General features: G+C 66.7%; 50 protein-coding genes, 1 pseudogene and 1 riboswitch (2 of these 52 running past the window's edge). Of the genes and pseudogenes, 27 read left to right on the top strand and 24 right to left on the bottom strand.

All coding sequences use genetic code 11. The features are described from left to right. Both A5784_RS27395 and A5784_RS27390 read right to left on the bottom strand, forming a co-directional pair. Positions 1–424, bottom strand: partial view of a GNAT family N-acetyltransferase gene (locus A5784_RS27395; protein ID WP_064948005.1) — the 5' portion only. It extends 119 nt beyond the left edge of the window; only the first 424 of its 543 coding nucleotides appear in the window; the start codon lies at positions 422–424; its stop codon lies off the left edge, out of view. A gap of 315 nt (positions 425–739) precedes the next feature. Continuing rightward, entirely contained in the window at positions 740–1,588 is an 849-nt protein-coding gene (locus A5784_RS27390; RefSeq protein ID WP_064948062.1) for a bifunctional 5,10-methylenetetrahydrofolate dehydrogenase/5,10-methenyltetrahydrofolate cyclohydrolase, read from the bottom strand. Positions 1,589–1,605: 17 nt separating this feature from the next. Further along, positions 1,606–1,683: riboswitch (ZMP/ZTP riboswitch) on the bottom strand. A gap of 395 nt (positions 1,684–2,078) precedes the next feature. On the opposite strand from A5784_RS27390, the gene A5784_RS27385 reads away from it, so the two are divergent. Beyond that, the gene (locus A5784_RS27385; RefSeq protein ID WP_353651924.1) at positions 2,079–2,570 is read left to right on the top strand and encodes a DinB family protein; all 492 of its coding nucleotides are present in this window, start codon (positions 2,079–2,081) and stop codon (positions 2,568–2,570) included. A 154-nt stretch (positions 2,571–2,724) separates the two neighbouring features. Here A5784_RS27385 and A5784_RS27380 read toward each other — a convergent pair whose 3' ends face one another. Beyond that, complete coding sequence (locus A5784_RS27380) at positions 2,725–3,153, bottom strand: HIT family protein (RefSeq protein WP_064948003.1); 429 nt, start codon at positions 3,151–3,153, stop codon at positions 2,725–2,727. Positions 3,154–3,554: 401 nt separating this feature from the next. Between A5784_RS27380 and A5784_RS27375 the strand changes: the two genes are divergently transcribed. Together A5784_RS27375 and A5784_RS27370 are read left to right on the top strand one after the other, a co-directional pair. After that, entirely contained in the window at positions 3,555–4,427 is an 873-nt protein-coding gene (locus tag A5784_RS27375) for an SDR family oxidoreductase (protein ID WP_064948002.1), read from the top strand. Between the two features lie 8 nt (positions 4,428–4,435). After that, positions 4,436–4,909, top strand: a complete 474-nt coding sequence (locus A5784_RS27370) for a MerR family transcriptional regulator (protein WP_064948001.1) — start codon at positions 4,436–4,438, stop codon at positions 4,907–4,909. Positions 4,910–4,980: 71 nt separating this feature from the next. Here the strand turns inward: A5784_RS27370 and A5784_RS27365 are convergent, their stop codons facing one another. Continuing rightward, complete coding sequence (locus tag A5784_RS27365; protein WP_064948000.1) at positions 4,981–5,640, bottom strand: hypothetical protein; 660 nt, start codon at positions 5,638–5,640, stop codon at positions 4,981–4,983. Positions 5,641–5,744: 104 nt separating this feature from the next. Between A5784_RS27365 and A5784_RS27360 the strand changes: the two genes are divergently transcribed. The 4 genes from A5784_RS27360 (at position 5,745) to A5784_RS27345 (ending at position 9,986) form a co-directional block, all read left to right on the top strand. Then, positions 5,745–7,511: an alpha/beta fold hydrolase gene (locus A5784_RS27360; RefSeq protein ID WP_064947999.1), complete on the top strand. Its 1,767-nt coding sequence runs from the start codon at positions 5,745–5,747 to the stop codon at positions 7,509–7,511. A 110-nt stretch (positions 7,512–7,621) separates the two neighbouring features. Further along, positions 7,622–8,371: an aquaporin Z gene (aqpZ, locus tag A5784_RS27355; RefSeq protein ID WP_064947998.1), complete on the top strand. Its 750-nt coding sequence runs from the start codon at positions 7,622–7,624 to the stop codon at positions 8,369–8,371. 206 nt (positions 8,372–8,577) lie between these two features. Further along, positions 8,578–9,252, top strand: coding sequence for a glycoside hydrolase family 25 domain-containing protein (locus tag A5784_RS27350; protein ID WP_082945114.1), 675 nt, complete (start codon positions 8,578–8,580; stop codon positions 9,250–9,252). Positions 9,253–9,323: 71 nt separating this feature from the next. Continuing rightward, positions 9,324–9,986 carry a sensor domain-containing protein gene (locus A5784_RS27345; RefSeq protein WP_064947997.1) on the top strand — a complete coding sequence of 221 codons (663 nt, stop codon included), beginning with the start codon at positions 9,324–9,326 and terminating at the stop codon, positions 9,984–9,986. Between the two features lie 3 nt (positions 9,987–9,989). On the opposite strand, the gene stpK7 is transcribed toward A5784_RS27345, so the two are convergent. The 3 genes from stpK7 to A5784_RS27330 all read right to left on the bottom strand — a co-directional run bounded on the left by stpK7 (position 9,990) and on the right by A5784_RS27330 (position 15,079). Continuing rightward, positions 9,990–11,795: a serine/threonine protein kinase StpK7 gene (gene stpK7 / locus A5784_RS27340; protein ID WP_064947996.1), complete on the bottom strand. Its 1,806-nt coding sequence runs from the start codon at positions 11,793–11,795 to the stop codon at positions 9,990–9,992. 83 nt (positions 11,796–11,878) lie between these two features. Next, complete coding sequence (locus A5784_RS39365; protein ID WP_082945100.1) at positions 11,879–13,510, bottom strand: DUF4407 domain-containing protein; 1,632 nt, start codon at positions 13,508–13,510, stop codon at positions 11,879–11,881. A 138-nt stretch (positions 13,511–13,648) separates the two neighbouring features. Then, positions 13,649–15,079 carry an RNA-guided endonuclease InsQ/TnpB family protein gene (locus tag A5784_RS27330; protein WP_156750804.1) on the bottom strand — a complete coding sequence of 477 codons (1,431 nt, stop codon included), beginning with the start codon at positions 15,077–15,079 and terminating at the stop codon, positions 13,649–13,651. A 286-nt stretch (positions 15,080–15,365) separates the two neighbouring features. Between A5784_RS27330 and A5784_RS27325 the strand changes: the two genes are divergently transcribed. Next, on the top strand, positions 15,366–17,741 hold the full coding sequence (locus A5784_RS27325) for a lysylphosphatidylglycerol synthase transmembrane domain-containing protein (RefSeq protein WP_064947993.1): 2,376 nt from the start codon (positions 15,366–15,368) through the stop codon (positions 17,739–17,741). On the opposite strand, the gene A5784_RS27320 is transcribed toward A5784_RS27325, so the two are convergent. Then, on the bottom strand, positions 17,738–18,457 hold the full coding sequence (locus A5784_RS27320) for a hypothetical protein (RefSeq protein ID WP_156750803.1): 720 nt from the start codon (positions 18,455–18,457) through the stop codon (positions 17,738–17,740). The genes A5784_RS27325 and A5784_RS27320 overlap by 4 nt on opposite strands. A gap of 67 nt (positions 18,458–18,524) precedes the next feature. Between A5784_RS27320 and A5784_RS27315 the strand changes: the two genes are divergently transcribed. Next, complete coding sequence (locus tag A5784_RS27315) at positions 18,525–20,477, top strand: SNF2-related protein (protein ID WP_064947991.1); 1,953 nt, start codon at positions 18,525–18,527, stop codon at positions 20,475–20,477. A 26-nt stretch (positions 20,478–20,503) separates the two neighbouring features. On the opposite strand, the gene A5784_RS27310 is transcribed toward A5784_RS27315, so the two are convergent. After that, positions 20,504–21,247, bottom strand: a complete 744-nt coding sequence (locus tag A5784_RS27310) for an MSMEG_1198 family transcriptional regulator (protein WP_064947990.1) — start codon at positions 21,245–21,247, stop codon at positions 20,504–20,506. A gap of 189 nt (positions 21,248–21,436) precedes the next feature. Here A5784_RS27310 and A5784_RS27305 point away from each other — a divergent pair. From A5784_RS27305 to A5784_RS27295, 3 genes and pseudogenes are all read left to right on the top strand, one after another. Further along, positions 21,437–21,661 (top strand): annotated as a pseudogene (locus A5784_RS27305) (LuxR C-terminal-related transcriptional regulator); the annotation flags it as partial. Between the two features lie 110 nt (positions 21,662–21,771). Beyond that, complete coding sequence (locus A5784_RS27300) at positions 21,772–22,521, top strand: hypothetical protein (RefSeq protein WP_064947989.1); 750 nt, start codon at positions 21,772–21,774, stop codon at positions 22,519–22,521. Between the two features lie 15 nt (positions 22,522–22,536). Continuing rightward, positions 22,537–23,136, top strand: a complete 600-nt coding sequence (locus A5784_RS27295; RefSeq protein ID WP_064947988.1) for a hypothetical protein — start codon at positions 22,537–22,539, stop codon at positions 23,134–23,136. A 10-nt stretch (positions 23,137–23,146) separates the two neighbouring features. Here the strand turns inward: A5784_RS27295 and A5784_RS27290 are convergent, their stop codons facing one another. Next, entirely contained in the window at positions 23,147–25,393 is a 2,247-nt protein-coding gene (locus tag A5784_RS27290; RefSeq protein WP_064947987.1) for a sensor histidine kinase, read from the bottom strand. A 59-nt stretch (positions 25,394–25,452) separates the two neighbouring features. On the opposite strand from A5784_RS27290, the gene A5784_RS27285 reads away from it, so the two are divergent. Continuing rightward, positions 25,453–26,148 (top strand): response regulator transcription factor, encoded by a 696-nt coding sequence (locus A5784_RS27285; protein ID WP_082945099.1) that lies wholly within the window; start codon positions 25,453–25,455, stop codon positions 26,146–26,148. Here the strand turns inward: A5784_RS27285 and A5784_RS27280 are convergent. Both A5784_RS27280 and A5784_RS27275 read right to left on the bottom strand, forming a co-directional pair. Further along, positions 26,145–27,635, bottom strand: coding sequence for a DUF7937 domain-containing protein (locus A5784_RS27280; protein ID WP_064947985.1), 1,491 nt, complete (start codon positions 27,633–27,635; stop codon positions 26,145–26,147). The genes A5784_RS27285 and A5784_RS27280 overlap by 4 nt on opposite strands. A gap of 62 nt (positions 27,636–27,697) precedes the next feature. After that, positions 27,698–29,953 carry a DUF7159 family protein gene (locus A5784_RS27275; protein WP_064947984.1) on the bottom strand — a complete coding sequence of 752 codons (2,256 nt, stop codon included), beginning with the start codon at positions 29,951–29,953 and terminating at the stop codon, positions 27,698–27,700. 541 nt (positions 29,954–30,494) lie between these two features. Between A5784_RS27275 and A5784_RS27270 the strand changes: the two genes are divergently transcribed. From A5784_RS27270 to A5784_RS27245, 6 genes are all read left to right on the top strand, one after another. Continuing rightward, positions 30,495–31,160: an RDD family protein gene (locus A5784_RS27270; protein WP_064947983.1), complete on the top strand. Its 666-nt coding sequence runs from the start codon at positions 30,495–30,497 to the stop codon at positions 31,158–31,160. Further along, positions 31,161–35,594 carry an FtsK/SpoIIIE domain-containing protein gene (locus A5784_RS27265; RefSeq protein ID WP_064947982.1) on the top strand — a complete coding sequence of 1,478 codons (4,434 nt, stop codon included), beginning with the start codon at positions 31,161–31,163 and terminating at the stop codon, positions 35,592–35,594. A gap of 51 nt (positions 35,595–35,645) precedes the next feature. Further along, a complete protein-coding gene (locus A5784_RS27260) occupies positions 35,646–35,909 on the top strand; it encodes a WXG100 family type VII secretion target (protein ID WP_029371396.1) in 264 nt (87 codons plus the stop codon). 82 nt (positions 35,910–35,991) lie between these two features. Further along, positions 35,992–36,993, top strand: a complete 1,002-nt coding sequence (locus A5784_RS27255) for a WXG100 family type VII secretion target (RefSeq protein ID WP_064947981.1) — start codon at positions 35,992–35,994, stop codon at positions 36,991–36,993. Further along, positions 36,990–37,892, top strand: coding sequence for a DUF6777 domain-containing protein (locus tag A5784_RS27250; RefSeq protein ID WP_064947980.1), 903 nt, complete (start codon positions 36,990–36,992; stop codon positions 37,890–37,892). Before A5784_RS27255 ends, A5784_RS27250 begins: the two co-directional genes overlap by 4 nt. Before the next feature lie 31 nt (positions 37,893–37,923). Then, positions 37,924–38,742: a hypothetical protein gene (locus tag A5784_RS27245; protein WP_156750802.1), complete on the top strand. Its 819-nt coding sequence runs from the start codon at positions 37,924–37,926 to the stop codon at positions 38,740–38,742. Between the two features lie 11 nt (positions 38,743–38,753). On the opposite strand, the gene A5784_RS27240 is transcribed toward A5784_RS27245, so the two are convergent. The 4 genes from A5784_RS27240 to A5784_RS27225 are packed head-to-tail and all read right to left on the bottom strand — an operon-like array spanning position 38,754 to position 42,581. Continuing rightward, the gene (locus A5784_RS27240; protein ID WP_156750801.1) at positions 38,754–39,653 is read right to left on the bottom strand and encodes a hypothetical protein; all 900 of its coding nucleotides are present in this window, start codon (positions 39,651–39,653) and stop codon (positions 38,754–38,756) included. A 5-nt stretch (positions 39,654–39,658) separates the two neighbouring features. After that, the gene (locus A5784_RS27235) at positions 39,659–40,924 is read right to left on the bottom strand and encodes a hypothetical protein (protein WP_064948060.1); all 1,266 of its coding nucleotides are present in this window, start codon (positions 40,922–40,924) and stop codon (positions 39,659–39,661) included. Next, positions 40,921–41,883 carry a PP2C family serine/threonine-protein phosphatase gene (locus A5784_RS27230; RefSeq protein ID WP_232006259.1) on the bottom strand — a complete coding sequence of 321 codons (963 nt, stop codon included), beginning with the start codon at positions 41,881–41,883 and terminating at the stop codon, positions 40,921–40,923. Before A5784_RS27230 ends, A5784_RS27235 begins: the two co-directional genes overlap by 4 nt. Further along, positions 41,880–42,581, bottom strand: coding sequence for a vWA domain-containing protein (locus A5784_RS27225; RefSeq protein ID WP_232006258.1), 702 nt, complete (start codon positions 42,579–42,581; stop codon positions 41,880–41,882). The genes A5784_RS27230 and A5784_RS27225 overlap by 4 nt, the downstream gene beginning before the upstream one ends. Before the next feature lie 208 nt (positions 42,582–42,789). Between A5784_RS27225 and A5784_RS27220 the strand changes: the two genes are divergently transcribed. Continuing rightward, positions 42,790–43,236 carry a hypothetical protein gene (locus tag A5784_RS27220; RefSeq protein ID WP_064947977.1) on the top strand — a complete coding sequence of 149 codons (447 nt, stop codon included), beginning with the start codon at positions 42,790–42,792 and terminating at the stop codon, positions 43,234–43,236. 55 nt (positions 43,237–43,291) lie between these two features. Here the strand turns inward: A5784_RS27220 and A5784_RS27215 are convergent, their stop codons facing one another. After that, on the bottom strand, positions 43,292–44,986 hold the full coding sequence (locus tag A5784_RS27215; protein ID WP_064947976.1) for a TROVE domain-containing protein: 1,695 nt from the start codon (positions 44,984–44,986) through the stop codon (positions 43,292–43,294). Between the two features lie 471 nt (positions 44,987–45,457). Between A5784_RS27215 and A5784_RS27205 the strand changes: the two genes are divergently transcribed. Continuing rightward, a complete protein-coding gene (locus tag A5784_RS27205) occupies positions 45,458–46,360 on the top strand; it encodes a DMT family transporter (protein WP_156750815.1) in 903 nt (300 codons plus the stop codon). On the opposite strand, the gene A5784_RS27200 is transcribed toward A5784_RS27205, so the two are convergent. Further along, positions 46,335–46,943: a TetR/AcrR family transcriptional regulator gene (locus A5784_RS27200; RefSeq protein ID WP_064947975.1), complete on the bottom strand. Its 609-nt coding sequence runs from the start codon at positions 46,941–46,943 to the stop codon at positions 46,335–46,337. The genes A5784_RS27205 and A5784_RS27200 overlap by 26 nt on opposite strands. 75 nt (positions 46,944–47,018) lie before the next feature. On the opposite strand from A5784_RS27200, the gene A5784_RS27195 reads away from it, so the two are divergent. From A5784_RS27195 to A5784_RS27175, 5 genes are all read left to right on the top strand, one after another. Then, positions 47,019–47,771 carry an SDR family oxidoreductase gene (locus A5784_RS27195; RefSeq protein WP_064948056.1) on the top strand — a complete coding sequence of 251 codons (753 nt, stop codon included), beginning with the start codon at positions 47,019–47,021 and terminating at the stop codon, positions 47,769–47,771. After that, the gene (locus A5784_RS27190) at positions 47,771–48,943 is read left to right on the top strand and encodes a Cmx/CmrA family chloramphenicol efflux MFS transporter (RefSeq protein ID WP_064947974.1); all 1,173 of its coding nucleotides are present in this window, start codon (positions 47,771–47,773) and stop codon (positions 48,941–48,943) included. The genes A5784_RS27195 and A5784_RS27190 overlap by 1 nt, the downstream gene beginning before the upstream one ends. Before the next feature lie 38 nt (positions 48,944–48,981). After that, on the top strand, positions 48,982–49,215 hold the full coding sequence (locus tag A5784_RS27185; protein ID WP_064947973.1) for a hypothetical protein: 234 nt from the start codon (positions 48,982–48,984) through the stop codon (positions 49,213–49,215). Positions 49,216–49,311: 96 nt separating this feature from the next. Then, positions 49,312–50,454 carry an inorganic phosphate transporter gene (locus A5784_RS27180; protein ID WP_082945112.1) on the top strand — a complete coding sequence of 381 codons (1,143 nt, stop codon included), beginning with the start codon at positions 49,312–49,314 and terminating at the stop codon, positions 50,452–50,454. Positions 50,455–50,463: 9 nt separating this feature from the next. Continuing rightward, the gene (locus A5784_RS27175) at positions 50,464–50,748 is read left to right on the top strand and encodes a hypothetical protein (protein ID WP_064947972.1); all 285 of its coding nucleotides are present in this window, start codon (positions 50,464–50,466) and stop codon (positions 50,746–50,748) included. A 36-nt stretch (positions 50,749–50,784) separates the two neighbouring features. Here the strand turns inward: A5784_RS27175 and A5784_RS27170 are convergent, their stop codons facing one another. After that, positions 50,785–52,455, bottom strand: coding sequence for a DUF7937 domain-containing protein (locus tag A5784_RS27170; RefSeq protein WP_064947971.1), 1,671 nt, complete (start codon positions 52,453–52,455; stop codon positions 50,785–50,787). A 209-nt stretch (positions 52,456–52,664) separates the two neighbouring features. On the opposite strand from A5784_RS27170, the gene A5784_RS27165 reads away from it, so the two are divergent. Continuing rightward, on the top strand, positions 52,665–54,491 hold the full coding sequence (locus A5784_RS27165) for a DUF7159 family protein (RefSeq protein ID WP_064947970.1): 1,827 nt from the start codon (positions 52,665–52,667) through the stop codon (positions 54,489–54,491). A gap of 4 nt (positions 54,492–54,495) precedes the next feature. On the opposite strand, the gene A5784_RS27160 is transcribed toward A5784_RS27165, so the two are convergent. The 5 genes from A5784_RS27160 to A5784_RS27140 all read right to left on the bottom strand — a co-directional run. After that, on the bottom strand, positions 54,496–54,765 hold the full coding sequence (locus A5784_RS27160) for a hypothetical protein (RefSeq protein WP_197514887.1): 270 nt from the start codon (positions 54,763–54,765) through the stop codon (positions 54,496–54,498). A gap of 125 nt (positions 54,766–54,890) precedes the next feature. After that, positions 54,891–55,322 (bottom strand): MmpS family transport accessory protein, encoded by a 432-nt coding sequence (locus tag A5784_RS27155; RefSeq protein ID WP_082945097.1) that lies wholly within the window; start codon positions 55,320–55,322, stop codon positions 54,891–54,893. A gap of 90 nt (positions 55,323–55,412) precedes the next feature. Then, positions 55,413–56,153: a gamma-glutamyl-gamma-aminobutyrate hydrolase family protein gene (locus A5784_RS27150; RefSeq protein ID WP_064947968.1), complete on the bottom strand. Its 741-nt coding sequence runs from the start codon at positions 56,151–56,153 to the stop codon at positions 55,413–55,415. Next, positions 56,150–56,869, bottom strand: coding sequence for a substrate-binding periplasmic protein (locus tag A5784_RS27145; RefSeq protein ID WP_082945096.1), 720 nt, complete (start codon positions 56,867–56,869; stop codon positions 56,150–56,152). Before A5784_RS27145 ends, A5784_RS27150 begins: the two co-directional genes overlap by 4 nt. Continuing rightward, on the bottom strand, positions 56,866–57,671 hold the 3' portion of the coding sequence (locus A5784_RS27140) for a glutamine synthetase family protein (protein ID WP_064947967.1). 571 nt of this gene lie beyond the right edge of the window; only the last 806 of its 1,377 coding nucleotides appear in the window; its start codon lies beyond the right edge, outside the window; its stop codon occupies positions 56,866–56,868. Before A5784_RS27140 ends, A5784_RS27145 begins: the two co-directional genes overlap by 4 nt.

The raw sequence follows: 57,671 nt of genomic DNA, 5'->3' as shown, positions 1-57,671 counted from the left end.
CGCCTGCAGGGCCGACGGCTTGGGTGTGTCCGGACCAGGGCTGCCAGCCTCGGCTGGCGTAGAAGTCGGCGGCCGTCTCCACAGCATTAAGGGCACCGAGCTGATGGCGTGTGTGGATAATGGTCTCGGCATGGTCCATAACGACTCGGCCCAGCCCGCGGCCCTGCTGATCGTCGCGAACTGCGACCCCTTCGACGTAGCCAGTGTTGAAGGCAGTGCCATTGTGGTGCAGGGTTCTCGCGACGACGGCGGCGAAGGCTACGAGGCACCGATCATCGGTAACGACCACGTGCACGCCGTCGGCAGCGTGCAACCAATCGTGAGATCGGAAACTGGCCCCAAATGCGCTCCGCACCAACATTTCCGCGGCGGAAAGCTGAATCCCGCTGAGTTCGCCGGGCTCGGCGATCAACACCTCCACCATCAAACTAGGGTGACACACGGGAGCCGATCTCGAATCGCACCACACCGCAACTGCCCGAGTGCGCGATAGTTCCCCCACATCGCTGCAAGGTTCTCGCCGTCAATTAGGCAGTGCGAGATACCAGCAGCGCTCAGTTGGACATGAAAATCGAACCCGACGCTGATCTTGCCGACACGGGACCGCCCTCCAATGAAGACAGCTTCGCCGTCCATCCCCGAAGTGTGACCCACCGCGAGCCAGGCAGCGACTTCTTTGTGGGGGTCTCATATCTCGAGATTCGAGGTCGATCAGATCCTGTCTCGGATGACGGGCCTTCTACTCGACGAGATGAATGGACTCTGCAGCCTCCACGGTCTGGGCGAGCAGGACCGCAATAGTGGTCGGCCCTACGCCGCCGGGAACGGGGGTGATGAGTCGGGCACGTTGGGCGGCCGCTGTGTACTCGACGTCGCCGATGTTGCCGGGGTTGTAGCCGGCGTCGATGACGACGGCGCCGGACTTGATCCAGTTGCCCTTGATGAGTTCGGGCCGACCGACTGCGGCGACGACGATATCGGCCTCACTCACGACGCTGGCGAGATCGATGGTTTTGGAGTGGCAGTAGGTCACCGTGGCGTGGCGCGCTAGAAGCAGCATCCCGACCGGTTTACCGAGGATGGGACTGCGGCCGACTACGACGGCGCGTTGCCCGGCGGGGTCGACGCCATAGGCGTCGAGTAGGTGAATGATGCCCCTGGGAGTGCAGGAGGCGAAACCCTTGTCTCCCAATGCCATTGCCGCGAATGATGCGCCCGTCACGCCGTCGACGTCCTTGGTGGGAGTGATCGCCTCGAATACCTGCCGTTCATCGACCTGGCGCGGCATGGGGTGCTGAACCAAGATGCCGTCCACGGTGTTGTCTGTTGCGAGCCTCGCCACGAGTGCAACCACGTCCGCGGTAGCGGCGGTCCCGGGGAGCCGATGTGCTTGTGAGTCCAGGCCGACGGTTCGGCATCGGTTGGTCTTCATCCGCACGTAGGTGTGTGAAGCGGGGTCATCGCCCACCAGGACGGTCGCGAGGCACGGCTTTCGGCCCGCGATCTCGGCGAACTGTGTGGCACGGACAGCAATGTCGGAAAGGATTCGGTTTGCAACAGCGATGCCATCGATAACGTCAGCGCTCACAGACGTCTCCTCAATCAGAGGAGCACCCAGGCGTTCGATGCTTCCGAGTTTTGCTTCCTGGTGGTGTCCCACCTGCGCCAGTCGCGTCGACACCATCGTAGCGATGCGACCCCGGCGTCTCGTTTCTAGAGAATCGGGACGGCTCAGATTTTGTCTCACCCAGGTGAGCGCCTCGCGCCGATCGAGACCGGCAGCTGGTGGCGAACTGGTAGCGTGAGATACATCGCTTGGGCCAAGCACGCCATTGTCCGTAGTTCAGACAAGTAGGTCGTCGCCCGAATTGCCGGTCAGCTAGCCCAACGCAATCAAGCCGTTCCGCGCTCGCTCACACGTTCTCGCCTGATGGCTTCTCTCGTTCGGTGCGCGCTTTGCGGGCTGAAAGTCTTTGACTGGTATGCCGTGCGAAACCAGTAGCTGAAATGACAAGCACAACAAGAGATTTTAGATGTTTCGACCCACCAGAATGGAGCCGACAGTGACAACATGGTCGATACCACAAACCACTACCGGGACTGAACGCCGGCTACTGGAGAGCGCCCTCGACCGCAACCGAGCCGAACTAGTCAACACGGTGCGCGGACTCTCAGATGCAGATGCCCGACGGCGCTGCGTCGCGTCGATGACCACGCCGATCGGATTGCTCAAGCACGCCGCCGTCGCTGAACGCATCTGGTTTCAGCACATCCTGGGCGGAGCGCCCAAGAACGCATGCGGGGGTGGCACGACAGCTGGTGACACCAGCTTCATTGTCGACGACGGAGAAACCGTGGCCGACGTGATCGCCGAATTCGAAATCGCCAGCGAGCGTTCCCGCGTTATCGCCGCCAAATTCGACCTCGACGACATCAGAGCACACCCCCACCTCGGCAACGTCAATCTACGATTTATCTATCTGCTCGCGATCGAAGACTTCGCGCGTCACGCCGGCCACGGCGACATTCTGCGGGAACAAATCGAACATCCAGGGCCTCCGGAGCGCTGACATCCCACCTCTGCGAGGGCCAATCAACCCAACGAATCGCCGAGGCCATGGCTTCAAGCACCTCGTCTCGTATCTACCGAAACAAGACCGATCACCCTCTTGTCCCCCTTGATGCTCTGCTGTGTCGCGCTAACGGTGCTACGACGTGTTGGGATCAGTTCGCGGCACGATAGATCCGTTCACCTAAAGAGGTGATCGTGGAGTTGTCCCCACGGACCCCGGGCGTCCAGGGAAGTGTGAGTCGATCCTTGGTCGCATTGGTGTAGCGCGGGATCACATGAAGGTGAAAGTGAAACACCGTCTGCCATGCGTCAGCGCCACAGCAATTCAACAGGTTCACACCGTCTGCGCCGAGCTCGTTGACCACGGCTTTGGCCAGCCGCTGTGCGGTGAGTGTGACTGCGGCGAGGTCGTTGGTTGGGATATCGAGCAGGTCTTGGCTGTGTCGTTTGGGTATGACCAGCAGATGGCCGTCGGAACCGGGGTGGATGTCCATGAATGCATACGTCGTGTCGTCCTCGGCGACTTTCGTGCTGGGAACGGTGCCGGACACGATGCCGCAAAAAAGACACTGCTCAGTCATGGCGCGTAAGGCTAATGAACCGTGCGGGAACAGAAAAGCGATTTAAGTTTGATGACCAGAGATCAGATCCGATCTGATGTCGACGCTGTCTCGTTTCGAGAGAAACAGGATCAATCACATTCTGTCTTGCGGTGAATGGACCGGAGTTAGGCAGCGGATGCACCGGCTGTGCGGTGGGTGAGTAGTTCGCTGACGGTGACAAATCGGTAGCCGTCGGACCGCTACCGGTCGATGATCGGCGGGACCGCGGCGCGCGACGCTGATCTTGAACGCGAATCCCAGACGATGAATACGTGGCAGTTTGCCGCCCTGTCTCGCTTCTAGAGATTGAAGACAGGTCAAATTCTGGCTCACGTGAGCGGGTTGCGTTCGAGTGCGCTCGAATTCCTAGGGTCACAATCATGACCGCATCGTCACCACCGCAGATCTGGATCATCACCGGCGCCTCGAAGGGGTTGGGGCAGGCGCTCACGCAGGCAGCTCTTGCCGTGGGCGACAGTGTCGTTGCCGCAGTGCGCAATCCCGACGATATGGCCGATTTTGTGTCTGCCCACCGAGACCGCCTGGCGTGTGTTCAGTTCGACGCCCGCAGCACCGACGAGGCCGGTGGCTTGGTCAATGCGGCGGTGCAGCGGTTCGGGCGCCTGGACGTTTTGGTCAACAACGCGGGACGCGCCGTCGTCGGTGCCGCCGAGGAGGTCTCTGACGCCCAGCTACGTGACCTGATGGACTTGCATCTATTCGGTCCTGCGGCCTTGGTCCGCGCAGCGCTGCCCGTCATGCGGGAACAGCGCAGCGGGACGATCGTGCAGATGAGTAGCCAAGGCGGCAGGATGTCCTTCGCCGGGGTCTCCACCTACTCGGCGTCGAAGTTTGCGTTGGAGGGCTGGTCGGAAGCTCTGGCGGGCGAGGTGGCGCCGTTCGGTGTTCGGGTGATGCTGGTCGAGCCGAGCCGGTTTCGGACCGCGTTCAATGCCGCAGACGTGCTCGACTTCACCGAGGTCTCGACACCGTATCGCGACATCCTCGATGAGGTTAGGGCCGACATGGCTGGGGCTGATGGCATCCAGGAAGGTGACCCGGCCAAGGCTGCAGAGATCATCGTGTCCTTTGCTCATTCCGCGGACGTGCCACTGCGGCTACCGCTGGGCGCTGAGGCTGTTGAGCGGCTCACCGCGGCCTACCAGCGCGGTCTTGATGAGGTCGAACGATGGGCGCAGCTGGCCCGCAGCGCCGATTTCGCTGATAGCGCCCCTGCCGCTCGTCCGATCTAACATCGAGTATGTCCAGTGATGAGCTGATGCGCAGAGCACTCGCCTCTCTCGACGAGATCGATGGCCCGCTGTCGGTCGAAGTTATCCACCGCCTTGCCGATACCAGCGATCTCAGTGAGCCGATGACCATCGCCGCAGTCGCCGAACTCCTCGACATCTCTGCGCACACACTGCGTTACTACGAACGCGCCGGCCTGGTCGAGGTCGACCGCGACAGCAACGGTCGCCGCAGATACTCACCCGAGGCGGTACGCAGACTCATCTTTCTCACCCGGATGCGATTGTCCGGCATGGCGATCCGCGATCTGCAGCACTATATGTCATTGGTCGATGGCGGCGACCAGACCGTGCCCGAACGGCTCGACATGCTGCTCGAACATCGCGACACCATCCGCCGCCAAATCCGGGAACTCACCCTCTCCCTGGCTGCTACCGACTACAAGATCGCCACCTACGGTGGCGCCACCGGAAGCTTCTGCTAAATGCCGCGGCGAGTCGTTGGACCTGATCCAGGGGTGGGCGCCTACCTGATGTCTCTCGCGCGAGAAGGTGCCTAGGCCGTGCCGACGTAAAAGGCCTTGGCGACGGTGTGCTTGGTCGGCGTGCCGGTCTCGGTGCCGACCTCGACGGTCCAGCCGTCGGGGCCGCGGTGAATTCCGGAGGCGTCGTCGGGCGACGCCCCCCAGATCCCGATCAGCTCGGGCCCTTTGCCGCAGGTGTAGGCCGGGGCGCCGCGCTGGCCCCAGGCTCCGCCGATGACGGCACGGCACTGGGTCCCGTCGTCGAGCGCCAACGCCATCGGGACGGCGTCACCGCTGCGTGGCTCGGTCGGGTCGCCCAATCCCGTGGCGTTCCGCAGATACAGGGCGGTGCTGAACGGATCGACCAGACACAGCACCGCAGTAGCGTTCTGGGTCGGCCAGCAGGCGTCGCCCGAATCGGCGGTGCCGCCGCACCACCGGATCCCGGTGCCGACGTCGTACGGTGACGAGCCCCAGCAGTCGACGGGGGTATCGCGATGGCTCTCGTCCTGCGACCACCCGCTTTGGAGGTTGCCTTTGGCGTCAACGGGTTTCAGCACAACCCGTTCCGGCCCGGCAGGCGCGGGCGTCGAGCTGGCCGGGGCCGAGGAATCGTGGCCGCCGCAGCCGGCCAGCACCACGCATGCTGCGGCAGCCGCCGCGAGCAGACCCGTCATGTGCATCCGCGCCATATCGCTCTCCTCAGCCGTCCGGAATCGGTTGATCGTAGCCAGCGGCCGCCGCCTACCGATCACTAACGTGGTGTCGACACGACACCGCGATCAGGACCTGAACAATGCACGTCGTCTTCCTGCACGGCATCGGAGACGGTAACCGCGACTACGACTGGCTCGACGGCCTCAACCGGGGCCTGACCCAGGCCGGGTTCGACCCTGTCGACCGCGCCGAGGTGCTGGCACCGCGCTACGCCGACCTGCTCAAGACCGACGGCATCTCCGCCAAGCTGCCGGCCATCACCAAGGCCAAGGATGACGCCCTGGCCCGCCGCGACTTCGAGCGCCGGCAGGCGCGTGTGCAGCGCTTGCTGCGCCAAGAGTTCGGGGTGCGTACCTACGGGTTCAACCTGATCCCCGACCCGGTGTGGAACGCGGCGCCCGGCGCTGTCGTCGACTACCTGTCCATGTACGACCTAGACCAGGTTCGCCGCTACATCGGCAATGACGGGCTGCGCGCCGCCATCATGCTGCGCATCATCAATGCCCTGCCCGACGACGGCGAGGTCGTGCTGATCGGCCACAGCCTCGGCAGCGTCATCGCCATCGACCTGCTCGACCACCTGCCCGAGCGGTTGCATGTGCGGCGGTTCATCACCATCGGCAGCCCGGCCGGTATCCGCGCGCTGCACGAGGGCAGCGAGCGGCTGCTCAAACGGTTTCCCTACTCCCGCGTCGACGACTGGTCCAACTTCCTCAACGTGCGTGACATCGTCACGGGCGGAAGAGGTTTGGCGGCGACGTTTCCCGGTGCGCAGGACTTCATGCTGACCGTGCGCGGGCACCAGGCCGACACCTATCTGGGTGATCCGGCGGTCGCCGGGCTCATCGCCGACGCGCTCTACCCGCCGGGCGAGCCGGCCGCCCCGACCGGCACCGACATCGCGGTGCGGATGAGCGAAGCCGAGGCCTCGGCACTGCTGGTGCAGCATTTCGGCGAGGCTGTCGCGCGCCACATCAAGGATTCCGAGCGGGCCGACCGGTATCGCGCGACGCTGCAGATCCTGCGCGACGACCTGGCCGCCCAGGTTGCACAACAGGCGGCCGGCGGGCAGCTGCTCGCCCCGGAACTGCAGGAACTGGTCGCCGGCAAATTGCCTGCACTGCCGCACCGGTGGGAACTGCACGAGGCCATCGGCGAACTCGTGGTACTGGCCCTGACCAACTGCGTCACGCCCTACGAGATCGACACCGGTGACGCCCCGATCAAGGCGCTGGAGGACATCGCCGAGGCGCTCGGCTTCCGCCGCGACGTCGGCAAGACGGTGGCCACCGCGATCAAGGATGTGCAGGCGGCTGTCAGCGGTAAGAGCGGGGTGCCGTGGGGCCGGGTGCTCACGGCCGCGGCGGGTGTGGCCCTGATCGCGGCAGGGCCGGTCGGGTTGGCCGTGGCCGCCCCGGCCGGTGCGTTCGGCGCGGCCGCGGTTGCGGGCGGACTGGCCGCCTTCGGTCCCGGCGGCATGGTGGGTGGGCTGGCGATGGTGAGCGGTCTGGCAGGCACCGGCGCCGCGACGACGGCGGCGGCCTTGGCCAGTGGGCACGGAACCGCTGAAACCGCACCGAATCTCGACAAACTCATGATGCGGGTGGCCGCCGAGCATGCCCGCAAACTACTGGATCTCGGGTACGACAGCCGACTCTGGTATCAGGTCACCGACTTCGAAAGCCAGGTCTCGGCAGTGATCAACCGGCTCGAACCGTTCAACGATCCCAAGTCGGCTCGGGTCACCCAGTTGACCGCGGCGAAGGTCGCGATCAATGCGTTGTTGCAATTCATGTCTGCAAACGGATTGGCGCCCAACGCAATCACCGATGGCGACGAACCGTAGTCGAAATTCAAAGTCAACGTACGGCAACGAAACAATAAACACGCATCGGAAATTCCGTTTGCGGCCTTACCCTTTCGTCAATGGTCATTCGCTGAACAGGGGGACGGCACGTGAACAGTTCACTTATCTCAAAACTCGGGGCTGAACTCTTCGGAACGTTCTGGTTGGTTTTCGGTGGCTGCGGCAGCGCGATTTTCGCCGCCAAGCAGATCGCCCAGGATGAAGACGGCAGCAACGTCTACCAGCTGGGCATCGGATTCCTCGGCGTCGCATTGGCTTTCGGGCTCACCGTCGTGACCATGGCGTACGCCGTCGGTCACATCTCGGGGGGTCACTTCAACCCCGCGGTCACCCTGGGTGCGGCGGTCGGCGGCCGGCTGCCGTGGAAAGACCTGCCCGGGTACTGGATCGCGCAGGTCGTCGGCGGCCTGATCGCGGGCCTGCTGCTTCTCGTCATCGCCAAGGGCCAACCGGGTTTCACCGCGACCGGAAACATGGCCGCCAACGGTTACGGCGCCCACTCCCCCGGCCACTACTCATTGGCAGCGGTGCTGATCGCCGAGATCGTGCTGACCGCATTCTTCCTCATCGTGATCCTCGGGGCGACCGACGACAGGGCACCGAAAGGGTTCGGTCCGCTGGCAATCGGCTTGTCTCTCACCCTCATTCACCTCGTGTCGATTCCGATCAGCAACACGTCGGTCAACCCGGCCCGTTCTACAGGAGTCGCGTTCTTCAACGGCAACGGTGCCCCGGCGCAGCTGTGGGTGTTCTGGCTGGCACCGCTGATCGGCGGCGCTCTCGGTGGCATCGTGTACCAGTTCCTGTTCGCCAACCGGCAGGCCGAAGCCAAGGCATAGCCCCGCGGCGTTCCGCCGCCGGACCGGCCTTGTGCGCCGTCCGGATTTCCGACCTATCCTGGTGGGAGCGGCCCGGTTTGGGCTGCGTGGACAGTGGCGGAAGTATGACGAGCGGAGTTACGAAACAGATGGTCTCGGGCCGGTCGCCCGCCGAACGGCAGTCGCGCTCGACGCATCCGCGCCGCCGCAAATCTCCGCAGGAAGAGTTGACGGCCGCCGTTGTGCCGGTCACCGACACCCTGTTTGCCGACGTCTCGGAGTTTCAGCGGGTGGTCGACGACAGCTATCCGTACGCGGTGCTGTCGATCCGGGTCAGCGACGGGACCTACCGTGACCACAATTTCGCTGCCAACTACGCCTGGATGCGCAAGGCGCTCGACGACGGCAAATTGGTGTTCGGCATCGTCTACACCTACTGCCGCCCCAATTGGCGGGCCAATGCCGACACCGTGCGGTCAATGATCGACGCCAATGGCGGGCTGCATCCCCGCGTCGCCCTCATGCTGGACGTCGAACAGGGCGGCAACCCGACCGGCGACGGATCCTCCTGGATCAACCAGCTGTACTGGAACTTGGCGGACTACGCCGGAAGCCCGGCCCGGATCATCGGATACGGCAACATCTACGACCTCAACGCCATGTGGCGCACCAAGCCGACCGGCCTGCGGCTCATCATCGCCAGTTACGGCGGTAACCCGCCGTACCCCGGCAAGGTCGCCCACCAGTACACCGACGGCAGCGGCTTCGGCGGTGGATTGCCCGAAGGGGCACCACCTTTCGGGAATTGCGACATGAATTCCGCCGACGGGCTCAACCCGGTCCAGTTCGCCGCGGCCTGCGGCATCGTGCCTCCGTCGGCACCGGCCACCGAACTGGTCTGACGCCAAAAACTGCCGCGCGAACCGGCCGCCATGCGGGATTAGGATCAGCACCGGACCCGAAAGGTGAACTGATGAGCAAAACCGGTGCTGCCCTGGCCCTGGCGGGACTGCTGGTGGTGACCGGGTGCACCCGCACCGTGCACGACGTGGCCACCCCGCAGGTCGATGTGCTGGGCAGCATGCTGGCCAGCGAATCCGAACTCAACACCATCATGAGCACCACGGGCCTGCGCTCGAAGACCGCGCTGCGCCAACCCGCCAAGCTCGACGCCGGCGAACGTGCGTCGCGCCCCGAGTGCGTGCCCGTCATCGGCAACGCCATGGATTCGGTGTATCAGGGCAGCGGTTACACGAACTTCCGCGAAACCCAGTTCGCCGATGACACCGACAGTTTGGAAGTCGACCAGGCGGTCGCGATGTTCGACACCCCCGCCGCCGCCCGCGCCGTCGCGGCGAAGACGGTCGGGCTGTGGCGCCAGTGCGCCGGCGACACGCTGTCCATGACCGATGGCGGCAGCAGCAAGTCCTATCAATACGTCATGGCCGCGCCCGGGCGGGTCGACGGCGTCGACGTGACGCACGACGAGCGACCGGATTACCCGGGGTACGGCGACCGGCGCGCGGTTCTGGTTGCCGACAACGTCGTCGTCGACGTCCGGATCAGCGGCACCGACGTCACCGACAACCAGGTCGTCCAGCTGGCCAAGACCATCGGCGGCCGCAACTCACTCTGAGCGTCAGTGCAGGGCGCCGTTGATCACCGGGTGATCGATCATGCCCTTGTCCAGGCCCCATTTGGTCACGATGGTGCGGTATTCGCCGGTCGCGATGAGCTGCTCCAAGGCCTGCCGCAACGAATCGGCGAGCGCGGAGCCCTTGGCCACTGGCCAGCCGTACGGCGCGGAGTCGAAGACCTCACCGGCGGGCTGCAGCGCCCCGCCGCTGAGCTTGATCGCGAACCCCGTCACCGGCGAATCCGCCGTCATCGCGTCGGCGTCCCCGGCGACCAGTGCGGCGGTGACCTCGTCCTGGCGGGTCAACTGCACCTTCTGAATCGGCGAGAGGCCGGCCGCCACGCAGGTGTCGCTCTTGGCCGGGATCTCTTTGGTGTCCTGAATCGTGCCGTACTTCACCGCGACCCGCAGACCGCACGCCGCCGTCGGGTCCACGCTCGACCCGGTGCGCTGCGCCCAGAGGGTGCCCGCGTTCAGATAGGTGACGAAGTCGGCCTGCCGTTCACGCTCGGCGGTATCGGTCATCGCCGCCATCCCGACGTTGAAATTGCCGTCCCGCACCGAGGGCAGCACGCCGTCGAAGCCCGTCTCCCGGAAGTCGGGCGTCAACCCGAGCACTCGAGTCATCGCTTTCATCAGGTCGACGTCGAAGCCGATGAGGTCACCGCCGGAGTTCTTGAACTCGAGTGGTGCGTAGGGCACGTTGACGCCGATGACCAGGCGTCCGGTGTCGCGGATCTGCTGCGGCACCGTCGCGGCGATCGCCGGGACCGCGCCTGACGGCTCAGCCACCCGACCGGAGGCCGACGACGTGTCAGCCAGCCCGGGCCCCCGATTGCCGCCGCGCAACTGCCAGACCCCGACCGCGCCCACAGCAGCCACCACCACCGTCGCAGCCGCGATGGCCAGTAGCTTTCGCGGCAACCGGACCCCTGGCCGCGCCTTGACCCGCTGGGCCGAATGGCGCCCCGAGCGGCCCGTGGTACGGACCGGCACGCTCAGCGCGTGGCGTGCGGCGGCCGCCAACTCGCCCGCGGCCTGATACCGCTTGGCCGGCTTCTTGGCCATGCCTTTGGCGATGACCTCGTCGAACGCCGCGAGCCGGGGATCGATGGCCGACGGCCGCGGCACCGGCTGCACCATGTGCCCGGCGATCTGCTGTTCAAGGCTGTCGACCGGATAGGGCCGCGCGCCCGTCAGGCATTCATAGAGCACACATGCCAGCGCGTAGATATCTGACCGCGGATCGGTCTTGCCCGCTGAGTCGAACCGCTCGGGCGCCATGTAGGCCAGCGTCCCCAGGGTGTTGCCTGCCGTCGTCATGCCCGCCTCGCCGGCCGTGCGCGCCAGACCGAAGTCGATCAAATACACGAAGTCGTGGTCGGTGATGAGAATGTTCGACGGTTTGACGTCCCGATGGATCAGGCCCGCGTGATGAGCGGCGTCGAGCGCATCGGCAACCTGCTCGACGACGCTCACCGCGAACGCCGGTTTCACCGGTTGCTCGGCCTTGGCCAGGATGGCCCCGAGGTTGCGGCCCTCGATCAGACGCATGTCGAGATACAGGCGGCCGTCGATCTCGCCGAAGCCGTGGATGGGCACCACATGCGGATCGTTGACGCCGGCCGCGGCGTGCGATTCTTTGCGGAATCGCTCCTGGAACGAGGCGTCTTGCGCCAGGTGTGCGGGCAGTACTTTGAGCGCGACGATGCGATCGGTGTTGGTGTCGAAGGCCTCGTAGACCTCGCCCATACCGCCGCGGCCGATCAGCTTTCGCAGCTGATAGTGGCCAAAGGGTGTCGTCTCCACCGCTTTCCCTCTCGGCGCGGGCCCCTGCGCCGCTGTGTCGATCGAAGTTACATCACCGAGGGCGCATGTGTCTCCGAGGCGGCTTACGCGGGTGGTAATTGCCGCGGGCCACTCGAATCAGATAGCTGGCCGCGCTCGCGCCCGCCGCCGAGCGCCGAACCCCGCTGGGATTCGATACGCCCGCTCGGGACGTGCGTGGGCCAGGCTTCGGCGAAGGGGTCGGCGGCGGCTGTCGGGGTCGCCGCAGAGGCCGGTTGCGCCTCGGTCTCGACGGTGACCTTGTGCGTGCGTTTGACGGTGAGGTGGATTTCCTCGGTTTCCTCGAAGACCTGCCGGATGGGCTTGGTGGCGTTGTCGATGGCACCGGCGACGATCGGCGGCACGAACGGCCGCAGCCAGCGCACCGCGGCCTTGGTGACATCGGGAATGACGGGAATGTTCGGAATACCGGGAAGTGCCGGGCCACGCTTCGGCTGAACCGCCTCAGCGGAGGTGTCCAGCTGTCCCGTCTGGGCCGGAACCGGGAGGTGGTCGCCCTCGGTGTCCTGCGCCGCGAAGCTCGCGGCCTCGGCCGCAGCCGCGATCGGCAGGTACAGATCGGCGACCGGCTCGGCGGGCGTCGCCTCGATCAGCTCGGGCCGCGGCTCTTCGACCGGCCGGTGCGCCGTGACGGGCCGCGGGGGCACCTGCGCCTGCAGCGGCTCGGGCATCGGTGCGTCGAGCGCCGCGACGACCCGGCGGCGCTGCTGTTCGCGGTCGATCTCGTTCTGCGCCTCGATGGCCAGTTGCGCGCGGGTCAGCTCTTGCTCGGCCCACATCTCGTCGATGGTCGCCCGCACCTGAGCACGTTTGACGGCGATCGCGGTGTCGGCGTCGAGCTCGGCGCGTTCCTGTTCGGCGCGGGCATCGTCGACGCGCTCGGGCGTCGTCTCCCCTCGCCACAAGCGCAGGATCAGCGGCAACGCGCTCAGCAGCACGAAGAACCCGACCACCAACAGCCGCAGCGCGAGCGCACCCGGATGGCTGAAGGTGTAGCTGTTCATCGCGAGCCACCGCGCGCCCACGCCGCCGGCCGTCGCCGCCGCGCGGGCCTGCGCGAGCGTCTGCTCCCCCGCCGAGATCTGTGCGTCCAAGCCGGCGGCCCGGCCGTCCCGGTCAGCGACCGCGGTATCCAGATCCCGCTGGGTGTCGGCGAGGAAGTCGTCGGCAGTGCGGGTCTCGGGGCCGGCGCCCGGCACTCCGGTGATGCGGACCTGCGGGCACTGCGGAGACGGGTTGAATTCGCAGCGCGCCACCACCAGCGCCTCGTCCCGGCGCTGGGCCGCCTGCGTGACGGCGTCATCGAGCTTGCTCCGGGCCGCCCGCGCCTGATCCAGCTCGGCAGCGGCCGTGGTGACAGTCGGCGCGGCCGACGCCTGCTCGGCCAGCACCCGGTCGATCGAGCCGCCGAACACCACCATGGCCGCGAGCTCACCGACCACCGCACCGACCGCCACGGCGACAGCCAAGCGTCCGACCACCGCCGAGCGTCCGCCCGAGACCGCCCAACTCGCGACGCCGAACACGACGCCGACGATGACGCCGACACCGATCACGGCTGCGGTGGGCCACCGGGTGGCACCCGACAGCGCACCGATGACGGCCAGCGTGGCCAGCACAGTGCCGAGCACAAGGACCGCGGCGACAAGAGGTTCAGGTATTCGACGGGCACGCATCTAAGGCTCCAATGAGTTCGGTGTGCTGTGCGCCAAGCGGATTCGTCACGCCGGTGCGTCAATACGCCGATCCTCTCATAAAGCGTGTCGGACGACTTGGTTGAGTGTTCGGCACCGCCCTTCTCGGGCGTCGTCAGTTCACGCCGCGGGCGCAGTGTGAACGTCGGTTCCCGCGTCAACCGGGCTGGTTTCACCAACACGAGGGTGTTGGTCAGCGCCGTCCCGTCGGCGGACATTGGTGGCCCGGCCTCCTGCTTTGGGGTCCGGGGATCGGTGAAGGTTGTAATGGGCCTGACCCCATCGGGCCAGGTTCGTCGCCGCATTCCGGTCACGGTCGGCCGAATACCCGCAACCGCATGTGAACACCCGATCTGCCAGCGTCATCGCGCTGTTAACTGCCCCGCAGTGGGGGCACAGACGGGTCGACGGGTACCAGCGGTCGGCTTCGATCAGCTGACCACCGCGCCATACCTGTTTGTAAGTGAGCAGCCGGGCGAACTCCGACCAGCCGGCATCGGAAATCGCGCGGGCCAACCGATGGTTGCGCAGCATTCCGGTGACATTAAGGTTCTCAATTACGAGCCGGTCGTGGGTCTTGACCAATTCGTTAGACACCTGGTGCAGGAAGTGGCGGCGCATATTGGCGACACGGTGATGATGCCGGCCCAACCTGGCAACGGCATCCTTACGATGATGTGATCCCTTCTTCTTGCGTGACAACGACTTCGACAATCGTCGCTGCTGTTTGAGCCCGGCGGACAACGCTTTTGGCGCGTTAGTGACGCGTGCGACCTCGGTACCGTCGGCGGTGGCGGCCACCAGAAACGTGGTCAAGCCGAGGTCCACGCCCACCCAGCCGTCCTCGGTGACGCGGTCACAAACCGGGTGCTGTTGCGCCGGATGCAGGTCGGCAGCTTCGACGTTGAGCGCGACCCACCACCGTCCTCCGCGACGGCTAATGGTGGAGAACAGGATTTTCGCCCGCCCGGTGGCGAGCATGCGTCGCAACCTACGGGTGTCGTCGCGCACAGCGATCGAACCCACGCCGGGCAAGGTCACCGAGCGGGGCCGGTTGTTATCCCCGACTCGAATCGCCGCTGGTTTGCCTTTCGCGTGCTTATTGCGCAGCCGAAACGACGCGACGTCGCCTGCCTTCTTCTTGAACCGCGGGAAACCAACCCGACTACCTTTCCGCTTGCCACTACGGGAGTTTGACCACGCGGTCAGGCCCTTGCTCACGTCGACGGCGGCTTCCTCGAAAACCTGCTGATACACCTCACGACGCCATGCCAGTCCGGTCACCGTTGTCTCGGCCACACCGTCGCCGTCGACAGTGAAGACCCGGCCTGCGGCCTCGGACTTCTTCCAGGCGTTGAACGTGTTGATCAAGTCGAAACCGGTCCATGGCACTTCGACGCTGGGATCGGTTTTGCGGTTAGTGAGCGCAGCTTTCACAAACTGTAGGCACTGGTTAAACGCGAAGCGAGATGCCCCGGCATGCCGTGCCAACACCTCGTACTGCTCGACCGTGGGATCCAGACAGTAGCGGAATGTGGTGTGTCGACTCATCACGATCAGCGTTCCACCGCCCACCGACAGACAACATTATGGTCCGCGAGGACGGCTAGCTGCCGGGACCACCACCAACAGCCATGAGAACAGAAATCCTGTCCACGGCAGCGCTACGGGTTCCATCTGCCCACACCACTTGGACACATCTCGTCGGATTGGCCGTACCCAATCATCCGAGGAACACGGCATTACCCGCCGCAGCTCGAGCGAGTATCTCGACAGCCAATGACCGGTATCGACGATGCAGCCGGTTACCTTTGTCGCGAGCCGCGAAAGGGGGAACATGCGCGTTGACGGACGGGATATCACCGTCACCGGCAGCCTGCTGCAACCACTGACCCGGCGTACCAACGACATTCTGCGCCTGGCGATGGCCACCTTGTTCCTCGCGACGGTCATCACCAGCTCGCTGATCACCCGCTACGAGTGGGTGGCGCTCGAGCGGTCGATCTCCCGGATCGTCGGCGTTCTCACGCCCACCCAGTCCAACCTGGTGTACCTGGCCTACGGCATCGCGATTCTGGCGCTGCCGTTCATCATCCTCGTCAGCCTGGTCCTCTCCCGGCAGTGGAAACTGCTCGGCGCCTACGCGGCAGCCGGTCTCATCGCGATCCTCTCGCTGTCGATCACCGGCAACGGCATCGCCGCGCCGCAATGGCATTTCGACCTGACCGACCGGCTCGACACCCAGCTTTCGCAGTTCCTCGACGACCCACGCTGGATCGCGATGCTCGCGGCGGTGCTGACCGTGTCGGGCCCGTGGCTCTCACGGCGGCTGCGCCGCTGGTGGTGGACGCTGCTGCTGGCCTTCGTGCCCATCCATCTGGTGGTCAGCGCCGTGGTGCCGGCCCGCACGCTGCTCGGCTTGGCGGTCGGCTGGTTCGTCGGCGCGCTGGTGGTCCTGGTCGTCGGCACTCCCGCGCTGGAAGTGCCGCTCGACGGCGCCGTGCGCGCATTGGCGCACCGCGGTTTCACGGTGTCCTCATTCACCGTGTTACGTCCCGCCGGCGCCGGGCCGCTGCTGCTCAACGCGGCGTCGCCGGACCCTGCCGCCACCGCGGTGGTCGAGCTCTACGGGCCCAACCAGCGCAGCGGCGGCGCGGTGCGCCAGCTGTGGAGCAAGTTCCGGTTGCGCGCCAACGAAACCGCGCCCCTGCAGACATCGATGCGCCGCGCCGTCGAACACCGCGCGTTGATGGCGATCGCCATCGGCGACCTCGCGCTGGCCAGCACGTCGACGATGTCGGTGGCTGCGCTGGAACGCGGCTGGACGCTGTATGCACACAATCCCAAACGCGGCCTCCCGCTGGACAAGTGCACCGACGAGGTAGGCGTGCAGAAGGTATGGAACGCCTTGCGCATGCTGCACGACCACCAGATCTCCCACGGAGACCTGCGCAGCCGCGAGATCACCGTCGAGGACGGCGCGGTGCTGTTCGGCGGATTCGGCAGCGCCGAGTACGGGGCCACCGACACCCAGCTGCAATCCGATATCGCACAGCTGCTGGTGACCACCTCGGCGCTGTACGACGCACCGTCGGCGGTGCGCGCGGCGATCGAGGCGTTCGGCCGCGAGACCGTGCTGACCGCGTCCGGCCGGCTGACCAAAGCCGCGGTGCCGGGCCGGGTGCGCGACGCTGTCCCCGACGCGAAGGCCGTGATGGCCCGGGCCCGCGACGAGGTGAAGCACCAGACCGGCGCCGATCAGATCCAGGCCGAGACCATCACGCGGTTCACCCGCAACCAGGTGATCCAGCTGGTGCTGCTGGTCGCGCTGGTCTACGTGGCCTACCCGTTCATCAGCACCGTGCCGACGTTCTTCTCCGAGCTGGGCACCGCGAACTGGTGGTGGGCGCTGCTCGGGCTGACGGTTTCGGCGCTGACCTACCTCGGAGCCGCGGCCGCGCTGTGGGCGTGCGCCGACGGACTGGTCAGCTTCCGGCACCTGGCGATCATGCAGGTGGCCAACACCTTTGCTGCGACGACGACACCGGCCGGCGTGGGCGGTCTGGCCCTGAGCACCCGCTTCCTGCAGAAGGGCGGGCTGAGCACGCTGCGTGCGACGGCCGCGGTGGCCCTGCAGCAGACCGTGCAGGTGATCGTGCACGTGCTGCTGCTGATTGTGTTCACGACCGCCGCGGGCGCACGGGCGGACCTGTCGCACTTCGTTCCGTCGGCGACCGTGCTGTACCTGATCGCGGGCCTGGCGTTCGGTTTGATCGGTGGGTTTTTGGCGGTTCCGAAGCTGCGGCACTGGCTCGCGACGGCCGTGCGGCCGCGGCTCAAGGAGGTGACCGACGATCTCGTCGATCTGGCCAAGGAGCCCAAGCGGCTCGGCCTGATCGTGTTGGGCGCGGGGGGAACGACTCTCGGTGCCGCACTCGCGCTGTGGGCCAGCGTCGAGGCGTTCGGCGGGACCACCTCGTTCGTCACGGTCACCGTCGTCACGATGATCGGTGGGACGCTGGCGTCGGCGGCCCCGACGCCCGGCGGCGTCGGCGCGGTCGAGGCCGCCCTCATCGGTGGTCTGGCCGCGTTCGGGTTGCCTGCCGCGATCGCCGTGCCCGCGGTGCTGCTCTACCGGGTGTTGACGTGCTGGCTGCCCGTTTTCGTGGGGTGGCCCGTCATGCGCTGGCTCACCAAGCACGACATGATCTAGCGGGCGTCACCGCGGACCGAGGCGTTGGCGCGGTGCATGTCGGCGGCGAGCCGTTCCATCAGATCCCGCAGCGGGGAATCCGGCAACTGCGCACCGGCCTCGAAGCTGTCGCTGAGGTCCAGGCCCGCGCGGGCGCACTCCATGAGCGTCCACGGGATTCCGGTGTCTCCGACATCCAGGTGCTCGCGGATGGTGTCGACCGTCCGCAACTGCAGGCGGTCCATCTCGGCAACGGTCGACACGATGCGGTGCTCGTGACGGGCGCGCGCGACAGCTTGGCGTTCCGGGGCGCCCCGCGTGTCGCATCCGACCGCAACGCCTCCGTCGGCTTGCACGATGAAACCGTCGGCGGTGGCCGTCGCCTCCGCGTCGAGCTTGTCGGATTCCAGCGTCTGCATGCCGTCGATGCAGTCGGTCACCGTCGTCAGCGCCGCCATCACGCGGTCGGCGAGTTGCTCGCGACGCGGCTCGGCCCGGTCTCCTGCCTCGCGGTCGGCCAGCCCCTTCACCAAACCCCGCCGCGCGCACGTCGCTGTCCTCGACGTTTCCGACATTGAAAGCACGGGAAAGACGTGGGGCGGCCCGGTGATCGCCAGCAGTCGGTCGAACTCGACCACCAGATCCTCGACCTGGCTGCGCGGGAGCAACGGGTTGCGGGCCATCTCGCGGTACCGCCGCTCGGTGTCGGCATCGGTGGCCGAGGGATCCTCGTCCATGTCTTCACGGTAGCCGCAGGTGATTCGGCGCACGCGACGCGACGATGAAGTGGGATGATCATCAGTCATGGAGCGCGTCGACCTCACCGAACTGGTCAACCGCGCCGACGGCACTCTCGCCGACATCGGCAAACTCCGGGCCGAGGTTGCCGCGAACATCCGGGCCACCACCGACGCCATCGTCGCCAAAACCCTGCAGTCCGCGCCCGTCGACAGCGTGCGCGCCTATCTCACGCGTGGCGCCCGGCTCGGTGGTCTGGCCAACTCCCCGCAGTACCGCACCGTCGCCGATATCCAGTCGGTGCCGGCCCGGGCACTCACCCAGGTGCCGGGCGTCGACATCGCCACCGCCCAGGCGGTGCAGGCCGCGGCCCAAGCCAAGGCCGACCACCTCCGCGGCGGCGTGCGGCCGCGGTTGACCCCCGAGCGCGACACCGAGCTGGTCGGCAATCTGCTCGCGCTGAGCAAGGCCGACACATCCGTCAAGCAGCTGCGGCGGCTGCTGCCGCGGCTGCGCACCCGGGCCGCGGCGCCCCAGCCCGCGGCCGCCGACGCGGATGCCCCCGATGCTGCGGTCGCGAAGGTCGGCGAACTGATCGACCGCATCGAAGAAGCCCGCCAACCCGCATCGGACGTGTGGGCCGAATACCGCCGCGACCCCACCGGCGTCGACACCCTGCTCGGCGAATTCGCCTCGGGGACCACCATTGTGGATGCCCAGCAGGGATTCGTCGGCGCCGAGGTGACGGCGCAGGCCGAGCATGTGTCGCTCGATCGGTCGCTGCTGCGCACCCAGCTGCGCGGGTATCAGGCATTCGGGGCGCAGTACGCGTTGGCACGTCAACGCGTACTGCTCTGTGACGAGCTCGGGCTCGGCAAGACGCTGCAGGCCCTGGCGGTCGCCGCGCATCTCGCCGCGGCCGAGAAGATGCGGCACGTGCTGGTGATCTGCCCGGCCAACCTCGCCATCCACTGGGTCAACGAAACCGTCAAGCACACCGCTTTGACGCCGATCGAAATCCGCGGCAGCCAGAGCGAGGAACGCCTGGCCGAGTGGGAGGCCAAGGGCGGGGTCGCGATCGTCACCTTCGCCACGCTGGTGCGGATCACGCTCAAGGTGCGTCCCGGTCTGGTGATCGTCGACGAGGCGCATCTGCTGCGCGATCCGAAATCGGACCGGGCCCGCGCGGTGCGCAACGTGCTCACCTCCGAGAACCGCATCATGTTCCTGACCGGAATCCCGATGCACGGCCGCATCGACGGTTTCCGCAACCTGGTCGACTACCTGCAACCAGAAGTGGCCGCATCGGTGGCGCCCAATGCCGGCCTGCGGGGGTCGATCGGGTTCCGCCGCGCAGTAGACCGCGTGTATCTGCGCCGCGATTTCCGTGACGTGATCGACGAACTTCCGCTGCGCGTCTCGACCGAGGAATGGGTCAGGTTCGGACGGTCAGACCGGGAACGCTATCGGCGCGCGGTCGGCAGCGGTAACTTCACCGCGATCCGGCAGGGCGCGTGGCCGTCCGGGTCCCCCGAGCCGGCCGCCAAGCTCGACCGCCTGATCGAGTTGACTGCCGAGGCCCACATCAACGGCGCCCGGGTCGTGGTGTTCTCCCAATTCGTGCCGGTACTCGAGGTGATCCGGAAAGCCCTGCCCAGCAACGTGTTCGGCCCACTCGACGACACAGTGCCCGATCCCCGGGCGGTGATCGCCGAGTTCGCCGCCCACCACGGGCCTGCCACACTGCTGGCCCAGGTCGACTGCGGAGCCCTCGACCTGCGCAAGGTTCCGGCGCCGCTCGTCGTCATCCTCACCGAACCGCAGTGGCGCCCGCAGGTGGAACGCCAGATCATCGGGCGTACCCAGCGCATCAGCGAGCTGCCCACCGTCCGGGTGTACCGGCTGCTGGCCAGGAGCAGCATCGACGAGCCGATCCGCCGCCTCGCGCAGAGCCGCGACGAGGCCCCGCCCCATCAGGATCAGCTGGTGCGCGCCGAGCAGTCCCGACTCAGCAGATAGGGCAGCCCGCCCCGTCAATGTCGTTGCTATGAATCAGTATTCGGCGATCTCAGCACATCGGCGTGCCCGTTGCGCCTGCACCAACTCACGATGTAGCGGGCGTGCAGGCCGCACCACCGGTAGACGGCGGGCAACGTCAACGGCAGATCAGGATCGTGCTCACCACGCTGGACGATGATCGGCCCGAGATAGTGGGCGGTGACCTTGTTCGCGGTGTTGACCGCAACGCCCGCGGCCGCGGCCAGCGTGACGCCGTCAGTGCCCCGCCCCGCCGCGATCGCCCCGGCCAAACGTCCGGCCGTCTGCCCTTTGCGGCTGCGGAATGCCTCATACAGAGGAGGTTTGCGCGACGCGGGCACAGCAGCGATGTGTCGCCGGCCCACCGCGGCGTCGCGGACAAGCGTAGAAAGCTCTGCGGCACCAACAGACTTGGGAAACACCGCGGCGATCTCCGGACGCAACCTGGCCTCGTCCAACAGGTCGAATTCGATCGTGTGTCCCTGGGTCGCCAGGATCACCGGCGCCGGACGGTCTGCGGCACGCAGGATGTCGAGCACGTCGAGGCCGTCGAAGCTGTACTCCAGATCGGGGTGGTTCCACACCAGGTCGGCGATCACGACGTCGAAGCGAACCCTGCCGGCAACCTGTCGGCGGACATCGTCACGGTCCAACGCCTCTTCCACCGCGCCGCTCGGGAACGCGTTGACCAGCGCGGGCGTGATGATGCGAGCCAGCGGCGATGCCACCAGGATTCGAGGACTGCGGTCCATGATGAATCCTCCTACGCCCGGCAAGATCTTGCCCGAAGTTCTCGGTTTTTGACGTTTGCCGAACTCCAAGTCTGGCAAATAGGTGTAAAGATCACCTGCTTTTTCCTGTCGTCCGAACGGACGATAAAACCAAGTTTCAGGTTGAGAGGTGTCACGGATTTGTCTGATCTCGATATGACACCTGCGGTCCAACCCGAACTGGCGCCCCGCGAAGTCGAGGTGCTCGTCGCCTGGTTCCACACCGAAAGCAAAGAAGCGGTCGCCCGCCAATTGCACATCGCGCCCACCACAGTCCGCACCCACCTGCAACGGGTGCGAGCAAAGTACGCCGCGGTCGGGCGGCCTGCGAAAACCAAGGCCGCCCTCGTCGCGCGGGCCATACAGGACGGCCTGATCCACATCGACGATCTGTGAGCAGTCGGCTCGCCATTGTCATCCGTTGGACTGACAGTCAATCGTGGCACCAGATGGTGTGATTGGGTGGCATCGCCCGTGCCACACACAGCCTGCCCGAGGAGGTCCGTATGGGAGTGGTCGGCGCCGATGTCGATCAGATGCGAACCCTGGCACGCACGCTGCAACACGCCGCCGACCGCCTGGAGGCGGCATCGACCGCGGTGACCGGCTCACTGTCGGCAGTGCCCTGGCGTGGCCCCGACGCTGAGCGCTACCGGTCGCAGTGGCACGGCCAGTCCCGCGCGACGATGCGCAGTGTGGCGGGCGCACTGCGGGACGCCGCGAGCACCGTCGAACGCAATACCGGTGAGCAGGAACACGCCAGCGCCGCAGCGGGTTCGGCCATGGCCAAGTCGGCGCTGCAGGTCCTGCCCGGCGCGTTCGACCAGCAGCCCCTCAACCCGCTCGTCGGCATCCGGGATTTCCTCAATTCGAATGCGGTGTGGCCCATCACGTGGGGAACTCTGCTCGGCCGATACGACGAAGTCGGCGCCATTCCCCTCCTGGATGCGCTCGGACTCGCCGGGGATACCCGGCTGACGCCGGAGGAGAAGATCGGTGAGGCAGGCGATTCGCTGATCGACCTTGCCGGCGGACTGCTCAAGGGCACCGACACCCCGGTCGGCTACCTCTCGGGTGTGGCGCTGTCGCAATGGCGTGACGTCGCCGAGCAGGCTGCGCAGGCCGACTTCAGCGCCGGCGGCGTCAAGACCGTCACCGACTACATCGCCTCGGACCCCGGCGGCGCCTTCGACGCCGCCAAGGACGCCGTCGTCGGCTACGTGCCGAAATTGTTCTCGAATCTGGTTCCCTGGTAGAGAGGCCGATCCTGCGTGGATGACACCGCACTGCTGACCGACGACGAGATCGTCGCGCTCTGCGCCGCCGACGGGCGGCCGTGGCCCATCGGGCTGAGCACCGTGGCCGCGACGCCCGAGGAGTTCGCGCGGGCGGGCATGCGCGGCATGCGTTCGCTGATGGTGCGCCGGCTGGCTCGGGCCGACGCGGACCGCCCTGGCATGCGCCCGCACGAGATGATCGCTGACGACGTCGCGGCATTCCTGGACTCGACGCATCGCATCGGCGCGTATATCGCTCCGGCGTCGGATCATTCAGTTCTGGGCGGCGCATCGGTGACCGCTGCACAGACACCCGACGGCTGGGTGGTGGACACCACGACGGCAGCCGGTGTCCACGCCTTGCGTCCGGCATCCGCCGACGACGCCGCGGCGGCCGTCCTCGGGCTCGCTCAACAGACCTATGCCGGAACGGCTTTCACTGATGACGACGAGCGCGCGGCGTGGGTGTGTGTCATCCGATACAGATCCGATCTCCTCGCGGTCGGTTACGGATCGGTCAGCGGCACGGTCGACGGGAAGCCCGCCGAGCGGTGGGATCCCGAGGCGATGCGCACCATCTTCGGGGCGCCCTGACGATCACCCGTCATCTCGGTACCACGACATGGCGGATCAGCACCCACACCAGACGACCTGAAGTCACCACCTCGGCGCAGCCGGCGGACTCCAGGTCGGCGGCCAACTGCGGGTCGTCGGCCATCCCCTCGCAGACGATACTGACGCTGACCTCCGAATCCGTGCTGTTGACCACAAGCCGTATCGACGCGGGTGCGGCCTTCACGATCCGCGCCAAAGGCATGAGCAGCGTATCGATTTCGTCAGTTTCCAGTACCGGAAGGGTGCCCGCCAGGTCGATCGCCACGTCGATGCCGGACGACTCGGCGGTATCGACCAGCCGGCGGACCTGTCGCATGAGCGGGTGATCGAAGGTCGCCTCCTGGTCGAAAAGAGCGCGCAGCCGGCGAGATTCGGCACGCGCCGCGCGCTGCAGATCAGCGTCGGCGCTGCCGGCCCCGCTCAACTGACGCAGCAGCGGCAACACGTTGTCGACCAACCTGGCATACCGCCGCTGATACTCGTCACGCACTGCCCGACTCACCCGCTCCACGGCGACGAGCCGGTGATGCGCATCGGTCTCGGCATGTGCCTCGGCGGCAGCGCCCCGTACCAGACCGTTGAACAGCAGCGCAAACAACTGGACCGCGAGAATGCTTGCCGTCCCGAGACCGATGTTCACCAATAACGCCCAGTCCGGTCGACAGATCAGCTCGGCGACCGCCCCGAGCGTCCAGAACCCGACCAGGACAGCCGCGCCACGGCGGGTTGACACACCCAGCAGCAGCGGCAACGCGCACCAGCCGATCGCGTTCTGCGCCCAATGCGCGTAACCGCCAACCAATTCCGGTGGCAGCAGCAGAGGCTGCAGGACCGTCACAAGCATCAGAGCGCCGACTGCCGGCCGCGCGAAAGCCCAATACCCACGCACGATCCCGGGCACGGCGGTCAGCACCGCCCCGGCAGCGAGCAGGCTGAGAACAACGTCGGCCACACGCCCGCCGCCGGTCAGTTCGGCCTGTGGCACCGCGAACGCGAGATTCGCCAACGCGTAGCCCGTGAGGGCCAACCCGTATCGGATGCGCACGCGATCGATCAACCGATCCGGATCGGATACCGCCGGCTGCGCGTCGAGCTCGTCAGCGGCTTGTGGCCACCGCAATTCGATCGACGTGCCCGCCCCCGGTGACGACGTGATCTGCGCCTGCCCGCCGGCCCGGGCCATCCGGTCGATGATCGAATCCGTCACGCCGTGTCCGCTGCGGGGAACGTCGGGGTTGAACCCGACGCCGTCGTCCATGCACAGCAGGGCGTTGGGAGAGACGCTGATTCTCAACAGATTCGCCTCGGCATGCCGGTCCACATTGTTCATCACCTCCCGCGCCGCGGCGAGCACGAGCCGCCCGGTCTCACCCGGGAGCCAGACTGCACCCAACCCGTCGAACTCGACAGGCGTCACCAAATGCCCGGCCGCATCGCGTAGTTCGCCGACCAGCTCGAGGCGTTCCGGCGGCGCGATCCACGGACCATGTTGCAGGAGTTGAAGATCGCGGCGGGCCTGAGCGGAGAGCCGCTCGGGCGATGCGATCGCGCCCTGCCCGACCATCAGCAATGTCGAGGCCGCCGTATCGTGCAGCAAGGCCAGTTGCTCGCGATCGAATTCCCAGACCGCGTCATTGACCTGCTGAACCAGCTCGGCCGCGCGTCGCCCGGCCCGGGCCTGGCCCACCGCATCGGCGACTCGCAGCACCATCAGCCGAATCAGCGCAGACGTCGACCACTGCAGAGCGAAGTAGTACAGCGCCGCCACCGCCGTGACATGGCCCCACCCCACGACGTGAGCGCTCCCCCATGCATAGCCGGCGGCCACGGCGAGCGTGATGGGCAGGCTGACCCGAGCCGGCACCGAAACCGCGAAACTGATCACAGCTGTACCCGCAATCGCCTGTGGCGCACTGTTGGTCAGATAGAAGTACGGATCGGGCGCCAGCATCGGAATCGCCGCGCAGACTACGAGCACCAGCAGGAAGTCGACAGCCAGGGCGGCACGGCCGTGCGAGCGGGTGGCGATTCGGTAAGCCGACCACATCGCCACGATCACCAGCACCCAAGTTCCTGTGGGCAACCGTGCCGACGCCGGGTCGGCGAGGGTCACCAGCGCTACCACCAGACCCACGCAATTGCGCATCAGCAGCCCGACGGTGGCGGCGCGGCGCATCAAGTGACGCCGCGGAGCATCGGTCTGCAGCTGTGCCGCCGCTCCGTCCGATGCCACCATGAGAAGAACATAGATCGATTAGACTGACGTGCAAATCCCCCACCCGCATAGAGGTTTCGGTGCCCGACACAGCGACGCCACAACCCGCCAGCAGTCCCCCGCCCGTGACGGTCGCGGTGATCGATGACCACGATGTGGTGCGCGCCGGCATCGAAGCGTGGTGCGTGAATGCGGTCCCGCCGATTGAGGTGACCGGCTGCTTCAGCACGCCGGCCGAGTACTTCGCGCAGGCCACCGACCCCCCAGAACCGGTCGACGTCGTGCTCCTCGATCTCCAGATCGACGGCGGCAAGCCAGAATTCGACACGTTGCGCACATTGTCCGAATCCGGTCAGCGGGTGGTGGTGTATTCACATCTGACAGCCGACGAAGTCATCCTGACCTCACTGGACCTCGGCGCCGTCAGTTATCTGACCAAGACCGAGGGCAAACGTCATCTCATCGACGCCATCCACGCCGCGCAGTCCAGCACGCCCTATGTGGCACCCCGCATGGCCAAAGCCCTTCTCAACGACACCCGCCTCGGCCGGATCAGCTTGTCGGAACGCGAAAAAGAAGTCCTCATCGCCTGGTTCCAAACCGAGAGCAAGGAACTCGTCGGCAAGCGGCTCTACATTTCGCCGACCACCGTGCGCACCCATCTGCAGCGGGCGCGGGCGAAGTACGCGGGCGTCGGGCGGCCCGCCCCCACCAAGTCAGCGCTGCTGGCACGAGCCATCGAAGACGGCATCCTCAGCCTGAACGACCTGTCCTAGTCGTCGCGTTCGGCGCGTTGCGCCCCACCATAAGTGGTGCCTGCGGCGAACCGCCTGGTCGACTCGGCCAGCACCTGGGCCACGCGATCGTGAGCTGAATCCGTTGCGCTCGAAGCGGTCTGCGGCCGGGCGATCCGGATGGTGGCGGATTCGACGACCGGAGGCGCCGGGTGTTCGGCAGCCGGGACCGGTTGTTGCTCAATGGTTCGGATGCGCTCATTTCTGGCACCGGCCACAAGCGGAATCACCAGCAGAGCAAGCGCCAGCACACACAGAGTCACATCGAAGGTGCTGGTGATCTGCTGCGACAGGGTGTTGCCGTACACACTGTTGATATCGGACGCGTTGAGCGGCTGAACCCGTGGCACAAGCGCCTGCCCGACGATGACTCTCGACACCGTCAGCACGAACAGGATGCCGAACAGCAGAGGCATCACCAATCGTGGTGCCGCGCTTGAAGAGTTGTGGTTGATGAACAACCACATCGCCAGCACCGCGACCACCAGATCGAACGCCATCAATGCGGTGCTGTTGTACGGCGGGGCCGGCAGATCCAGCACCGAGGTCGACATCAGGTCGATGATCCGGAGCACCGCAGAGCCGCCACACCAGACAGCGATGAGCAGCAGGCACTTTCGCGCCGCACCGCGCCACTGGTCACCCGAGACAGACGCACCGAGCACGGTGCTGGTGCCGACGATCGCCGCGGCAGCCGCCCACGCCAGATATCCCTCGAACCCGACACCCGCGGTGGAAGTGTTCTGGGCGATGCCGTGGAATGCATCCAGGTCGCGACCCACCGGCAGGATCCACACCAGCGCTCCGCCGATCATGACCGATGACCCGAGCAGCACGGTGGCCAGCCGCGATACCGCCACCCCCGACATGAGCCAACGGGCGGCAATCACGATGGGCGCCAGCGCAACCACGCCGTACAGCAGCGCGGCAACGGCGACGACGAGGTTCTGCATCCCGGTATCTGCATTGCCGATCTCCGGCACCACGAATCGCGTGCGCCAATACAGGTTGAACGCGAACGCCCCGGCGGCCAGTACGAGCGACGCGATACCGATGACCCGCGACGTCCTGGCGCCGAACGATTCGTCCTCGGTTCCGGTGATGCTCGGCTGGGCGGCCAGCAGTGCCCCCGCCGTTCCCAGCCACGCACCCGGGCCGATACCCGGCGGGAGCGTGCCGGTGCCTCCATCGGAGACCGACTGGACGACGGTGACCGCCACAAATCCCACTGTCGCAAGGAGATACGGCACATTGAGCAGCAACCGCAGCCGATCCCGCGCAGCCAGGGCGCCGACGTGGCTGCACACCACCGCAGCCAACGACAACACCGTGACCACTGCCAGTAGGCCGAACACCCAGCCCGGTGTCGCCGCGATCCCCACGCCGCAAGAGATGCTCCACGGCAGCAGCAGGCCGGCGATCACGAGGATCCCGGCGAGCGCGTCCCGGATGAGATTGGCCCGATCCATCGCAGCGTTGGTAGCGAACACCGTTGTCGCGGCTTCGGCTTGATGATGTGTAGGCACAGGCTCTAACCCGATCCCGATCCGAACAGTCCGCCCCCATTGCCGCCGAACGGCAGCTGCGGCAGCAGTGGGATCTGCGGCAACAGTGGCACGGAGGGCGCGGACGGGGCTTCGGGAACCGGTACGGATGGGGCGGCCGGCGCCGGGACGTTGAACACCGGTATGGGCAGCTTGAAAACCGGTTCGGGCACCGACACCGGAGGCTCAGGAACCGATACGGGCGGATCAGGAATCTTGACCTGAGGCACCTGAATCGGCGCGTCCGGAATCTTCACCTGAGGCACCTGAATCGGCGCATCCGGAATCTTCACCTCGGGGACGGACACATCCGGTACGGGTGCCTTCACGACCGGCTTCGGCGACAGATCCGGCAGCGGCAGCAGGTTCGGGAGCTGCGGGGTCACATCGGGTTTCGGCGACAGGCCGGGCAGCGGCAACACGCCGGGCAACTGTTGCGGCACGTCCGGCTTGGGCAGCACGTCGGGAAGCCCAGCGGTGACGTCGGGTGTCGTGCCGAGCGCCGGCTTGACCGTACCGGGCGCGACACCGGCGGGATTCGGCAATACGGCACCAAGATCGGGTATGGCGCTACCGAAAATAGGTGCGCCACCCGATTTTCCGTTCGGAGCGGGCGCCGGAAGCGCCTCGATCACCTTGGTGTCGGGCGGCAGCACTTGCGCTGCGTCGACCCCGGTTTTGCCGGTTTGGAATATCTCAGCGGGGATGGCGCCGGCGTTCGAGACCGCCGACTTGGGCTGGTCGGTGCTGAACAGCGCGCCACGATTGCTCGGTACAGCGGCAACCAGCCCAAGGTCTTTGAGGCCTAGGCCGTTGTTGGGGTTGACCATGTCGGTCAGAGGTACGACGCGGCTGACATCCTGAGCGGCCTCGACGTTCTTTGCCGGGTTCTCCTGCATGTTGCCGAGCACCGACAGCACCTGGGTCATGTCGACCTTCGACAGATCGGGGATCAGCCGTGGCACGAAATCCGGGACCGCCTGCGGGATATCGGGGGTGAGCGGATCCGGCGGAACGGGCACCAGGGCTTGCGGGTCGGGAACACCCACAGTTCCGTCCCGGTAGATCTGAATCACCCTGGGTACCACGGCGTCAGCGCCGTTTCCGGACAAATTCAACGCCTTGGTCTGGAAGGTCCGCACGCCACCGGTGTCCACCCCGGGCGGCGGGGTGTTCTCGATGGCGGTCCAGTTCGGGCCGTCGGGAGTGACGCCCTGGCCCGGGGTCACCGGAAAGTACTTGCCCGGCACCGTTTCGTCCTGCATCCGGATGGCCTGTTGAGTGGCGGTGGGCCGGATGCTGATGGCCACGCTGACGGCCAAGGCGGCGAATCCGACCACCACGACGGCGGCTACCGTGCTGCCCAGCAGCAGCATCTTGGGACGCGGCGCCGCGGCGGTGGCGCCGTCGTCTTCTACTTCCTCGGGGTCGATCGCACTCAGCGGCCGCATCGGGGTCTGCAGCGGAACATCGGTGTCGGCATACTCGAAATCAGTGTCGAGGCCGCCGGTGTCGTCGACCTCCGAGTAGGCCAATTGCTGTGCCTGCGGGCTGAGCATCGTCTCTGCTGCGTCCAATTCGATGTCGGGCAGAGCAGCGGCGGCCGAAGGCAGTGACAGGGCGGCCAACGCCGCCCCGCGCGCCAAGATGAATTCAGGCTCATCGGGAAATCGCAAGGGAACCGTCGATGCCGCACCGACTTCGGTGGCCCACTGTGAAGCGGCCGGCTCCCCCAGCACGATCACACTCGTCGCGCCGCCGGGCTCCTCACTGAACCGCTCGAGCAGGGTCCGGTAGGCCGAGGCGTGATCGTCCTGCCGAATCGGTTCTACCGCGATGAGCGAGGTGGTGTCGGTATCGGAATCGACGATGGACAGCGCGGCCGTATCGCCCTCCGATGACAGCGAGGCGACCGTTTCGCCTGCCGCCAGCGACCGCACGGCAGCGATCAGCGCATCGGGGCGGGCCACCGCGGTCACATCCGTCATATCGGCGTCAACGAGGGCATTGACCAGCGTCTTCGCCTGCTCGGGGTCGCTGTCACAGATACGCGTGGCCACGACGCGGTGACCGGACTCGGCCAGCATGCGGTCGGTGGACACCAATGTGGAGACCAGTGCGCTGACGGGCTCGGCGCTCAGATCGACGGACGATTGGTCGATGACGTCGTGCGGCGCCGCCGCGTCGAGGAGCGCGATCCGCGCGTCGGCACCGACAACGGACACCCCGAGCATGACGTCCATCTAGCCCACCTCATTCATCAGGCTGCCGACCCAAACAGCACCGCCTTTGCTGGCGCGCGTGCTCACTGTAAACGCCAGGTCACGAACCGGCATCACCAACCTCCAAATAACTGCGCAGCGATCCTCACACCCGTACCTGGTTGCCGGATATCGGCCGTTCGGACGACGGCCCCGCCCAACCGCCGGGACGGGGAAGCGCGGCAGGCGTCGCCACGACGGCCAACAGGTGACAAATTGTTGCGTTGGGAAATATCGAGTTCGGTTAGACCACACCGGAAAGCGGAGTATCCCCCTCATCCGGGTCGCCTCGGTGTCGAAATTTGCCAACCGTCGACCCCGTCCACGGGGTTCGAGGGCTGGACATTCATACGATCGGCCGACAACGATTCGCTATCCGATCCGGCCGCCGGACATTACTGTTTCCTCAACCGATCACCCTGCCCGAGGCCTCCGGCGTCCGGAAGGCAGGCCTGTCGGTGTTGCCAGAACGGGCCACCCCGGCCCGCAACCACCCAAGGCCCGGGCCGAACGGAGATGGTCGATGCCAGGACAGCCGGCGAACGGTGCCCGGGTCGACTGCCCGAATTGCGGCTCTGCCCTGGCGGTCAATGCGCGCTTCTGCGGTACCTGTGGCCACACCGTGCAGATCCGCAGCAGCGTCCCGAATGACCCCTGGCCGCGACAGCCCACGGCGCCGGCCCCGGTCGATCGGGTGCAACCCGCCGGTCGCGGGGTCAGGTGCAGCGCGTTCCTGCTCGATATCGCCGCGATGATCAGTCCGGCGCTGCCGCTTGCCATTACGGGCGCGGCCCTCGGTGTGGCGGAGGTGATCTACATCGTCGTGCCAGTGGCGTTCGTGGCGGTCTGGGCCTGGCTGCAGATCCGCCAGGGGCTCACGGGGAACACCTTCGGAAAGTCGATGATGGGGCTGCGGGTGGTCCGGGCCACCGACAACAGGCCACCGGGCCTGGGGCCCTCGATCCAACGCAGCCTGATCTTCGTGGCGACGTGCGGGCTGGCCGCGCTTCCCGTACTGGTGCACCGAGCCGGGTTGCACGACCGGGCCAGCGGGCTTGCGGTGCTCGATGTGACGACGGGGGCAAACCCGCTCGGTCCGCGCCGGCAGCCGGCGCTGCGACGCTCCACGGATCGGGGACTCAACCAGGTTCGTTCGCCAATACCGCACCCCGTATCGAGGCGAGGTTAGATGCAGGCCAAATTCATTCTGCGCCGCGCCGATGGGAGCAGTGCGCAGGTCGCCATCACAGCTGACGCCACGGCATCGGTGTCAGATCTGGCCCACGCGCTCGTCGTCAGTGACCCCGATCAACGCAAGCGCCCGCCCAGCGGTGGTCTCACCCTCAAACTCGAAGACGCGGCGTTCGACAACAGCGCCGCCGGAAGACTTCTCGACCCCGGGCGCAGCCTCATCGACTCCGGTCTGCGATCAGGTTCAACCGTCAGCGTGTCCGCGGTGTCGCGGGTCGCACCGCGCAGGCGCCGGGGGCGGGCGGTGGCGGTTCTGCGGGTGCTGGACGGTCCCGACGCCGGGCTCGAATTCCCTCTGCCATCGGGCAATTCGTCAGTGGGTACCGGAATCACCAACGACGTGGCACTCACCGACCACGGGATCGCTGACGTGCACGCCGCGATCACCGTCGGGGAAAGCATCGAGATCGTCAACCTCGCTGGGCCGTCCGGCATTCGGATCGGCGGTCAGCCCGTGCAACGGGCTGACGTGGGCGCGACGGATGTCGTGCAACTAGCAGGTACGTCCGTCGCCGTGCTACCTACCGTGCGTCCGGGTACGACGCAAACCGACAGTGTCGCCATCGAATTCAACCGCTCACCGCGCGTCGTCGCCCGGTTCGACGAGCAGGAATTTGCCGCACCGAAGCCACCTCAGCGCCCCGAACCGGCCCATCTGCCGGTCATCTCGCTGGTCGCGCCGCTGATCATGGGTGTGGTGCTGTTCGCGGTGAGCCGCAGCCTGCTTGCCGTCGCGTTCATCGCGCTCAGTCCCCTGCTGATGCTCGGCATGTATATCGACACGCTGCTGCAGAGTCGCAAGAATCAGCGTCAGGAGTTACAGCGGTTCGGCGATGCCCTGCGAGCGCTGGCGGCCGATCTGACCGACACCCAGCGGGTCGAGCGCGCGGTGCGGCTCAGTGAGGCACCGTCGCTGGACCAGGTCGTCGAGGCGATCCACCGACTGGGCCCCCTGCTGTGGACCCACCGTCCGGAGCTACCCGGCTTTCTCAACGTGCGACTCGGTCTCGGAGACGCGCCGTCGCGGTGCCGTATCCAGTTGTCCGACATCGAGAACGCCGAAGCGAAGTACGCCGGGCAGCTCACCGAGTTGCGCGACGAGTTCGCAACGGTCACCGACGTGCCCATCGTGGCAGACCTCCGGGAATCCGGGGCACTGGGCATCTGCGGCACGCGTGGCGTCGTCGACGGGGTGGCCCGCGGAATCATCATGCAACTCGCCGGGCTGCATTCCCCTGCCGACCTGACGATCACCGCATTCGGCTCGCCGCAATCCAGAACGTCCTGGGAGTGGCTCGAATGGCTCCCGCACACCGGTTCGGTGCACAGCCCGTTGTCCGGCAACCATCTCACCGACAGCCTGGGCGGCGGCCAGGCACTGATGTCACGACTCGAGGAGCTGGTCAGACAGCGCCGCAGCGGTGAATCATCGGGGCCCGCATATGTTTTCGGCGGTCTCGACCAGCGCAGCGGCGACGACTCCCGGGCCCCGTCCATAACTCCGGCCGTGGTCGTCCTGGTCGAGGACACCGCACCCATCGACCGTTCCCGGCTGACCCGACTGGCCGAGCAAGGCGGCGCGGTCGGCGTGCACATCATCTGGGTCGCGACCCAGGTGGCCGGCCTGCCGGCCGCGTGCCGGACCTTCCTGCTCGTCGAGAACGAGTCGGCGGGCGCGACAGTCGGGCAGGTGCGTCACGGCCGGCACACGTTTCCGGTGGCCTGCGACAGCATCGAGATCGCCGACGCACGGCAGGTCGCTCTGCTGCTCGCACCGGTCGTCGATGTAGGCGCGGCAGTCGAGGACGAAACCGACCTGCCCCGCTCGGTGTCCTATCTGACGCTGGCAGGCACCCGGATGGCGTCGGAACCGGCTGCCATTGCCCAGCAATGGCTTTCCAACGACTCGGTGCTGATCCGCACCGGTGAACCGCACCCACGCAGCGGGCCCGCCGCCGGGTTGCGGGCTCTGGTGGGCTCCAGCGGCTCGGCCGAGGTGTACCTCGATCTGCGGGAACACGGCCCGCACGCCCTGGTCGGTGGTACCACCGGCTCCGGTAAGAGCGAGTTCCTGCAGTCGTGGATCATGGGCATGGCAGCCGCACACAGCCCGGATCGGGTCAGCTTCCTGCTGGTCGACTACAAGGGCGGCACAGCCTTCGCCGACTGCGTGCAGTTGCCACATACGGTCGGCCTGGTCACCGACCTGTCCCCGCACCTGGTGCGGCGCGCGCTGACGTCTCTGGGCGCCGAGATCCGCCGCCGCGAGCATCTCCTGAACACCAAGCGCGCCAAAGACTTGATCTCGCTGGAGCAGACCGGCGATCCGGATACCCCGCCGGCTCTGGTGATCATCGTCGACGAGTTCGCCGCGCTGGCGTCCGAGGTGCCCGAATTCGTCGACGGCGTCATCGACGTGGCCCAGCGCGGCCGATCACTCGGGCTGCATCTGGTCCTGGCGACGCAGCGCCCGGCGGGTGTCATCAAAGACAATCTGCGCGCCAACACCAATCTGCGGATTGCCCTGCGCCTCAACGATATCGATGACTCGCTGGACGTCATCGACGATCCGTTGGCCGCGCATTTCCCACCCGAGATCCCCGGCCGGGCGGTGGCCAAGACCGGCCCCGGCCGGTTGACCACGTTCCAGGCCGCCTACGTCGGTGGGTGGACCAGCGATCAGGCCGAGCAGGCGCCGATCGACATCTGGGAGTTCGTGTTCGGGCGACGCAGGCCCTGGCACAACCCGACCGCGGCCCAGGCTGCTCGGCGGCCCTCCGGGCCGACCGACATCGCCCGCGTGGTGAGCACCATCGGTGCGGCCGCTGCGCAGCTGCGCATCCCGCCGCCGCGTAAACCGTGGTTGCCCCCGCTGGGCGACACCTATGCGTTGGAAGAGCTTGTCCGGCAGGACAACAGCGGTGCGGTCGTGATCGGCAAGTGCGACGCCCCTACCGAGCAGGCCCAACCTCTCGCGATCTTCTCTCCGGATGAGTCCGGGAACATGGCCATCATCGGCACCGGCGGCGCGGGCAAGTCGACCGCCCTTCGGACACTGGCCATCTCGGCCGCGCTCAACCCCAACGACGGGCCCGTGCACGTCTACGCCCTCGACTTCGCCTCCGGCAGCTTGCGGATGCTCGAAGCCCTGCCGCATGTGGCCGCCGTCGTCAACGCCGATGACGAGGAGCGCATCGGCCGGGTGCTGCGTCGGCTCACCGCGCTGCTCGACGAGAGGTCACGCAAGTTCGCCAGGGTCAACGCATCGACCATCACCCAGTACCGCGAGCTGGCCAACCCGAGCGAACCCCGCATCCTGCTGCTGGTCGACGGCATCGGGCCCTTCCGCGACCAGTACGAACACATATCGCACACACCGTTTTTCAGCATGCTCAGTCAACTGGCCTCCGACGGCCGCATGCTCGGCGTCCACGTCGTCATCACCGCGGACCGCCCGGCCGCGATCCCGTCGTCATTGGCTTCGACTATGCAGCGGCGGCTGGTCCTGCGGTTGGCGTCAGATGACGACTACGTTCTGACCGGGGTTCCCACGGATATCCTCTCGGCCAAATCCCAACCGGGCCGGGCGATCACCGAGGGTGTGGAGATCCAGCTCGGCGTGTTCGGCGGGGATGCCAATGTGGCCGTACAGGCACGGGCCATCGAGCAGTTGTCCGAACGGATGCGGCAGCGCGGGTTCATCCCGCCCGAACCGGTCGAACGGCTCTCGGAGCACATCGAACTCGATGCGCTTCCGGCGACGACCGCCGCAGGAACCGCTGTGGTCGGTGTCGCCGACGAATCCCTGGCACCCATCGGCATCACCCCCGCCGGTGTGCTCATGGTGACCGGGCCGCCCGGCAGCGGACGCTCGACCGCGCTGGTGACGCTGGCGCAAGCGGTGCGCAGGCAGCATCCGAACACCCGCATCGTGCACCTGGCACCGGCGACATCGACCATCGCAGGCCTGGATGTGTGGACCGACACCGCCTGCGGACAGGACGAGGTGATCAGTCAGGTCAACCGGTTGGACACCGGTCCATCGAGCCTCATGGTGGTGATCGAGGGCGTCGCGAATTTCGGTGGGACAGAAGCCGAGAACGACCTCGCCGCAATGATCAAACGGCTCGGCGACACGGCATTCATCGTTGGCGAATCCGAGGTGTCGGGGTGGGGCCAGGCGTGGCTGCTTGCGCAACCGTTCAAGGCATCCCGACGTGGCCTGCTGCTGTGGCCCGGCGGGGTGGAATCCGAAAGCCTGCTGAGCACTTCGATCGGCATCGTGCGCCGCACTGACTTTCCGCCCGGGCGCGGAGTGCTCGTGGAACGCGGTAAGGGGGTGTGGTTACAGGTCGCACAACCTGTCATCTAGGCGGAAACACCCAACGTCATCAGTGCATCGCAACAACACAACGGAGGAATCATGGCACTTTTCGGGCAGGACATCGCACAGGTCCAGCAGCTGGCCACCCAACTCAACGCGAAAGCGTCCGACATCGAATCGGTCATCTCGCAGTTGACGTCCGCAGTCAACTCGGTCCAGTGGATGGGGCCGGACGCCGAGCGGTTCAAGTCGGACTGGCAGGGCCAGCATGTGCCGCAGCTGCGGCAGGTGGTCAGCGCACTGCAGACCGCATCGCAGAACGCCAACCGCAATGCCAGCGAGCAGCAGCAGGCGAGCTCGTAACCGACGATCGAATGAATCACCCCGGGGTGCAGGCCTATCCGTGTGTGCATCCCAGGGATGACGGCCCGGATGAGGAACTGAGATGACCGTTGACGGTGCGGACCCTGAACAGCTGCGGCTGGCAGCCAAGCAGCTCACGCAGGCAGCCGACCAATTGCAGGGTTCGGTCAAGAGCTTGGGCAGCGTGATCTCCAGCGCGTCGTTCTGGCGCGGGCCCGATTCCGACCGCTTCCGCTCACAGTGGCACGGCCAATCCGTGCGCTCGATCACCAACGCCGTCGACGCCCTGCATAACGCAGCAAACATCCTGCGGCGCAATGCCGATGAGCAGGACACCGCCAGCAAGGCTGACGGTGGCGGTACCGGTGGAGTGTCGAAAGCCGCGAGCGTCTGCTACAACCAGGCGCCGAAGGGGCTCAACGGCATGTGGAAGGAGGTCGGCGAGACCCCCAATGGGGGTGACATGTCGGGATACCGAGTGCAGAAAGTCGTGGACGGGCAAGGGCATGAGCGCTACATCGTCTACATCGGCGGCACCACCCTCAACCCCTTCGACCACCAGAGCTGGGGCGCGAACATCGATGCCATCAGCGGGAAGCCGGACGAGGCCCAACTGAAGGCACTTCAGCGTCTGATCCCCAAGGGGGCTGAGGTGATGCTGGTCGGGTACAGCCAGGGCGCCATCGACGCCCAGAACATCGCGGCCTCACACGCGCTCAATGTCCAGCAGATCGTGACGTACGGATCTCCCGTGCGCAACGACCTCAATGTATCGGCGGTACACCTCCAATACGGCCAGGACATCGTGCCCTCCTCGTCAGCCGTTCGTCCCGATCTGTGGAGCAACTCGGCAAGCAACGCGAACAACAACGTCGAGGTCTTCGCTTCGAAACCATCGCTGTTCACCGTCTTCGGCGCCGGAGAACACATGAGCGGCTACGGCGACCTCTCCCAAAAATGGGATGACGCCGCGAACAGCGGTGCCGACAGCCGCGCCGCGGGATCTGCCGAAGCGTTCCAAAAGTTTCAGGGTGACGTCGTCGATCAGGTGGACCTGAAGAATGACGGAAGCGGAAACTGGTGACCGATCGCTGGGTCGATCCGAATCAGCCGAGCCCGATCAGCCCGCGGGCACCGGTCATTCTCGCGGTGTCGGCCGTGGTCCTGACGCTCGTGGTGGTCGCGGCCCTGGTGGCAGTTCTGATATTCGCCTCCGACCGCAATTCGCCCCAGCCCACAGCCGGCGACGTCACCCTCATCAAGCGGAACGCACCGGTGGACGCCCCTTTCACCCGATCGATACTGGTCGTCCCCGTTGCTATTTCAGACCAGGCAGCGCAGAAGTCGACTGCGCTGCTACAACAGCTGGCGGTGCGCGCCGACCGGGGCGTGCGCCCGGTGTCCGGGCGCCAGAGCGACCTGTACGGAACCACCGGTCAGACCTCGCCGTGCGACGTGGTCACGCTGGCGAACTACCTGGACGCCGACGGCGCAGCAGCGCAGGCGTGGGGTCTGGCATTGGGGCTCAATCCTCAGCAGATCCCGTATTACCTCAACACCCTGACGGCGGTGGTGCTGATGGGTGACACCTGGGTGACCACGCACGAATTATCCGACGGTGCAGCTCATTCCGCCCAGGCGGTGCTGCAGGCAGGCACCGGGGTTCTGGTCGACCCGCTGGGAGTGCCCCGGGTGCATTGCGTGTCCGGTGCGCCGCTGACACCGCCCGCCAACAAGAACCTCACCGACTACCGGCTCAACGGCGACAAGTGGGACGAGTTTGCGCCGCAGACCGTGCTGGCGATCAACTACGCAGCGGCCGGCGGACCAGGCTCGGACGGCGATTTCACTCTCATCGACGTCACGTCCGGCCAGGAGGTGACGCGAAAGACCGGCGGAACCATCAACCTCGGAACGGCCACTGTCCCGCTCCCTGACCCCTCCGTGATGAACATTCCCCCCAGCCCGACGATGCCCGGATGAGCCCGAGCACCCAACGAAAACGGAGTCAACCGTGACCAATTACGCCTCCGGCGGTTCGAGCGATCCGCATGCCTCCTACCGCCGCCAAGCTTCTGAGCATTTCGGTAGCAGACAGCCCGGAGTGCCGGTACTGACCCTCGCGGGCGCCGCGGCCAGTGGGGACTTCGAGCATCAGGACATCGCGCTGCTCCCCGGCGAACAGTCGTTGTTCGCCGCGGACTTCACCGCGTCACCGATCCTGCGTCACATCAAGACCGGTGTGGTGGTCACCCACGATCGCGTCGTGATGCGCTATCCGCAGTACATTCTCGCGTTCATCCGCGTCGGGCACGCTGAATCAGCTTGCCCGATCCGCAAACTCAGCAAGGTGACGGTGGGCCGCACGCTGTCGCGCAGCCGCGTGTTCAAGGCCCTGCTGTTCGGTGGCGTCGGCGGCATGATGGCGATGTCTGGGCTCGCCTCGCTCACCATGTCCCTGATCGGGGGCCTGATGCTGCTGGTCGGTCTGGCGCTACTGGGGGTGGCGGCTTTTCAGCTCTGGATGGCTCGCAGCCTGGGCCTGACGGTCATCAATGACGGTGGTTCTGTGCTGCACGTGGATGTCGAAAAGGCTGAATACCAGGACATGGTTACCGCAGGCCAACTCATCCAGGAGCTGATGCTCGGCACGCCGACGGCCGCACCCAGTGCGCCCGCGGTGCCCGCCGACCTGCCGAAACCACCAGCTCCGCCGCGGCCCGCCCCGCAGCCGCGACCGGTGATGGTGGACCGCCCGGCAGCACCAGCCCCGCGCCCTCAATCTTCACAGCCGGTCAAACCTGCTGCACCGCCGTCGATCTGGCGCGCGTAGCGGCCGCCCGCTCAGTCGACTACGAACGAGAAATCCGCGAACTCCGCGGATCCGGCCCACACCCGGATCACCGGGCTACCGCAGCGCGCTCCGGTTGCGACACTGGACACCTGCTGCCCGTCCACGGACAGCGCATGTGCATTGGCATCGATGGCGATCTCGATATCGTGCCAATCATGATCAAGCCAGCCGGGCTGCAATCCGTGGTCAGTGTCGCTCGGGTAGTCGGCGGTGCGGAAACCCTGCTGGCCGAAGTCGAATTGGATGGCCGTGCCGTCGAGAGCTGCCGTGGTGGGGTCGCCCGGCGCCAGTGTGGCCAGCCCGATTCCGAATCCGCCCGCGACGCCGTCACTGTGCGATATGTCGCGGACTCGACCCGTCATTCGCAGATCGCATCGGGCAGGCCCCGGTTGGGCCAGTCCCGACCACTTGGTCCGCCAGGTGTCGGTGGTGTCGTGTGTGTCGAGGACGACCGAGCGGCCGTCGTCACCGAATTGAGCATCGATCCCACCGAACGCTGTCCAAGCGCGGAAGTCGACGTGAGCAGCTTGCGGGGACGGCCAGTCGGGACGGACAGTTCCGGACGGCGGCCCATCGGTCACCGGCAGTTCGTGGATCGCATGCCCGTCGTGTGAAACAGGCAGTACCACAGCAACAATCGCTGCCACGATGGCAACTACCACCAGCGAGCCGGCGGTCGCGACGACCAGTACCCGGTGTCGGCTCAGCCGGGAACCGGGTTCCGCTGGATGTCCGGTGCCGTCTTCATCTGTTGCGGTGTCAGAACGATCGTCCAGCCAGAACTGCCATCCCTGCGGCGCTGGGGGCCACTGCGGATCAGGCTGCCAGTCCGGCGTCGGCGACCATTCCGGTGCTACCGGCCAGCCCGGCGGTGGATTGAACCTCGTCACCACGCCTACAACCCGAACGTGGAAGTGCCACTGAGTATCGCCCACACAATGAAGCACGTGAGAACGACGACGATGGTGACCATGGTGGCCAATCCGATGAGGATGAGCTTGCTGCTCTGCGGCAGCTGTGCCCACGTGGTTTTCAGGCCGCCGGTCGGCGTGCCAGCGGGCTTACGCGCGGCGGGTCTGGCGGGGGGCGGCGGTGCGGGCCGCGAACCCTGCTTGCCCTGCTGACGGGCCCGCCGTTCCTCGTCGATCGCGCACCACGGACACGTCGGGGCGCCGACCGGAATCTGATGTGTCCCACGGGGGCACACGTCGACCTGCATCCTCAGCAGCGCGCCACGCCATTCCTCGGCGCTGGGCCGGGCGTGCGGGTTGTGCGCCCCGTCGGTGAAGGCCCGCACGAACAATCGTTGAATCTCGTTGGGCAGGAACGTCACCGGCGGAGCCAGGGGATGCGTCCGCAGTGCAGACCCGGGCCCGCCGGCCCAGCTGCCCGACCGGGCCAGGCTCAGGGCGTCTGGTTGCTCGCCGCCGGCAGTCCAAATGCCCCGCATGAACGGGTGATTGCCAGCCATCAGCAGTTGGTGGATATGTACGGCCAACGCGAACAGATCCGACGGTTTACCCCGAGGGCAGGCGCGTAGGTCGACACCCGCCAATTCGGGAGCGGTGAACTCGGGCCGCCCTACCGCGCAGAGAAACCGGCGTCCCGACTGGTCGGTGAACTGCATCGAATCGCAGTCCACCAAGGTGACCTCGGTGGTGTCGGAGACCAGGATGTTGCGCTCCTGAAAATCGCCGATGACCGCGTCGACGCGGTGTACCACCTGCACCGCCAGGCACAGGTTGGCCGCAGTGTTCACCAGATGTCCCCACGAGACCTTCCTGGTCCACTGCGGGGCCGACGGCAGCGGATCCTCGCGGTTGGTCGGGTTACTCATGGTGTGGATTTCCACAGCGGTGGTGGTGTCGATCCGCGGCATGACGAAGCCGACCGGTCCGTGATCGTCGACGAGTACCTGCGACGGCCAGGTCAACACGACAATTCCGTTGGGCTGCACCGCACCCGGCGGGGCGCCTTGGACCATCGCCGCCACCTTGTCGAGCTTGGACGGCAGACCTTTGAGGTCAGGATGGAATACCTTGGCGGCCCAATCCGGCCGTTGCGCAATCCCGTACACGGTGCCTTCACCGGCCCGTGCCAGCACCGGCGTCAGCGTGATGGGCTCTCCGGTCGCCAGCCGGACGCCTGCTGGATTCGTCATCGCCGCTGCCGCCTTCCCCACCAGTGTCGCTGCGCCGGTTTGGTCGAGAAGGGCTCGGTCGGGGCGTCGGTCCCGGCCGCCGGGAGTGGATCTGTCCGTCGCCCACTGTCGATGTGGTTCGGCGTGCCTGCCTGCGGCGGTGGGCTCGATTCGGTGACGGTCTTGCCGGCACGGTCGCCGGTATCGCGCAGTGCCGCCAGCACCATCGTCTTGTCGTCGCCGGTCTGATCGTCTTCGATGCCCGCCAGCATCGCCGCGAAACTCGTGCTGCCCGCGCCCGATCGCAGATGCTGCCAGCAGCCCCGGAAGAACGGCTCGTAGGCGTCGCCGGTGGCGATGTCGGTGATCTTGTAGCTCATTCCGTCGGTGCTGAGCGCAAACGCAGTCACATCGGTGCACACGGCGGTGCGCAACGACTCGTCCAGCGCATGGTCGGACTGGATGAACGATGTGGTGTTGGCGTACTCGTCCTTGCGCTCGATCAGCAGCGACTCGATCTGCTCGTCGTTCTCCACGGCGATCACGCCGTCACCCACCTGACCGAACACGGCCATATCCCAATTGGCCACCGCCACACACAATGTCGTGGACAGCAGCGATACATCGAGGCCCGCGGTGTGCGCGTGGCGCTGAACCCGTTGCAGCGCACCGTCGAACAACCACCGGAGCAGTCTCTCGGCATGCTCGGCCGTCGCCTTACGATAGCTATCGATGAACGCAGGCTGCAGCGCATCGCCCAGGACGCTCTGGCACGCAACATATGCGCCCCACGCCGACGTGCCGCTCACCGAGCCGGCCCCGTCTGCGACCGCTGCGACGACGAAATCCCCTGTGACGCCGTAACTGTAGGCATCGTCGCAGCCGAGACCGCGCTGCCGGTGCATCGACCCCGTCACCGAGGCGCCGCAGGCCGACCACCCGCAACCGGTCATCCGCTCACTGGAGCGGACAGCCGTCATGCGCTCGTCCACCCACTGACCGAAGGCAACGGAATCCGGTCGCTCATAGCGCCCAACGCATCATCGTTGCGGCCGAACTCCGAGGAATTCGACACGTTGCTCAACGAGGCCGACAACCATTCGAACAACTCCGCGTATTTCAACCCCTCCAACGGGGCGGGGCTGCGCTGCACCGAAAGACGGCTCAGCTGTTGATAGTCGACGCGCGGACCGGCGCCCACGGCGAATACGGTGACGCCCCTGGCCGATTCGGCGGCGTTGAGCCGGGCGACCGCGGCGTCGAAACCGTCGAGGTTCGGTTTGCCGTCGGTGAGCACGAGGATCCACGGCCGGTAGTACTGCAGCCCAGCGACCTTGTAGGCGTGCTTGCGGTCCTCGATGATGTCGAGAGCCAGGTTGATGCCGGCGCCCATGTTCGTCGTCCCCGAAGCGGTGAACGGCACGGGCTGCAACGTCCGCGCTTCCTGCATCGGCACCAGGACGGTCGCCACCGTCCCGAACGTCACCACCGCGACCTCGACGCGTTTGCTGGCCAGGGTCTCGTTGTGCAGGTAGTGCGTGAACGCGGCAAAGCCCCGCTCCAGTGCCTCGATGGGCTCGCCCTGCATCGAGCCCGACACATCGGCCAGCACGACGCACGCAACCCGGGGGTCGGGGTTAGCGTCGTTGAGCTCGACGGCCCATCCCCACTCGGACACCGGCGGACCTTTCTCCCATGCGACGGGTTGCTCGACGCATCCTCTCACCGTGCGCCGGGCCCGGCACACCGAACCCCGCAGGAAAACGCGGCCAGGCCCCGCATCGTTCAGCGTTGCACGCCCGGTACGTCGTCCGCGCGGCAAAATTGTCCGTCGAACGGACGACGACGCAATGGTCCTTCGCACCACGGCCCTAAAGTGAGCAGGTATGAGGCTTCTCTGCGCGGTCTTGGCCGCGCTGGCCCTGCTGACCGGGTGCACGACGGTGACGGCAGGTACGCCCACGATGGGGCCTGTCGACGACGAATGGCGCAATGCCGTCATCGACGCAGTGGTCCGGCTGGGCACCGCGCTGGGACCGGTGGGCGACGCGATGACCGGTGACGACTATCCGGCCCTGCAGTCGAGCTGCCGAGACCTGGGCACCTACCTCGACACGATGGAACGCGATGTCCTCCCTGGGCCCGACCCCAACGTCAACGCCGCGTTGCGCGACGGTATCGACGGCTACCGCGAGGTGGCCACCATGTGTGAGGCCTTGACTCCGGACAGCACCCCGGCCGACTTGCAGCGGCTCAGCACGGCCATCGACCGGGCCGACAAGCGGATCAAGGATGCGCTCAAGCTGCTCGGTGTGGAGATCCCGAAGCGCTGAGCCGACGACAGATCGGGGGTGGCGGTCGAAAACCGCCACCCCCGACTGCATTTCCCTAGACGTCGCCGCGGGAGAAGTCCGCCAGCAGCGTCGGCACCGCCGAGTCGAACCCGGAGATGTCGAGCTGACGCGGGTCGCTCGGATCGGCGATCGAGTTGCGGGTGGCCGTCATGGCGACGACCACCAGGCGCGCATCGATGCCCATCCGACGGCGATACTGCTCCAGCGCCTGGTGCGGATGGATGTTCCCGTACCAGGTTTCGTTGTCGGTGTAGATGTGGAACGTGTCCACCTCCACCCGGTGCTTGGTTGCCCAGACCATCGGCAGTGCGCAGTCCGTGGCACCCATCGGCAGCCCTTCGGTGTACCGGCACACGTCGTCGAGGCGACGACGCGGGCCGATATCCAGCTCGGTGACCGCAGTGTCCGGGTATCCGCGGCTGCCCGCGGTGAACCCGATGATCCGGTGCTGCGGCTCGGTTGCCGCGGTGACCATCGCCAGCGCGGACGACGCTTCCCGGCACGTCACCGGCAGACCCGACACCGGCATCGTCATCGAGCCTGAGATGTCCAGTGCCAGCAGCGTCCGCTTGTTCGCCGGCTGCACCGCCCCGTAGGCCGCGTAGAACGCCGCGTCGAGCGCATCGCTGATGCGTCCGACAGGCGTCCATGTGCTCTGACCACGGTCCCCGTGACCCGACGCGTAAGTACGCTGTGCCACAAGAACATTCACCGGGTGAACCCGCGCCCGCGCCAGCCGACCGGCGTCGGCGAGCTGCGTCGCCACCGTCTCACCGACGGTGCCGGCCAACAGCCCCAGCCGGGTCAGCCGCGGCAGCTGGCGCATCAGCGCCGTCTGCGGCATCCCACGTGCGATGAGCGCCTCCCACACCGCCGGCTCCGCCAGCGCCGCGTCGGGCAGCATCTCCCACGACAGACCGTTACCCCGATCGATGATCTCGACCCACCCCGACGGAGTCGTCGCGGCCTGCGCGTCCTCGAAGTCGGCGATGATGGCCAGCTCCTCGGGCACCACATCGGCGTGCAGCGCGGGGCGGACAGCGTTGCGCTGCCCGGCCTTGAGCTGCTCGTCGGTCAGCGGTACGACGGCCTCGGCGTAATCACCCAGGCCCTTGCCGACGGCCCAGTTGAACGCCATCCGGCGAGCCGGGTCGACGGTGCCCGACGGGCTTGCCAGCCGCAACAGGTCACGGTGACTCCACCCGCCGCGCCTGCGGTACTTCACCAGCTGGTAGGCCAGCTGATCGACGGGCCGCTCGGTGTACCACTGAGCGACCGCGCGACGCAGCGTCGGACCCCAACCGCGGAACTGCTCGACGTACCCGGCGAACAGAAACAGCTGAGTTCCGGTGCGCGCCACACGCGGCAGTGCCGCCAACGCGGCGCGCCTGCCCTCGACGTCATCAGCCGATGCCGCGATGGCCAGGGCGAACAGCGCAGGGTTGACCTTGGGCGCCCGCCCCGCTTCCGACACCGCCACGATGCGGTTCACCAGCCCGACCGGATCGGTTGCGGCGGCCCGCAACACCACCTCGGCGTTATCACGGGTGAGCTCGTCGCTACGGGTGTAGTACGTTCCGCCGTCGGTGCCCAGCGTCAGGAAGCGGTGCACCCGCGCCCAGTCGTCGACCGAAAAGGTGTAGCCGCCAGCGGCATTCAGCAGCTGCTCGGCCTTCGCTGCGCGCGACTGTGGCGTCCAGCGCAGGTTGATCGTCCTGAGAATGTCCATGGGGCTACTCCTTTCAGTGTTGCGTGCCGGACATGGAGCCGCGAGCGTGTGAGGCGCCGACCGGATACACAGCAGCCGAAACTGCTGTGCAAGGACTCGAACCTTTGAAATACGCCAGATAACCGACCGACTTCCGGCCCGCGGCAATGAAGTTGTGCGCCAGCGGATGTGGGCGTGTGAGGGGTCAACCGATATAAAGCGCTCTACCCAGACTGAGCTACCGCCCCTAGTGGGGCGGGCGGGATTCGAACCCGCGACATCTCCATCCGAAGTGGTAATCGATCGACGTCCGGCTCACATCACCGGCCCGCAGAACGCTACGCGGGCAAACATGGGATCGCTACCGATTATTCGATGACTCGCAATTTTGCCGTGCGCCAATCGAATCCGCGCACCTCATCGCGGCTTGGTCGGATGGTCCGCGTAATTGCGATGCGCGGAGCGCCTGCCCGTTTCTACCATCGGGCGGTGATGCTCAACGTCGTCCGTGGATTCACTGCGATCGCGCAGCGGCCGGTGCCGGTCGCGGCCGCAGGTGCGCTCGGGGTGTCGACGTCGGGCTTGTTCGTGGCACTGTCGAGCACCTCGCCGGGCACCGCGTCGTTCTTCCGCTGCGCGTTCGCCCTCCCGCTGCTGGTGCCGCTCGCGATCGCCGAACGACGCCACCGCGGAGCACCTACCACTCGTCAGCATGGCTGGGCGGCCGCCGCGGGAGTTCTGTTCGCCGCGGACGCACTGTTGTGGACGCAGGCGATCTACGAGGTGGGCGTGGGGTTGTCTGCCGTGCTGGTCAACACCCAGGTGGTGATGGTGCCGCTGCTGGCCCGGTTGATCGACCGGGAGCCGCTGAGCGCTCGGTTTGTCGCACTGTTGCCGGTCATCGTGCTGGGCACAGTGCTCACCGGCGGCGTCTTCGAATCCGGTGTGGCGGGGACGGCGCCCGTCGCCGGGACGATACATTCCACGTTGGCCGCGCTGTGCTACTCGGCGTTCCTGTTCCTGCTCCGCCGCGGCGGCCCGGACCAACCCCCGGTCCAGTCGTACGTGACGATCATCGGGTCGGCAGCGTGCGCCGCCCTGGCCGGTGGCGCCCTGTGGTGGGGTGGCGTCGCCCTGACACCGGGCTGGGGGCCTGCGGGCTGGCTTGCGCTTACTGCGATCTGCGGCCAGGTTCTGGGCTGGCTGCTCGTCGCGCTGAGCAGTCCGCTGCTGCGGGTCGAAGTCAGTTCTGCTCTGTTGCTTTTGACACCGGTCGGCGCGCTCCTGCTGGCCGCCATATGCCTCGGGCAGGTGCCTTCGGTATGGCAGGCCATCGGGTGCGTCCTCATCCTGGCAAGCGCCTACCGGATTACCGCTCAGGCGCCGGCGACGTGACGGTGAGGTCGACGGCGACCGCGGCGAGCTGATCGAGCTTTGCGCGAGATACGCCGTCCCTGGCCTGTTGGGCGATACCGCTGAGCACCGCCATCACGTAGCGGCCGAGGGCCTCTGGATTCACGTCGGCGGCAATCCGGCCGGCATCGATGTCGGCACGGACCTTGTCGGCGAACTGCGCGACCTTACGTTCACGGATGCTGCGCATGGCTCGCCGCACCGCGGGATCAGGGGTGCCCGCATCCCCGCTGACCACCAGACAGCCCGTGGGAAGGCCGCGACGGGTGTACCGTGCGGGCGCTTCGGTGAAGATGCGCACCGCAGCGAGCCGCGCGGTCGGCTCTTCAGCGAGGGCAGCGTCGATGAATCCGCCGTACACGCGGTCGTATACCTCGACAGCCTCGGCGAACAGCTGCTGCTTGCCACCGAACGTGTTGTAGAGGCTGGGCGCCGCGATGCCCAGCTCACAGGTCAGATCACGCACCGACGTGGCCTCGTAACCATTGGTCCAGAACATCCGGATCGCTTTATCCAGCAGCATGTCCCGATCGAATGATCGCGGACGCCCGCGTGTCGTCGTCATCCACTCATTTTATAGCGATCGTTTCAAAATGTGCTAGCGTCGATTTATGTAACGTCCACTAAAGAAAGGATGAGCATGTCAACGCTGACAGGAAAGACGGCAGTCGTGACCGGGGGCGGCCGCGGGATCGGACGCGCGATCGCTCAGCGTCTTGCCGCCGACGGGGCCCGGATCGGCGTACATTTCGGCACCGGCGCAGATGCCGCCGAGCAGACCGTCCACCAGATCCGCGAGACCGGAGGATCAGCGTTCTCGTTCGGCGCGAAACTCGGCGAACCCGGTGATGCGCAGCGATTGTGGACAGCATTCGACGAGCACGCCGACGGCGTCGACATCTTGGTCAACAATGCAGGAATCCTCGGCACCCGCACCTCTTTCACCGACCTCACCCGCGAGGAATACGAGAATGTGTTCGCCGTCAACACCACAGCGCCGGTATTCGTCGTGCAACACGGCTTGACTCGACTGCACGACGGCGGACGAATCGTCAATCTCTCCACCCGGTTCACCCACGGGATGCGGATCCCCGAACTGCTGACGTACGCGATGTCGAAGGCCGCGATCGACGCCTTCACCGCCACGTTGGCCAAAGATCTTGCGCCCCGGGGTATCACGGTCAATGCAGTCGGGCCGGGCAGCGTCGACACCGACATGAACGCCGCGCGGTTGGCCACCCCCGAGGGCCGCGCCGCCGTAGCGGCACAGTCGCCGTTCAACCGGGTCGCTCAGCCGGCGGAAATCGCCGACATCGTGGCGTTCCTCGCCTCCGACGATGCGCGATGGGTCACCGGCCAGTGGATCGATGCGACCGGCGGGTCGATGCTCTGATGCCTGCCGCAGTCTGGTTGATCGGATTCGCCATCTTCGCCCAGGGCACAAGCGAACTCGTCCTCGCCGGCCTGCTACCGGGGCTCGCAGCAGACCTGTCGGTGAGCATTCCGCAGGCAGGCCTGCTCATCTCGGGATTTGCGCTCGGGATGCTCGTCGGCGCTCCGGTGCTCGCGATCGCGACGCTGCGGTTGCCGCGCAGGCTCACGATGCTGGCCTTCCTCGCGGTGTTCATCGGCGCCCATATCGTCGGTGCGCTGACGAGTGACTACGCCATCCTGTTCACCACCCGCTTCGTGGCAGCGTTCGTCTACGCCGGGTTCTGGGCCGTCGGCAGCAGCGCCGCCATGGCCGTGGTTGCCCCGGATTTGCGTGGTCGGGCGATGAGCATCGTGGCCGGCGGGCTGACCGTGGCCATGGTGATCGGGCTGCCGACAGGCACCTGGATCGGCGAGCATCTGGGCTGGCGCGGAACCTTCTGGGCGATCACCGCACTGAGTGTCGCGGCAGGCGTGGCGATCCTGTTCGGGGTACACGACAGGCGACCTGAGGCGCCCGCCCGCGCATCGTCGGAGATCCGCGGGCTTGCGACACCCAGGCTCTGGCTGTCCTACAGCATGACGGCGGTGTCGACCGCTGCGCTGCTGGGGACCTTCTCCTATCTCGCCGCGATGTTGACCAGCACCACCGGACTGGACCCACAGTGGGTGCCCTTCGTGCTGCTGACCTACGGCGTCGGATCGGTGATCGGCATCGTCGTCGGCGGCAGGATCGCCGACCGCCGACCGCTCGGGGTACTCGCCGCCGGGTTCACCGGACTCCTCATCGCCTCGGTCTTCATCGCGGTGACGGCATCCCACGTCGCCCCGGTGGTCGTCGGTGTATTCGTCCTCGGTATTGCCGGTTTCGGCACCAATCCGGTGCTCAACTCGCGGGTGGTCGGCATCGCACCGGCAGCACCGACGCTGTCGATGGCGGGCAACGTCTCCGCGTTCAACTTTGGCATCAGTGCCGGGCCATGGCTCGGCGGCATCGCGATCAGCGCAGGCCTCGGGTACCCCGCCGTGGCATGGATCGGTGCCGCGCTCGCCGTGGTGGCGCTGGCGCTGCTGACCGGTGAAGTGCGCAGCACCGGAGCCAATCGTGATGAGCGCCAGCCTGTCTCGGTCTAGCCGTACGCTGGAGGGCGATCACACGTCCCGCCGAAAGGATGCCTGCAGTGGCCAAGAAGCGCTGGAACGACCTGTCCCCGACCGCCAAGGTGGCCATCGTCGGGATCGCCGCGGTGGACGCCGGCCTACGGGCCTGGGCCTTGCGCGACCTGGCAGGCCGCGACGCCACCCATGTCAACGGCCCCAAGTGGGCGTGGGGTGCTGCGCTCGGACTTCTCAGCAGCCCGGGTGTGGTGCCCATCGTCTACCTGGCGGCTGGCCGCAAGTCCTGAGCGAAAGCCAGTCAGACTCCGCCGAGTGCGATGGTGATGCAGCCCTCGGCCAGCTAATTAGGCTTTCACACCATTGTTGTTCCACAATTGTTCACCGTGTCTTTACAGTTCCTCCTGCTTTGCATCGTGGTGATCACGGCCCTGATATTCGATTTCACCAACGGATTTCATGACACCGGCAATGCGATGGCGACGTCGATCGCCAGCGGGGCACTGAAGCCACGGACTGCTGTCGGGCTCTCGGCGGTGCTCAATCTCGTCGGCGCGTTCCTGTCCACCGCGGTGGCCGCGACGATCGCGAAAGGCCTGGTCGACGCCCATCTCGTCAGCCTGGAGCTGGTGTTCGCGGGCCTGGTCGGCGGGATCGTCTGGAACTTGTTCACCTGGCTGTTGGGCATCCCATCGAGCTCGTCGCACGCCCTCATCGGCGGCATCGTCGGCGCCATGATCTCCGCGGTCGGCGGGCACGGCGTGATCTGGCGCGGACTGGTGTCGACGGTCATCGTGCCTGCCGTGCTGTCCCCGCTCATCGCGGGTGTCGTGGCGGGTATCGCCAGCTGGCTGGTCTACCGGATGATCCGCGGCCTGCCCGAGGACCGCACCACCGCCGGGTTCCGGTACGGCCAGATCGGGTCGGCGTCGCTGATCTCACTCGCCCACGGCACCAACGACGCCCAGAAGACGATGGGCATCATCTTCCTGGCCCTCATCTCCTACGGCGCTGTCGACCAGGCCGCGACGATGCCGCCGTTCTGGGTGGTCGTCGCATGCGCGATCGCGATCGCCCTTGGCACGCTGTCCGGCGGTTGGCGCGTCATCCGCACCCTGGGCAAGGGTCTGGTCGATACCGCGGCCGCGCAGGGCATGGCCGCCGAATGCTCTTCGGCTGCAACGATTCTCCTGTCGAGCCATTTCGGCTACTCCCTGTCGACCACGCACGTCGCCACCGGATCGATCCTCGGCAGCGGCGTCGGCAGACGCACCGAGGTGCGCTGGAGCGTCGCCGGCAAGATGGCCACCGCCTGGCTGATCACGCTGCCTGCCGCGGGCCTGGTCGGCGCGCTGACCTACTACCTGGTGCACGGAATCGGCGGATTCTTCGGCCCGCTCATCGGGTTCCTCGTGCTCGTCGGGTCGGCGGTGCCCATCTGGATCAAGTCGCGCAAGCCACCGATCGACCACAACAACGTCAACGACGCCTGGGAAGGCAGCCTGACCGGCACGGTCGAGGCGAAGTAGGGAATTCACATGAACCACTGGATCAATCTCGTGGCCGTCGGCAAGATCCTGCTGTTCGGCCTGGTATTGGGCGCTGCGGTGCCGACCCTGTTCGCCCTCGGCGTGCGGCTCAACATCACCGCCACGGCCGACGGCCGGTCGAACTCGGGTCGCGCGCGGCTCATGATCGGCCTCAGCTGGGCGATCTTCGCGCTGGTGGTGGTCGTCGTCATCACCGGCGTGCTGTTCATCGCCAACAATTTCATCGGCTACCGCACCGGCGTCTACCTGTTCGGCAACGGGTCGCACAAGTAGTCGGCCCGGCGCTCGTCGGGATGGTTCCCCGTCTGACTAGCTGGGGCGCGACTGACCGTCTGACGGCGGCGGCCATCCTGAGCTGGGACGACGCTGGATGCGCAGGGTTGTGGTCGGTGTCTGCAGCTGGGTGGTCGGCGCGACGGGCAGCACCGTCGTCGAATCGTCGCGCAAACGCGCGATGCGTGGCATGGCCGCGGCCTGCGGCTGACGCGCCATCGTCGGGGGCGCGGACACATCGGCGGCGGACGTGGGCGGTGCCACCGGTTTCGCCGGCTTGGCGCCCCGCGCGTCGCGCCGGACCAGGTAGCCGGCCAACGGGCCGGTGAACAGCATGACGGCCAGCACGGTGAGGCTCAGCACGCACACGGCGACATCGAAGGTGCTGGTGATCTGCTGGGCCAGGTTGTTGCCGTAGATCGCCGCGGGCGCCGCTGCGGCGTACCGGGGTGCCAGGGCAACGCCGATCGCCACGTCTGCGACGGTGAAGACGAACAACACTGCGCTGAACGCGGCGGTCACCGTCGTCGAGACGACGCCCTTACCCAGCTGCCGGTGCACCCACCGCGCGACGAACCCGGTGACGAGGCTGAACACCGTCATCGCCACGCTGTCGTAGAGCGCACGCGGAAGGTCCAGTGACAGCGCGATCACATAGTCGACGACCCGCAGCACCGCGGCGGCGAACGACCAGAACGCGATGAGCGTGAGGCACTTCTCCGCGGCACCGCGGTAGGCGCCGATGGTGGGTGGCTTGATCAGCAGAACCGCGTACAGCGTCGTCGGTGCCACGATCGCGGCGGCAGCAGCCCAGGCCAGGTAGCCCTCGTATCCCACTGCGGCAGTCGAGGTGTTCTCCGCGATGCCGTGAAACGCGTCGATGTCACGGCCGACGCTCAGCAGCCACACCAGCGTCGCCGCAACGGCACCCGAGAGACCGATGGCGGTGGTGGCCAGCCGGGCCGCGGCAGTGCGCTCGGTCAGCCAGCGCGAGGCGATGACCAACGCGATCATCGCTTCGGCGCCGTAGAGCAGTGTCGTGACGATCACGGCGACGTCGTGGCCGCCGAAGGTCACATCGGTGACGAACAAGTACCGCAGCCGCCAGTACAGGTTGAACGCGACCGACAGCGTCGCCAGCGCGATCGAGATGAAACCGATGACCCGCGCCACCGCATACCAGCGACGAAACTTGTTGTGCTCAATGGTGATCGACGTGATGGGCGGCTGCGCCGCGAGCAGCGCGCCCGCGACACCCAGCAGCATGCCGGGGCCGACTCCGGGCGGCACGGCACCGGTACCTCCGCCGTGGACCGTCTGCACCAGATGGAAGACCACGAACCCGATGACCACGACGAGGTAGGCGACGCTCAGCAGCAGCCGGATCCCTGCGGTTCGCCGGACATCCGGTTGCGCTGAGTTGAGCCGCAACGGTCCGAAGTGCGGGGCGATTGCGGCAGCGACCGCGAGCAGCGTCACGACGGCCAGCACGACGAACGTCGTCGCGTCGCTGTCCGGCACGCCGACGCCGAATTCGAGATTCCACGGGAGCAAGAGCGCGAGGGCGAGCAGCGCGACGGCGACCGCGTCACGCACCCTGTTGGCCCGGCTCGGGACGTAGCCGACACGGGGGGACCGCGCCACGACAGGTGCAGCCGTGGTCGCCAACTGGACTGTGGCGGACGCGTCGTAACGCTGGTCGCTCAAGTACCGATTCCCTTCTAGGAGTGACGTCGCAAGACGATTCAACCAGCGTGCTCACTTTTGCTCTGGCGCACAAGCAGTGGCGACCGTGATGGTTTTCATCCAGCCGGGCCCACCGAGGCTGTGCGGTAGCTTTGAGGAGTCGAAAAGCGCAGCACGGGGCACGAAGCGTCGTACGCCCAACATATGCGCGAGATGAGGAGTGGTAACCGGTGGACGTAGTCCTCGGGGTGGCAGTCGCCGGACGGGTTGCCCGTCTGGCGATGGTCGGTTCGCCCGCCAGTGGCGGCCAACTGTTGGACCAGTACGCGCTGGACCTGTCCGACGACGCGATGGCGGAACTGGCCGACACCATCATCGGGACCTACCGCGAGGTGACCGAATCGGGTAACCGGGTCGCCGCGACCCGGTTGTGCCTGCCCGACCCGTCGGCTGCTGACACCCTGCGTCAGCGGGTGGCCGCCGCCGGTGTGCAGAACGTCGAGGTGGTGGCCGAGGCCGAGGCCGCGGCGGCACTGGCCCGCAGCGCAGGCGCCGACGCCGCGCTGCTGCTGGCCGACGACGACACGGTGTCGCTGACCGTCGTCGGTGAAGACGAGCAGTCGACGTCCACGCTGGCATCCGTGCCGATCGGAGCCGCCGGCGCGGCCGTGGCGTGCGCGTCGGTCTTGCAACACATGCCCGCCGCGGCGACCCCGATGCGGGTGATGCTCGTCGGCCAACGCCTGGACCTGGATTCCGTAGCCGCAGAACTGCGTTCGACTGCTCCCGTCGAGGTGGCACCTGATGCCGGTTACGCGATCGCGCGCGGCGCGGCCCAGACCGCCGACGGCTCGGGATTCGCCCCGGCCGGGGCGTCGACACAGATGGCCCCTGCGCTCGACGCGACGCAGATGGCGCCTGTTGGCGATGCGACACAGATGGCACCGGCTGCCGGCGATGCGACTCAACTGGCGCCCGCAGCAGGCGACGCCACACAGATGGCGCCTGCAGGCGCACGGACCGAGGGGGCTGTCGGTCCGGATCTGGCCTACTCGCAGGAGGCCGGCGAGGGGCCGTGGGCCGACGAGATGCCCATGGAACCACTGGGCGAGTTCGTCCCCGAGCAGGAGGACGAAGCGGAGTACACGACGGTCATCGCGCCGCCGGCGCCGCGGATGCTGCTCATGGGCAGTGCCGTCATGTTCCTGGTGATCAGCTTCGCCACCCTGGCCGTCACCGTCGCGATCAACGTCCGGCCCACAGCCGACGTGGCCGCGCAGCCGGCGCCTCCCACGCAGGCGAACACGGTGCCGGGCCGCTACCTTCCGCCGGTCCCCCACCAGGCGGACCCGGTGGCCTTGCCGGTCTCGGTTCTGACCCCACCACCTGCGGCCCCGGTCGTGCCGAACGTGCGTAGCAATGATCAGCCGGTTCAGGTGCCGTCCAATCCGGTGCCCGCGGCGCCCCAGCCCGCGCCGGCTCCCCCGCCCGTCGAGGTTCCGCCTGCCCCGGTCCCGGTGCCGATTCCCGCGCCGATCCCGGTGCCCATTCCGGTTCCGCCCCTCGTGCCGCCGTGGACGCCACCGTGGACGTTCCCGACCACTCCGACGACTCCGCCGACGACCACGACGACGGCGCCGACCACCACGACCACGCCACCCACCACAACCACCACCCCGCCGACGACCACGACGACCGTGCCGACGACGACCACAACAGTCCCGTCAACCTCGACTCCGACGGAGCCGTCGACACCGACACACACCGTGACGACGACATCCGCGGCGCCCGTGACCCCCAAGGATGAGCCGACCTACACCGCCCCGTCGACACCGGCGTACACGGCGCCCGCCTACACGCCGCCGGCCCAGCAGCCGACACATGAGGCCCCGCAGACCACGGTCTACCAGCAGGAGCCGGCGTATGGCGGCGGGTCGTCGGGATCGTCCGGCAGTGGCTCGTCAGGGTCGTCCGGCGGGTCCTCCGGTGGTGGAAGTTCGAGCGGCGGTGGGCATTCCGGCGAATCGCCGGTGACCACGGTGCCCGTCAGCCCGTAGCCCCTCAGTAGTCGTGATTGGGGCACGCGACGTCGACGTACACCGTGACGAACGTCCCCGGACCGGGCTTCTGGTTGCTGGGGTTGTTGACGCCGGTCACCCAGCACTCCGACAGCGGCTTGGTGTCGAATCCGTTGGTCCAGTTGATATGCACGGTGTAGCCCTGCGCCTCAAGATCGCTGATGACATCGTCGGCGCCCGCTGACGCGATCGGCGACGTCACGAGTGCGGCGGCGCCCAGTAGCAATGGGGCGCACAGCAACCAGATTCGCATCATGACCTCCATGATCCGCGTGCCGGGTGAGAATGCCCAGTCGGTTCTTTACTGCGCCGAATTCTTAAGTGGCCCACCGTATATCGTTCACGTCGCCATCCGGATCGATTCGATACCTACAGCGCTTACGGTCGGGTGTATGTGCAGTGCGCAGTCCCGGCAGGCTGCTCGGTCACCACCTGGCCGTTGAGAGTAATCCGGCAGCCCGCGTTGTCAGCGCCTACGGCAACCACTTGAAGCAGTTGCACATCGGGTCCGACGGTGATGGTGCGCTGCCATGGCAGCGGCGCGTCATACACCCGATCAGTCGGCGGGTCGGTATCGATGGTGATCGCCGTTCCCGAGCCGGTGACCTCGAAGAGAACCGTCGCATCAGCTGCGGCAGCGGGCGATTGAGATGGACTCGATTCGGGCGCTTCCGCAGGTGTGGACGCGGGTGCCTGTGCAGGTGTGGGTTTGGCCTCGTCGGCCGACTTGTGGCAGCCCGCCGCGGTGAAGGTCAGGGCTGCGGCGGCGATGGCCGCAGGCAACATGATGAGACGCCTCGAGACTGGCATCCAACCACTGTGCGGCAAACCTTGGCGAAATGCGCGGAAACAGCAAATTGGGAACGAGGACGTTGGGAACGAGGACGCCAGCCGCGCGTTCTACCTCAACGCGTCGGCGAGGGCCGTCGAGGAAGAGGAAGGGGCGCCCTGGCGTCGGCGATCCTGGGCGGCAGCGATCACCGAATTGAACAGTCCCTGCTGATGTGCGGCGGTGTCGGCGTCGTCTTCGGGATGCCACTGGACCGCGAGTACGGGGGCGTTGGTGTGTTCGATGACCTCGATGCAGCCGTCGACAGCGCGGCCCGCCACCCGCAGACCCGCACCGAGTCGGTCGATCGCTTGATGGTGATACGACGACACCTCGAACTCGTGACCTCCCATCGCGACGGCGGTGGCGCAGCCGGGGGTTAGGTTCACCTCGTGCATCGAATTGCGATGTGGCACAGTCGTTTCAGTCAAGTGCTGGGTGAGTGAGCCGCCCAGGGCGACGTTGAGCACCTGCATGCCTCGACAGATCGCCAGAAACGGGATCTGTAGGTCCAGGAGCACAGCGGCAAAGGCGAGGTCGTAGGCATCCTGAACGGTGTCGCTACTCTCGGTCCGCTCATCGCGGTCCTGCCCGTACGTGGCCGGGTCCAGATCGGCGCCACCGGGAATGACTGCGCCGTCGGCGTAGCGCAGTCGTTCGCCGATGACGTCACCAGGGGGAAGCAGATACGGGTCACCGCCCGCGCGGAAGATCGCGTCGCAGATCTTGTCCGCGGCGACGACTCCCGAGCGACGGAGCCCGGCGATCTTCGGTGAGCGGATCGCAGGCACCGCGATGAACGGCCTGCTCATCGCGATCCGCCAACCACATCGTCGTGCAGTGGGAATGCCAAATTCGGCATCCAGTGCTGCCACACCTCTTCCAGGCTGCCGTCCGAGATCGATTCGCGCAGAGCACCGTTGAGTTCGTCCCGCAAGGCCTCGTTGCCCTTGGCGACCGCGACGCCCCATCGGTTGCGGGTGGCGATGGTGAATGCGACTTTCAGGTCGGGTTCGTCGCCGACGGGCACGAGTGCGACGTCGTCGTCGACAAAGCCCTCGATCGTGCCTGCCCGCAGCGCGGCGATCATGTCCCCGAAGACGTCGTCGGTACCCTCGAACGGCACGGTCACCGCGCCGGGGAAGGTGCTGGCCAAGGCCATGTTGGTGCTGCCGGCGATGGCCCCGATGCGTTTGCCGCCGAGGTCGGCGACGGTGGTGATGTCCGCATCCGCGCGCACCAGCAAGGATTCGTCGAATACGGCGTAGGGATCGGTGAAGTCGACCAGAGCCGCCCGCTCGGCGGTGATGCCCTGGCCGCACCAGATCGCGTCGCCGCGACCGTCATTGACGGCTGGGATCATGTCCCCCCAGCTGGTGACGACCCACTCGACGGGACGTCCCAGTTTCGCGGCGACGATGTCGGCGGCCGAGGGTTCGTATCCGCGGCGGGTACCGTCAGGTTCGGCCTTCTCGAACAGCGGTGGTGCGGACAAATCGACACAGATGAGGCGCAAGGGCTGGTTCACAGATACTCCAAGTACATTTCGCGGTCGAAATCGGTCACGGCGCCGCATGCGCGGGCCCATTCGTCGAACTTCACCTCGGCGTACTGGTCGGCGAGTTCGGGTGAGAACGCCCCGCGAATGACGGGGTTGCTGTTGAACTGCATCACGGCATCACCGAGCGTCAGGGGTAACTTGGCGTGCCGGGCCTGGCCGTCGTAGCTGCTGCCGACCTGCGGTTCGCCTGGATCGGTGGCGTTGTCGATGCCGTCCTTCATCGCGGCGAGCAGCGCGGTGTGCGACAGGTAGGGGTTGACGCTGGCGTCGGGCACTTTGTATTCCAGCCGCCCGATCGCGGACAGGCGCACGGTGCACGTCTTGTTGTCCATTCCCCAGTTCACCGCAGTCGGCGCGAACTGCCCACCGTCCCAGAATCGCTTGTAGGAGTTCACCGTTGAGGCCATGATCGCGATTGATCCGGCGGCGTGGGCAAGCACGCCACCGAGTGCGTGCAGGCCGACCTTGGTCAGGTGCAGGTCGCGGCGGCCGGGCTCGACGAACACGTTCTCCTCGTCGTTCCAGAGGCTGACATTGTGATGGCAGCCGTTGCCCATCGAGCCTTGAGCGGGCTTGGGCATGAAGCTCGCCTTGATGCCGTGCTCGCGGGCGACCTGATGGCAGATCTGGCGGTAGGTGATGAGCCGGTCGGCGGTAAGCACGCAGTCGTCGAACAGCCAGTTCAGTTCCAGTTGGCCTGGATCTTCGTAGTCACCTTCGATCATGTCCAGGCCGAACTCGCGGGCGTAGGTGATGACGCTCTTGTAGA

It is taken from the genome of Mycobacterium sp. 852013-50091_SCH5140682, assembly GCF_001665685.1.
In the GTDB taxonomy this organism is placed as follows: Bacteria; Actinomycetota; Actinomycetes; order Mycobacteriales; family Mycobacteriaceae; genus Mycobacterium.
Note: the sequence above shows the minus strand (reverse complement) of the source record. Positions and strands in the feature narration are given on the sequence as shown.

Bases quoted from the DNA above. Each gene is read 5' to 3' on its own strand.
- A5784_RS27315 (WP_064947991.1), top strand. From the start codon at position 18,525: ATGGAGCGCGTCGACCTCACCGAACTGGTCAACCGCGCCGACGGCACT.
- A5784_RS27155 (WP_082945097.1), bottom strand. From the start codon at position 55,322: ATGCCAGTCTCGAGGCGTCTCATCATGTTGCCTGCGGCCATCGCCGCC.
- A5784_RS27185 (WP_064947973.1), top strand. From the start codon at position 48,982: ATGCCTGCAGTGGCCAAGAAGCGCTGGAACGACCTGTCCCCGACCGCC.
- A5784_RS27310 (WP_064947990.1), bottom strand. From the start codon at position 21,247: ATGGACCGCAGTCCTCGAATCCTGGTGGCATCGCCGCTGGCTCGCATC.
- A5784_RS27275 (WP_064947984.1), bottom strand. From the start codon at position 29,953: ATGGACGTCATGCTCGGGGTGTCCGTTGTCGGTGCCGACGCGCGGATC.
- A5784_RS27325 (WP_064947993.1), top strand. From the start codon at position 15,366: ATGCGCGTTGACGGACGGGATATCACCGTCACCGGCAGCCTGCTGCAA.
- A5784_RS27280 (WP_064947985.1), bottom strand. From the start codon at position 27,635: ATGGATCGGGCCAATCTCATCCGGGACGCGCTCGCCGGGATCCTCGTG.
- A5784_RS27255 (WP_064947981.1), top strand. From the start codon at position 35,992: ATGACCGTTGACGGTGCGGACCCTGAACAGCTGCGGCTGGCAGCCAAG.
- A5784_RS27320 (WP_156750803.1), bottom strand. From the start codon at position 18,457: ATGGACGAGGATCCCTCGGCCACCGATGCCGACACCGAGCGGCGGTAC.
- A5784_RS27150 (WP_064947968.1), bottom strand. From the start codon at position 56,153: ATGAGCAGGCCGTTCATCGCGGTGCCTGCGATCCGCTCACCGAAGATC.
- A5784_RS27265 (WP_064947982.1), top strand. From the start codon at position 31,161: ATGCAGGCCAAATTCATTCTGCGCCGCGCCGATGGGAGCAGTGCGCAG.
- A5784_RS39365 (WP_082945100.1), bottom strand. From the start codon at position 13,510: ATGCGTGCCCGTCGAATACCTGAACCTCTTGTCGCCGCGGTCCTTGTG.
- A5784_RS27290 (WP_064947987.1), bottom strand. From the start codon at position 25,393: ATGGTGGCATCGGACGGAGCGGCGGCACAGCTGCAGACCGATGCTCCG.
- A5784_RS27215 (WP_064947976.1), bottom strand. From the start codon at position 44,986: ATGGACATTCTCAGGACGATCAACCTGCGCTGGACGCCACAGTCGCGC.
- A5784_RS27330 (WP_156750804.1), bottom strand. From the start codon at position 15,079: ATGAGTCGACACACCACATTCCGCTACTGTCTGGATCCCACGGTCGAG.
- A5784_RS27235 (WP_064948060.1), bottom strand. From the start codon at position 40,924: ATGACGAATCCAGCAGGCGTCCGGCTGGCGACCGGAGAGCCCATCACG.
- A5784_RS27365 (WP_064948000.1), bottom strand. From the start codon at position 5,640: ATGGCGCGGATGCACATGACGGGTCTGCTCGCGGCGGCTGCCGCAGCA.
- A5784_RS27190 (WP_064947974.1), top strand. From the start codon at position 47,771: ATGCCTGCCGCAGTCTGGTTGATCGGATTCGCCATCTTCGCCCAGGGC.
- A5784_RS27195 (WP_064948056.1), top strand. From the start codon at position 47,019: ATGTCAACGCTGACAGGAAAGACGGCAGTCGTGACCGGGGGCGGCCGC.
- A5784_RS27200 (WP_064947975.1), bottom strand. From the start codon at position 46,943: ATGACGACGACACGCGGGCGTCCGCGATCATTCGATCGGGACATGCTG.
- A5784_RS27220 (WP_064947977.1), top strand. From the start codon at position 42,790: ATGAGGCTTCTCTGCGCGGTCTTGGCCGCGCTGGCCCTGCTGACCGGG.
- A5784_RS27370 (WP_064948001.1), top strand. From the start codon at position 4,436: ATGTCCAGTGATGAGCTGATGCGCAGAGCACTCGCCTCTCTCGACGAG.
- A5784_RS27300 (WP_064947989.1), top strand. From the start codon at position 21,772: ATGGGAGTGGTCGGCGCCGATGTCGATCAGATGCGAACCCTGGCACGC.
- A5784_RS27375 (WP_064948002.1), top strand. From the start codon at position 3,555: ATGACCGCATCGTCACCACCGCAGATCTGGATCATCACCGGCGCCTCG.
- A5784_RS27230 (WP_232006259.1), bottom strand. From the start codon at position 41,883: ATGACGGCTGTCCGCTCCAGTGAGCGGATGACCGGTTGCGGGTGGTCG.
- A5784_RS27260 (WP_029371396.1), top strand. From the start codon at position 35,646: ATGGCACTTTTCGGGCAGGACATCGCACAGGTCCAGCAGCTGGCCACC.
- A5784_RS27205 (WP_156750815.1), top strand. From the start codon at position 45,458: ATGCTCAACGTCGTCCGTGGATTCACTGCGATCGCGCAGCGGCCGGTG.
- A5784_RS27160 (WP_197514887.1), bottom strand. From the start codon at position 54,765: ATGCGAATCTGGTTGCTGTGCGCCCCATTGCTACTGGGCGCCGCCGCA.
- A5784_RS27175 (WP_064947972.1), top strand. From the start codon at position 50,464: ATGAACCACTGGATCAATCTCGTGGCCGTCGGCAAGATCCTGCTGTTC.
- A5784_RS27345 (WP_064947997.1), top strand. From the start codon at position 9,324: ATGAGCAAAACCGGTGCTGCCCTGGCCCTGGCGGGACTGCTGGTGGTG.
- A5784_RS27270 (WP_064947983.1), top strand. From the start codon at position 30,495: ATGCCAGGACAGCCGGCGAACGGTGCCCGGGTCGACTGCCCGAATTGC.
- A5784_RS27360 (WP_064947999.1), top strand. From the start codon at position 5,745: ATGCACGTCGTCTTCCTGCACGGCATCGGAGACGGTAACCGCGACTAC.
- A5784_RS27380 (WP_064948003.1), bottom strand. From the start codon at position 3,153: ATGACTGAGCAGTGTCTTTTTTGCGGCATCGTGTCCGGCACCGTTCCC.